The 56577-nt window shown below is 59.3% G+C and carries 55 protein-coding genes (1 of these 55 running past the window's edge); 19 read left to right on the top strand and 36 right to left on the bottom strand.

The genetic code is table 11. From position 1 onward, the window contains the following. The 4 genes in view from BS627_RS18220 to deoA are tightly spaced (at most 2 nt apart) and all read left to right on the top strand, a layout consistent with a single transcriptional unit that may run on beyond the window. A protein-coding gene (locus BS627_RS18220; RefSeq protein WP_077984570.1) for a cytidine deaminase crosses the window boundary here: on the top strand, nt 1-229 show its 3' portion. Its footprint begins 176 nt before the window's first position; 229 of the gene's 405 nt are visible here — the last part of the coding sequence; its start codon lies beyond the left edge, outside the window; the stop codon is at nt 227-229. After that, nucleotides 229-1029 (top strand): purine-nucleoside phosphorylase, encoded by an 801-nt coding sequence (locus tag BS627_RS18215; protein WP_077984569.1) that lies wholly within the window; start codon nt 229-231, stop codon nt 1027-1029. The genes BS627_RS18220 and BS627_RS18215 overlap by 1 nt, the downstream gene beginning before the upstream one ends. Before the next feature lie 2 nt (nt 1030-1031). Then, nucleotides 1032-1805, top strand: coding sequence for a deoxyribose-phosphate aldolase (gene deoC / locus BS627_RS18210; protein WP_077984568.1), 774 nt, complete (start codon nt 1032-1034; stop codon nt 1803-1805). Next, a complete protein-coding gene (deoA, locus tag BS627_RS18205) occupies nt 1802-3118 on the top strand; it encodes a thymidine phosphorylase (protein WP_077984567.1) in 1317 nt (438 codons plus the stop codon). Before deoC ends, deoA begins: the two co-directional genes overlap by 4 nt. Here the strand turns inward: deoA and BS627_RS18200 are convergent. The 9 genes from BS627_RS18200 to cyoA form a co-directional block, all read right to left on the bottom strand. Further along, nucleotides 3111-3632 (bottom strand): TIGR02281 family clan AA aspartic protease, encoded by a 522-nt coding sequence (locus BS627_RS18200; protein WP_162520587.1) that lies wholly within the window; start codon nt 3630-3632, stop codon nt 3111-3113. The two genes, deoA and BS627_RS18200, sit on opposite strands and share 8 nt — an antisense overlap. A 134-nt stretch (nt 3633-3766) precedes the next feature. Beyond that, complete coding sequence (gene upp, locus BS627_RS18195; RefSeq protein WP_077984565.1) at nt 3767-4396, bottom strand: uracil phosphoribosyltransferase; 630 nt, start codon at nt 4394-4396, stop codon at nt 3767-3769. Between the two features lie 93 nt (nt 4397-4489). Beyond that, on the bottom strand, nt 4490-5467 hold the full coding sequence (locus BS627_RS18190; RefSeq protein WP_077984564.1) for an adenosine deaminase: 978 nt from the start codon (nt 5465-5467) through the stop codon (nt 4490-4492). After that, entirely contained in the window at nt 5464-6684 is a 1221-nt protein-coding gene (locus tag BS627_RS18185; RefSeq protein ID WP_077984563.1) for a phosphopentomutase, read from the bottom strand. Before BS627_RS18185 ends, BS627_RS18190 begins: the two co-directional genes overlap by 4 nt. A gap of 112 nt (nt 6685-6796) precedes the next feature. After that, nucleotides 6797-7558 (bottom strand): SURF1 family protein, encoded by a 762-nt coding sequence (locus BS627_RS18180; protein WP_165691307.1) that lies wholly within the window; start codon nt 7556-7558, stop codon nt 6797-6799. A 162-nt stretch (nt 7559-7720) separates the two neighbouring features. Next, nucleotides 7721-8116: a cytochrome o ubiquinol oxidase subunit IV gene (cyoD, locus tag BS627_RS18175; protein WP_003514416.1), complete on the bottom strand. Its 396-nt coding sequence runs from the start codon at nt 8114-8116 to the stop codon at nt 7721-7723. Further along, nucleotides 8116-8742, bottom strand: a complete 627-nt coding sequence (gene cyoC / locus BS627_RS18170) for a cytochrome o ubiquinol oxidase subunit III (RefSeq protein ID WP_077984561.1) — start codon at nt 8740-8742, stop codon at nt 8116-8118. The genes cyoD and cyoC overlap by 1 nt, the downstream gene beginning before the upstream one ends. A 5-nt stretch (nt 8743-8747) precedes the next feature. Then, nucleotides 8748-10751, bottom strand: coding sequence for a cytochrome o ubiquinol oxidase subunit I (gene cyoB, locus BS627_RS18165; RefSeq protein WP_077984560.1), 2004 nt, complete (start codon nt 10749-10751; stop codon nt 8748-8750). A 76-nt stretch (nt 10752-10827) separates the two neighbouring features. Next, on the bottom strand, nt 10828-11958 hold the full coding sequence (cyoA, locus tag BS627_RS18160; protein ID WP_077984625.1) for a ubiquinol oxidase subunit II: 1131 nt from the start codon (nt 11956-11958) through the stop codon (nt 10828-10830). A gap of 248 nt (nt 11959-12206) precedes the next feature. On the opposite strand from cyoA, the gene BS627_RS18155 reads away from it, so the two are divergent. The 3 genes from BS627_RS18155 to BS627_RS18140 all read left to right on the top strand — a co-directional run bounded on the left by BS627_RS18155 (nt 12207) and on the right by BS627_RS18140 (nt 21208). Beyond that, nucleotides 12207-13535: an MFS transporter gene (locus BS627_RS18155; protein ID WP_077984559.1), complete on the top strand. Its 1329-nt coding sequence runs from the start codon at nt 12207-12209 to the stop codon at nt 13533-13535. 405 nt (nt 13536-13940) lie between these two features. Then, nucleotides 13941-19442, top strand: coding sequence for a glutamate synthase-related protein (locus BS627_RS18145; RefSeq protein ID WP_077984557.1), 5502 nt, complete (start codon nt 13941-13943; stop codon nt 19440-19442). Beyond that, entirely contained in the window at nt 19439-21208 is a 1770-nt protein-coding gene (locus tag BS627_RS18140; RefSeq protein WP_077984556.1) for a sulfite reductase subunit alpha, read from the top strand. Before BS627_RS18145 ends, BS627_RS18140 begins: the two co-directional genes overlap by 4 nt. A gap of 39 nt (nt 21209-21247) precedes the next feature. Here the strand turns inward: BS627_RS18140 and BS627_RS18135 are convergent, their stop codons facing one another. From BS627_RS18135 to fabA, 5 genes are all read right to left on the bottom strand, one after another. Further along, on the bottom strand, nt 21248-21841 hold the full coding sequence (locus BS627_RS18135; protein ID WP_089153267.1) for a TadE/TadG family type IV pilus assembly protein: 594 nt from the start codon (nt 21839-21841) through the stop codon (nt 21248-21250). Beyond that, complete coding sequence (locus BS627_RS18130; protein WP_077984555.1) at nt 21838-22431, bottom strand: TadE/TadG family type IV pilus assembly protein; 594 nt, start codon at nt 22429-22431, stop codon at nt 21838-21840. Before BS627_RS18130 ends, BS627_RS18135 begins: the two co-directional genes overlap by 4 nt. Nucleotides 22432-22613: 182 nt before the next feature. Next, on the bottom strand, nt 22614-23420 hold the full coding sequence (gene fabI / locus BS627_RS18125; RefSeq protein WP_077984554.1) for an enoyl-ACP reductase FabI: 807 nt from the start codon (nt 23418-23420) through the stop codon (nt 22614-22616). A 6-nt stretch (nt 23421-23426) separates the two neighbouring features. Next, complete coding sequence (gene fabB, locus BS627_RS18120; protein WP_077984553.1) at nt 23427-24650, bottom strand: beta-ketoacyl-ACP synthase I; 1224 nt, start codon at nt 24648-24650, stop codon at nt 23427-23429. 76 nt (nt 24651-24726) lie between these two features. Continuing rightward, nucleotides 24727-25242, bottom strand: a complete 516-nt coding sequence (gene fabA / locus BS627_RS18115) for a 3-hydroxyacyl-[acyl-carrier-protein] dehydratase FabA (protein ID WP_077984552.1) — start codon at nt 25240-25242, stop codon at nt 24727-24729. Between the two features lie 317 nt (nt 25243-25559). On the opposite strand from fabA, the gene irrA reads away from it, so the two are divergent. Beyond that, nucleotides 25560-25979, top strand: coding sequence for an iron response transcriptional regulator IrrA (irrA, locus tag BS627_RS18105; RefSeq protein WP_003507276.1), 420 nt, complete (start codon nt 25560-25562; stop codon nt 25977-25979). A 75-nt stretch (nt 25980-26054) separates the two neighbouring features. On the opposite strand, the gene BS627_RS18100 is transcribed toward irrA, so the two are convergent. Then, on the bottom strand, nt 26055-26693 hold the full coding sequence (locus BS627_RS18100) for a trimeric intracellular cation channel family protein (protein WP_077984550.1): 639 nt from the start codon (nt 26691-26693) through the stop codon (nt 26055-26057). A 77-nt stretch (nt 26694-26770) separates the two neighbouring features. Between BS627_RS18100 and BS627_RS18095 the strand changes: the two genes are divergently transcribed. Further along, complete coding sequence (locus tag BS627_RS18095) at nt 26771-27289, top strand: hypothetical protein (protein WP_077984549.1); 519 nt, start codon at nt 26771-26773, stop codon at nt 27287-27289. Nucleotides 27290-27301: 12 nt separating this feature from the next. On the opposite strand, the gene BS627_RS18090 is transcribed toward BS627_RS18095, so the two are convergent. Next, entirely contained in the window at nt 27302-28012 is a 711-nt protein-coding gene (locus BS627_RS18090) for a YoaK family protein (protein WP_077984548.1), read from the bottom strand. A 206-nt stretch (nt 28013-28218) separates the two neighbouring features. On the opposite strand from BS627_RS18090, the gene BS627_RS18085 reads away from it, so the two are divergent. From BS627_RS18085 to BS627_RS18050, 8 genes are all read left to right on the top strand, one after another. Continuing rightward, a complete protein-coding gene (locus tag BS627_RS18085; protein ID WP_162520586.1) occupies nt 28219-29160 on the top strand; it encodes an ABC transporter substrate-binding protein in 942 nt (313 codons plus the stop codon). A 138-nt stretch (nt 29161-29298) separates the two neighbouring features. After that, entirely contained in the window at nt 29299-30072 is a 774-nt protein-coding gene (locus BS627_RS18080; RefSeq protein ID WP_077984546.1) for an ABC transporter permease, read from the top strand. After that, the gene (locus BS627_RS18075; RefSeq protein WP_077984545.1) at nt 30072-30857 is read left to right on the top strand and encodes an ABC transporter ATP-binding protein; all 786 of its coding nucleotides are present in this window, start codon (nt 30072-30074) and stop codon (nt 30855-30857) included. The genes BS627_RS18080 and BS627_RS18075 overlap by 1 nt, the downstream gene beginning before the upstream one ends. A 27-nt stretch (nt 30858-30884) precedes the next feature. Then, nucleotides 30885-31622 carry a histidine utilization repressor gene (gene hutC / locus BS627_RS18070; RefSeq protein ID WP_077984544.1) on the top strand — a complete coding sequence of 246 codons (738 nt, stop codon included), beginning with the start codon at nt 30885-30887 and terminating at the stop codon, nt 31620-31622. A 192-nt stretch (nt 31623-31814) separates the two neighbouring features. Continuing rightward, entirely contained in the window at nt 31815-33011 is a 1197-nt protein-coding gene (gene exbB / locus BS627_RS18065) for a tonB-system energizer ExbB (protein WP_165691306.1), read from the top strand. A 6-nt stretch (nt 33012-33017) separates the two neighbouring features. Then, nucleotides 33018-33494: a TonB system transport protein ExbD gene (gene exbD, locus BS627_RS18060; RefSeq protein ID WP_077984543.1), complete on the top strand. Its 477-nt coding sequence runs from the start codon at nt 33018-33020 to the stop codon at nt 33492-33494. Continuing rightward, nucleotides 33491-34417: a TonB family protein gene (locus tag BS627_RS18055; protein WP_077984542.1), complete on the top strand. Its 927-nt coding sequence runs from the start codon at nt 33491-33493 to the stop codon at nt 34415-34417. The genes exbD and BS627_RS18055 overlap by 4 nt, the downstream gene beginning before the upstream one ends. A 123-nt stretch (nt 34418-34540) precedes the next feature. Then, nucleotides 34541-35530, top strand: a complete 990-nt coding sequence (locus tag BS627_RS18050) for an Ldh family oxidoreductase (protein ID WP_077984541.1) — start codon at nt 34541-34543, stop codon at nt 35528-35530. 218 nt (nt 35531-35748) lie between these two features. Here BS627_RS18050 and BS627_RS18045 read toward each other — a convergent pair whose 3' ends face one another. From BS627_RS18045 to phnG, 16 genes are all read right to left on the bottom strand, one after another. After that, nucleotides 35749-35994 (bottom strand): helix-turn-helix domain-containing protein, encoded by a 246-nt coding sequence (locus tag BS627_RS18045; RefSeq protein WP_077984540.1) that lies wholly within the window; start codon nt 35992-35994, stop codon nt 35749-35751. A gap of 464 nt (nt 35995-36458) precedes the next feature. Next, nucleotides 36459-37499: an AraC family transcriptional regulator gene (locus BS627_RS18040; RefSeq protein ID WP_077984539.1), complete on the bottom strand. Its 1041-nt coding sequence runs from the start codon at nt 37497-37499 to the stop codon at nt 36459-36461. Nucleotides 37500-37586: 87 nt separating this feature from the next. After that, entirely contained in the window at nt 37587-38186 is a 600-nt protein-coding gene (phnN, locus tag BS627_RS18035) for a phosphonate metabolism protein/1,5-bisphosphokinase (PRPP-forming) PhnN (RefSeq protein WP_165691305.1), read from the bottom strand. After that, complete coding sequence (locus tag BS627_RS18030) at nt 38183-39319, bottom strand: alpha-D-ribose 1-methylphosphonate 5-triphosphate diphosphatase (protein WP_077984538.1); 1137 nt, start codon at nt 39317-39319, stop codon at nt 38183-38185. The genes phnN and BS627_RS18030 overlap by 4 nt, the downstream gene beginning before the upstream one ends. Next, nucleotides 39316-40014 carry a DUF1045 domain-containing protein gene (locus BS627_RS18025; RefSeq protein WP_170985425.1) on the bottom strand — a complete coding sequence of 233 codons (699 nt, stop codon included), beginning with the start codon at nt 40012-40014 and terminating at the stop codon, nt 39316-39318. The genes BS627_RS18030 and BS627_RS18025 overlap by 4 nt, the downstream gene beginning before the upstream one ends. Nucleotides 40015-40278: 264 nt before the next feature. After that, complete coding sequence (gene phnE / locus BS627_RS18020) at nt 40279-41628, bottom strand: phosphonate ABC transporter, permease protein PhnE (protein WP_077984537.1); 1350 nt, start codon at nt 41626-41628, stop codon at nt 40279-40281. Next, on the bottom strand, nt 41628-42614 hold the full coding sequence (gene phnE, locus BS627_RS18015; RefSeq protein WP_077984536.1) for a phosphonate ABC transporter, permease protein PhnE: 987 nt from the start codon (nt 42612-42614) through the stop codon (nt 41628-41630). Before phnE (BS627_RS18015) ends, phnE (BS627_RS18020) begins: the two co-directional genes overlap by 1 nt. A gap of 70 nt (nt 42615-42684) precedes the next feature. After that, nucleotides 42685-43590: a phosphonate ABC transporter substrate-binding protein gene (phnD, locus tag BS627_RS18010; protein WP_077984620.1), complete on the bottom strand. Its 906-nt coding sequence runs from the start codon at nt 43588-43590 to the stop codon at nt 42685-42687. A gap of 85 nt (nt 43591-43675) precedes the next feature. Further along, nucleotides 43676-44536 carry a phosphonate ABC transporter ATP-binding protein gene (gene phnC, locus BS627_RS18005; RefSeq protein ID WP_077984535.1) on the bottom strand — a complete coding sequence of 287 codons (861 nt, stop codon included), beginning with the start codon at nt 44534-44536 and terminating at the stop codon, nt 43676-43678. Nucleotides 44537-44774: 238 nt separating this feature from the next. Next, nucleotides 44775-45392 (bottom strand): DapH/DapD/GlmU-related protein, encoded by a 618-nt coding sequence (locus BS627_RS18000; RefSeq protein ID WP_077984534.1) that lies wholly within the window; start codon nt 45390-45392, stop codon nt 44775-44777. Further along, nucleotides 45389-46096, bottom strand: coding sequence for a phosphonate C-P lyase system protein PhnL (gene phnL, locus BS627_RS17995; protein ID WP_077984533.1), 708 nt, complete (start codon nt 46094-46096; stop codon nt 45389-45391). The genes BS627_RS18000 and phnL overlap by 4 nt, the downstream gene beginning before the upstream one ends. A gap of 67 nt (nt 46097-46163) precedes the next feature. Beyond that, on the bottom strand, nt 46164-46940 hold the full coding sequence (gene phnK / locus BS627_RS17990; RefSeq protein WP_077984532.1) for a phosphonate C-P lyase system protein PhnK: 777 nt from the start codon (nt 46938-46940) through the stop codon (nt 46164-46166). Then, a complete protein-coding gene (locus tag BS627_RS17985; protein ID WP_077984531.1) occupies nt 46937-47839 on the bottom strand; it encodes an alpha-D-ribose 1-methylphosphonate 5-phosphate C-P-lyase PhnJ in 903 nt (300 codons plus the stop codon). The genes phnK and BS627_RS17985 overlap by 4 nt, the downstream gene beginning before the upstream one ends. A 133-nt stretch (nt 47840-47972) precedes the next feature. Next, a complete protein-coding gene (locus tag BS627_RS17980; RefSeq protein ID WP_077984530.1) occupies nt 47973-49082 on the bottom strand; it encodes a carbon-phosphorus lyase complex subunit in 1110 nt (369 codons plus the stop codon). A gap of 1 nt (nt 49083) precedes the next feature. Continuing rightward, entirely contained in the window at nt 49084-49692 is a 609-nt protein-coding gene (gene phnH, locus BS627_RS17975) for a phosphonate C-P lyase system protein PhnH (RefSeq protein WP_165691304.1), read from the bottom strand. Continuing rightward, nucleotides 49692-50153 (bottom strand): phosphonate C-P lyase system protein PhnG, encoded by a 462-nt coding sequence (gene phnG, locus BS627_RS17970; RefSeq protein ID WP_077984528.1) that lies wholly within the window; start codon nt 50151-50153, stop codon nt 49692-49694. Before phnG ends, phnH begins: the two co-directional genes overlap by 1 nt. An 82-nt stretch (nt 50154-50235) precedes the next feature. Between phnG and phnF the strand changes: the two genes are divergently transcribed. Then, complete coding sequence (gene phnF / locus BS627_RS17965) at nt 50236-50973, top strand: phosphonate metabolism transcriptional regulator PhnF (RefSeq protein ID WP_077984527.1); 738 nt, start codon at nt 50236-50238, stop codon at nt 50971-50973. Between the two features lie 9 nt (nt 50974-50982). On the opposite strand, the gene dapB is transcribed toward phnF, so the two are convergent. The 4 genes from dapB to mepA form a co-directional block, all read right to left on the bottom strand. After that, the gene (gene dapB / locus BS627_RS17960; RefSeq protein WP_077984526.1) at nt 50983-51810 is read right to left on the bottom strand and encodes a 4-hydroxy-tetrahydrodipicolinate reductase; all 828 of its coding nucleotides are present in this window, start codon (nt 51808-51810) and stop codon (nt 50983-50985) included. A gap of 134 nt (nt 51811-51944) precedes the next feature. After that, entirely contained in the window at nt 51945-52967 is a 1023-nt protein-coding gene (locus BS627_RS17955) for a glucokinase (RefSeq protein ID WP_077984619.1), read from the bottom strand. A 22-nt stretch (nt 52968-52989) separates the two neighbouring features. Next, complete coding sequence (locus tag BS627_RS17950) at nt 52990-53373, bottom strand: methylglyoxal synthase (protein WP_020812947.1); 384 nt, start codon at nt 53371-53373, stop codon at nt 52990-52992. Between the two features lie 100 nt (nt 53374-53473). Continuing rightward, nucleotides 53474-54523, bottom strand: a complete 1050-nt coding sequence (mepA, locus tag BS627_RS17945; RefSeq protein WP_077984525.1) for a penicillin-insensitive murein endopeptidase — start codon at nt 54521-54523, stop codon at nt 53474-53476. Nucleotides 54524-54728: 205 nt separating this feature from the next. Between mepA and BS627_RS17940 the strand changes: the two genes are divergently transcribed. Continuing rightward, nucleotides 54729-56573: an extracellular solute-binding protein gene (locus BS627_RS17940; RefSeq protein WP_077984524.1), complete on the top strand. Its 1845-nt coding sequence runs from the start codon at nt 54729-54731 to the stop codon at nt 56571-56573. The last annotated feature ends 4 nt before the right edge of the window (nt 56574-56577 follow it).

The following is a 56577-nucleotide window of genomic DNA, read 5'->3' as shown; positions in this document are numbered from 1 at the left end:
ACCTTCTGCGATCAGCGCCATGATCATGGGTGGTGCAAAGAAGATCAGCGAGATCGCTGTCATCGCGGAAAAGCTGGCTCTCTGCCCGCCTTGCGGGGGATGTCGGCAGAAGATCGCCGAATTTGCCACGCCGGAAACGCGAGTCTATCTGTGCGACGAAACCGGCGTCCAGAAGGTCATGACCATGGAAGAGCTTTTGCCCTTCAGCTTCAAGACTGAGTTGCCCTGATGCCGGATACGCTGATCGATATTCTGGTGGAGCGCCTGAACGGCCTAATGCCGCGCGTAGCCATCGTCCTCGGCTCGGGTTTAGGTTCTTTGGTGGAAGAGGTCAGCGATCCGATCCGCGTGCCCTATGCCGAGCTTCCCGATTTTCCCGCAAGCGGTGTTTCCGGCCATGCGGGTGAGCTGGTGGCCGGTTATCTCGGTGGTGAGCCGGTCATGATGCTCTCTGGTCGGGTGCACTTTTACGAAAAGGGCGATCCGTCCGCGATGCGGGTTGTCATCGAAGCGCTGGCTGGTCTCGGCGTGCAGTCGCTCATCCTCACCAATTCGGCAGGCTCGGTCAGGCAGGATATGCCGCCCGGTTCAGTCATGCAGATCACCGATCACATCAATTATTCCGGCATGAACCCGCTGATCGGTGAAGAAAGCGACCGTCGCTTCGTCGGCATGACCACTGCTTACGATCCTGATCTGATGCTTGCCATGCGCAACGCCGCCATCCGCGCGACGGTGCCATTGTTTGGCGGCGTCTATATGTGGTTTTCCGGCCCGAGCTTCGAAACGCCGGCGGAAATCCGCATGGCGCGGCTGCTGGGGGCTGATGCCGTCGGCATGTCCACCGTGCCGGAAGTCATCCTTGCCCGCTTTTTCGGGATGCGCGTTGCCGCCGCATCGGTTATTACCAATTACGGTGCCGGCATGACCGGTGCGGAACTGAGCCATGAAGAAACCAAGGATATGGCTCCCGTGGGTGGCAAGAGGCTTGCCGCCATCCTAAAGGAAATGATCGCAGGAGGAGCGTGACCATGGAACTCCAGCGTCCGCGCGAAGCGGCTGCCCTCACTTTGTCCTTGCTGGACCTGACCAATCTCAAGGAAGATTGCACGCCCGAGCAGATCGCCGCTCTATGCCAGCGGGCCCATACGGAATACGGCAATACGGCCGCAATCTGCATCTGGCCGCGCTTCGTGGCGCAGGCCCGCGCTGCTTTCGGAAAAGACCATGCTATCCGCATCGCCACGGTCGTCAATTTTCCTTCGGGCGATCTCGACATCGCGGCTGTGGTTGCGGAAACCGAGGCGGCGATCCGCGACGGCGCTGACGAAATCGATCTGGTCATTCCCTATCGAAAGTTCATAGCAGGCGATGAAACGGCGGTTTCGAACATGGTGGCTGCCGTTCGCAAGGCCTGCGCGGCACCTGTGTTGCTCAAGGTTATTCTTGAAACCGGCGAGTTGAAGGACAAGGCGCTGATCCGTCGCGCATCCGAACTCGCCATTGCCGAAGGGGCCGATTTCATCAAGACCTCGACTGGCAAGGTTGCCATCAATGCCACGCTGGAGGCCGCCGACATCATGTTGCAGGCGATCCGCGACAGCCGGCAGAAGGTGGGTTTCAAGCCCGCCGGCGGCATCGGCACGGTGGAGGACGCCACGCTTTACTTGAGGCTTGCGGAAACCATCATGGCGCCCAACTGGGCCATGCCGTCCACCTTCCGTTTCGGCGCGTCGGGTGTCCTCGATGATGTGCTGAACGTGCTGGCCGGCGGCGAGCCCGCCAGGGCCGCCAGCGGGTATTGAGCTTGATCCCGCAGGAAATCATCCGGCGCAAACGCGATGGCCTGTCACTTGAGCCTCGGGAGATTGCCGCTTTCATAGAGGCGCTTTCAAAAGGCGGCATCTCGGAAGGGCAGGCGGCTGCCTTTGCCATGGCGGTGTTCTTTCGCGGCATGAACCGGGATGAGATGGTGGCGCTGACACTGGCGATGCGCGACAGCGGTGAGGTCCTGTCCTGGAGCGATCTCGGCAGGCCGGTGGCGGACAAGCACTCCACCGGCGGCATCGGCGATAATGTCTCCCTGATGCTCGCGCCCATCGTTGCCGCCTGCGGTCTTGCCGTGCCGATGATTTCCGGCAGGGGCCTTGGCCATACCGGCGGCACGCTGGACAAGCTGGAAGCGATCCCCGGTTACAACGTCACGCCGGACGAGATGTTGTTTCGCCGGACGGTAAAGACGGTCGGCTGCGCCATCATCGGCCAGACGGGTGATCTCGCTCCCGCCGACAAACGTCTTTACGCCATTCGCGATGTGACCGCGACGGTGGATTCCATACCGCTGATCACGGCCTCCATCCTGTCGAAAAAGCTTGCGGCCGGGCTGCAGACGCTGGTTCTGGATGTGAAGGTGGGCAACGGCGCCTTCATGCAGAATGTGGAGGATGCCCGCAATCTGGCTCGCGCGTTGGTCGATGTGGCGAATGGCGCGGGCCTGCCGACGACGGCGCTGGTAACCGACATGAACCAGCCGCTTGGCGATGCAGCCGGTAATGCGGTCGAGATCGTTAATTGCCTGGATTTTCTGGCTGGTCGCAAAGCGGGAACCCGTCTCGAAAAGGTCGTGCTCGCCTTCGCTGCTGAAATGCTGGCGCAGGCCGGGAGCGCGACTACGCTTGATGAAGGCGAGGCGCTGGCGCTGGCCGCTCTTTCCTCCGGCCGGGCCATGGAGGTCTTTGCGCGGATGGTTTCAGCACTCGGCGGGCCTTCGGATTTCGTTGTACGCCCGTCCCATTACCTGCCGTCCGCGCCGGTCACTCTCCCGGTTTCGGCTCCGCGCAGCGGTTGGCTCTCATCCTGCGCGACCCGCGATCTCGGTATGGTGGTTGTGGAGCTTGGCGGCGGTAGAAGAAAGCCGTCGGATACCGTTGACGCTGCGGTCGGTATTTCTGACATCCTGCCGCTCGGCACAAAAGTGGAAAAGGGCGAGCCTGTCGCGATAGTCCATGCTGCCTCTAAAGAAGAAGCGGAACACGCCGCCGAAATGATTGCGGCTTGTTACGGGATTGATGACGCTGCGACAGAGATCGGCAACGTGGTTCTTGAGAGGATCACCTGACCAGCCGCATTTCGCCGCCCGATACCTTGAATGATGACAATTGCTTGAGGAAGCTCATGCCGATCAGCATGTTGCTAAGCGCATTGTCCTTCAGCACCATGGCGTCGACATTCTGAACCCGGATAGCGCCGATTTCCACCCGGTCGAGCTTCACATAGGCGGCCATGGTCTGGCCGTTGGCCGTTGAAATCGCATACTTAAAATCGAGGCTGTTGACCCCGTAACCGAGTCGGCGCGCAATCGTCTCGTTGATGGCGACCATGGAAGCGCCGGTATCGACAAGGCCGTCGAAGGATTTGCCGTTGATGCGGAAGGCGGCATTGAAGTGGCCGCGAGCATCGGCTTTCAGATTGACGCCGCCAAGGGAAACGGACTCCGGTTTGGCCGCCTCGGGTCTGGCTTCCGCTTTCTCGACGCCTGCTTCCGGGCGCGGCTGAAATTTTTCCACCAGCGCCGGAATTTGCGTTGCGCCGAGGGAAATGCCAACAAGCAGGAAAATCGCGCGCGCCAGCAAGTCGTTTCTCCTCAAAGGGCGGGGTTATCCTTGCCGAGAATAGACGCAAAACATGCTGAAATCTTAAAAGAAAAAGCCATCCGCCGCGTTGCGTGCGGCGAATGGCTCAAACGGTTAAGTAATGATGAACGGTGTTATTTGGTACCGTACATGCGGTCGCCAGCATCGCCGAGGCCGGGAACGATATAACCCTTCTCGTTCAGATGGCTGTCGATGGCGGCGGTATAGATATGCACATCGGGATGCGCTTCACGGAAGTTCTTGATGCCTTCGGGGGCCGCCAGCAGACACAGGAAACGGATGTTCTTCGCACCGCGCTCCTTCAGCTTTTCAACGGCGGCGATGGAGGAGTTTCCGGTTGCCAGCATTGGATCGACAACGATGATCAGGCGCGCATCGAGGCTTTCCGGAGCCTTGAAGTAATATTCGACAGCTTCCAGCGTGTCATGATCGCGATAAACGCCGATATGGGAAACACGCGCCGAAGGCACGAGCTCGAGCATGCCTTCCAGGAGGCCATTGCCAGCGCGCAGGATGGAAGCGAAAACCAGCTTCTTGCCTTCGAGCACCGGTGCCTGAATGGTTTCGAGCGGCGTATCGATGGTTTCCATCGTCATCTCAAGGTCGCGCGTCACTTCATAGCAGAGCAGCGTCGAAATTTCCCTCAGCAGACGGCGGAAGCCGGCCGTGGAAGTTTCCTTCTTGCGCATGATGGTAAGTTTGTGCCGCACCAGCGGATGTTCGATGACTGTGACGCCGTCCATGAAACTGGCCTTCCTTTTATCTTATGCCCTGTAATTCACCGAAAGCTCGTTTTTCGCAAGCCTTCTTCGCGGTTTTACCCTGTCAACAACAGCTCAGGACTGATCGATCCGTGCGAGCAGCCGTGCGCGGGTGGCTTCGTCCACAAAGGCGCATTCCAGCGCGGTGCGGGTCATGCGGTTGATCTCGGCATCGCTGAAACCGAAAATCTCCGCAGCGAGCGCATATTCCTGCGCAAGCGAGGTGAAGAAGAACGGCGGATCGTCGGAACTGATGCAGACGCGCACGCCGGCATCGCTCAGGGCTTTCAACGGGTGGCTGGCGAAATCGGGATAGACGCCGAGCGCGATATTCGAGCCGGGGCAGACTTCGAGAACCGTTCCCGTCTCGACCAGACGGGAGATGAGAGCGGCATCTTCAACGGCGCGCACGCCGTGGCCGATACGCGACGGTTTGACGAGATCGAGTGCGTCGGCAACGCTTTCCGGTCCGCAGACCTCGCCGGCATGAATGGTCAGCCCAAGTCCGGCATCGCGGGCGATATCGAAAGCGCGGGCATAGTCCGCAACCCGGCCCATACGCTCTTCGCCCGCCATGTTGAAGCCGGTTACCAGCGGATGCCGGGCGCGCGCCGCATATTCGGCTGCTGCGATCACCCGCTCCGGGCCGAAATGCCGCTCCCCGGTGACGATGATGCGGGTTTCGATGCCGGTCTTTTCCTTGGCGATGCGGATGCCCTCGGCAATGCCGGCAAGATAAGCGTCGGCGCCAAGACCGATGCGGTCGCCATGATCCGGCGAGATGATCAATTCGCTGTAGATCGTATTGGCTTGCGCAAGTTCGGTCAGATAGGTTTCAGTCAGGACGGCATAATCTTCATCCGTCTTGAACACCTGCGCCACCGCATCGTAACAACGGATGAATTCGGCGAAATCCGACCAGACATATTGGCCGTCCCGCAGAAAGCGGCTGGTGTCGATGCCGTATTTCTCCGCCTGTTTAGCGACAAGGGCGGGCGGTGCCGCACCTTCGATGTGGCAGTGAATTTCCGCTTTCAGCAAATGCGATGTCAAATGAAGCTCCTGCCGTGAGAACCGGCCTCGATGCCAAGATGGTGGGCGATGCTTTCGCCGATATCGGCGTAGCTTGAGCGAATACCGACATCGCGGGATCGGATGCCAGGTCCGAATGCCATGATCGGCACCCTTTCGCGTGTATGGTCCGTGCCCCGCCAGGTGGGATCGCAGCCATGGTCGGCAGTGAGAAGCGCTACATCGCCCGGTGCCATCTTGCGGTGGATTTCCGGAATACGCGCATCGAAGGCTTCAAGCGCCGCCGCATAACCGGCAACGTCGCGACGATGGCCGTAAAGCATGTCGAAATCGACGAAATTGGTGAAGACGAGATCGCCGTTTTCGGCCTCATCGATAGCCTGCAACGTCGCATCCATCAGGGCGCTGTTGCCATTTGCCTTGATGACGCGCGTCACACCCTGATGGGCGTAGATGTCGCCGATCTTGCCGATGGCGTGCACTTTTCGGCCGGCCTCCACAAGTCTGTCGAGCAGGGTCGGTTCAGGCGGCAGAACGGAGAAATCGCGGCGGTTGCCGGTGCGCTCGAAGGTCGCGACCGTTTCGCCGATGAAGGGGCGAGCGATGACGCGGCCGATATTCAGCGGATCGAGCAGCTTGCGCACCGTCTCGCAGAGCGAGATGAGCCGCTCCAGACCGAAATGCGTTTCGTGCGCGGCTATCTGGAAAACGGAATCGGAGGAGGTGTAGCAGATCGGTTTACCGGTCCCGATATGTTCTTCTCCGAGCGCAGCGATGATCTCGGTGCCGGAAGCATGGCAATTGCCGAGAATGCCCGGAATATCGGCTTGCCTGCAGATCGCTTCCACCAGTTCAGGCGAAAATGCATCGCCTTGCGTCGGGAAATATCCCCAGTCGAAGGCGACGGGGGTACCGGCGATCTCCCAGTGACCGGAAGGTGTGTCCTTGCCTTTGGAGATTTCGCTGGCGGAACCGTGCAGGCCGAAAATGCGCTCCGGCGGTTCCATGCCGGCGGGAATGTCACCGCTCGCCTGCCTCGCGATCTCCAGGAGACCGAGCGAACACATGTTCGGCAGCTTCAACGGACCGGCGCGAAGTCCCGCTTTATCGGCAGCGCCCGCTGCACAGAATTCCGCGATATGGCCGAGTGTGTTTGCGCCAAGATCGCCATAGCGCTCCGCGTCGGGTGCGCCGCCGACGCCAAAGGAATCCAGAACGAGAAGAAATGCTCTTGCCATAACTCACCGAAACAAAATGCGCCGACGGGCAATGTCAGGCCGAACTGTCGTTATAGATCAGCAAAACGTGAAGAAGGAAGTGCTTTTATGAACCATCCGGTAAAACAGCGGTTCAATCAGCATCCCCTTTCGATTTCGGTGCGTTGAGGTTGCGCATCACATACCAGCCCGCAGCAACCACCATCGCCGCCAGAATATACCATGTGATGGCGTAAGAGAGGTGGTTGTTGGGGAAAGTCAGCATGGTCTTGCCACCAACCGGCAGGCCACCCGGATTGGGTGTCGCATCCGCATCGACATAAAAGGGCGCAACGTCTGACAGCCCGGAAGCCTGTATGATCTCTGGAATATTGCGGGAATACCAGCGGCCATTTGCCGGGTCGTTGGTTCTCAGGAAAAGCCCGCCTGTTTCCGGCGCGCGCATCAGCCCGACGATCTCGACGTTTCCGGTGGGTTCGCCTTGCGTGCGTGAAGATGGATCGCGCCGGTCGGACGGCACGAAACCGCGATTGACGATGATGCTTGAACCATCGTCGCGCCGAAGCGGGGTCATCACCCAGTAACCGGGCCCGAGATCGGTGACCGTATAGACCTGAACCTCCCTGTCATTGAGGAAGGTGCCGGACAGTTTCACACGGCGATATTCGTATTCCGCCGGATCGCCGAGCGCCGGCCATTCTTTGGCGTCAGGGGCGTCGACGGGATCGGCATGGACGCGGGCTTCGACGCGCTCGATGAGATCGAGCTTCCAGGAAAGGCGTTTGACCTGCCATGTGCCAAGCGCCAGCAGCAGTCCCGTCAGGACAATGGTCAGGAGCAGGACGACGATCGCAGCAGGGCGGATTCGCCGGTTATTTGGTGTGGTTTCACTCATGTCACAGTCCTTGGGAAGCCGCGGCGAACGGCAAAGACCATCTGGCGTCCACCGGGGCATCCTACAGCAAATAACCCCATAAATCGCACCACGATTCATGGGGTTATGTGTTGGCGCGAAAGCGGCCCGCCGGAAACCCGGCAGGCCGTTGGTCTATGCTGCTCAGGGCAGGTTTTTCACATCCTCGATGTGCAGCGGCATCATGTTCTTGTTCATGTTGTACATGACCCAGAGCGAGCCGGAGAGCGTGATCAGGAGCACCACGACGGTGAAGATCAGCGCCATGAAGGTCCAGCCGCCTTCTGACTTGGTGTCCATGTGCAGGAAGTAGATCATGTGAACGAAGATCTGGATGACGCCGAGACCCATGATGGCGATGACCAGCAGGGTCTTGTTTTCAAGAACGTCGCCCATGACCAGCCAGAAGGGGATCGCCGTCAGGATGACCGACAAGACGAAGCCGATCATGTAGCTCTTGAAGGTGCCGTGGCTCGCACCATCATGGTGATGATGGTCGTCGCCATGCGCGTCGTGATGTGCGTGTGCTTCGGAACTCATCAAAGAACTCCCATGAGGTAAACGAAGGAGAAGACGCCGATCCATATGACGTCAAGGAAGTGCCAGAACATCGACAGGCACATCAGGCGGCGCTTGTTCGCCGCGATGAGGCCATGTTTGCCGACCTGGAACATCAGCGTGACGAGCCAGATGATGCCGAAGGTGACGTGCAGGCCGTGCGTGCCGACCAGCGCGAAGAAGGCCGACAGGAACGCCGAACGCTGCGGGCCCGCACCTTCCGCGATCAGGTGGTGGAACTCGTAGAGTTCGACGGCGAGGAAGGCGAGGCCGAAGAGGCCGGTCACACCCAGCCAGACCAGCGTGGCCTTTACCTTCTGCTTTTCCATTTCCAGCATGGCAAAGCCATAGGTGATGGAGGAGAAAAGCAGGAAGCCGGTATTGATGGCGACCAGCTTGAGATCAAACAGGTCCGCACCCGAAGGACCGGCCGCATAGCTGCGGCCGACAACGGCATAGGTGGCAAACAGCGTCGCGAAGATGAGGCAGTCGCTCATCAGGTAGAGCCAGAAGCCCAGCGAGGTGCCATTCTCCGGGTGATGGTCTTCTTTCAGGTAGAAGACCGGTGGTTCAGCGCCGCTGGCGCTTTGTGCAGGTGCATGAGCCATATTCGTTACGCCTGTTCTGCAAGCAGCTTTGTACGTTCAGCCTCGACAGTCGAAACGTCGGAAGCCGGAATGTAGTATTCGCGGTTGTAGTTGAAGGTGTGGGCAATCGAGACTGCAATGATGGCGAGCATCGAAAGGGCGGCAAGCCACCAGATATGCCACACCAGGGCGAAGCCGAGGACGACGCTGATGGCGCTGATGATGACGCCTGCGCCGGTGTTCTTCGGCATATGGATCGGAATGAAACCTTCCTTGGGACGGCTGTAACCGCGCTTCTTCATATCCGCCCAGGCATCCACGTCGTGAATGACCGGCGTGAAGGCGAAGTTGTAGGCGGGCGGCGGCGAAGACGTCGACCATTCCAGCGTACGGCCATTATAGGGGTCGCCGGTCACGTCACGCAGCTTTTCGCGATTGAGGAAGCTGACGATGAGCTGAATGACGAAGGAGGCGATGCCGAGCGCGATCAGGAAGGCGCCGAAGGCGGCGATGACGAACCAGATCTGTAGCGAATTGTCTTCAAACTGGCTGAGGCGGCGGGTGATGCCCATCAGGCCGAGAATATAGAGCGGCATGAAGGCGAAATAGAAGCCGATGAACCAGAACCAGAAGGACAGCTTGCCCCAGAACGGATCGAGCCGGTAACCGAAGGCTTTCGGGAACCAGTAAACGATGCCCGCAAGCACACCGAACACGACGCCACCGATGATGGTGTTGTGGAAGTGGGCGATGAGGAACAGCGAGTTGTGCAGCACGAAATCCGCCGGCGGAACGGCAAGAAGAACGCCGGTCATGCCGCCGATGACGAAGGTGATCATGAAGCCGATCGTCCAGAGCATCGGAACGTCGAAATTGATGCGGCCCTTATACATGGTGAAGAGCCAGTTGAAGATCTTCGCGCCGGTCGGGATCGAAATGATCATTGTGGTGATGCCGAAGAAAGCGTTGACGCTCGCGCCGGACCCCATGGTGAAGAAATGGTGCAGCCACACGATGTAGGCAAGGATGGTGATGACACCCGTCGCATAAACCATCGAGGCATAACCGAAGAGGCGCTTGCGGGAGAACGTGGAAACGATTTCCGAGAATACGCCGAATGCGGGCAGCACCAGGATGTAAACTTCGGGATGGCCCCAGATCCAGATGAGGTTGACATACATCATCGGATTGCCGCCGAGATCGTTGGTGAAGAAATTGGTGCCAACGTAACGGTCGAGGGTGAGAAGTGCCAGCGTGCCAGTCAGGATCGGGAAGGAGGCCACGATCAGGATGTTCGAACACAGCGATGTCCACACGAAGATCGGCAGGCGCATCATGGTCATGCCAGGCGCGCGCATCTTGATAATTGTCACGATCAGGTTGATGCCCGATAGCGTCGTTCCCACACCGGCGATCTGCAGACCCCAGATATAATAATCGACCCCGACCCCGGGGCTTCCATCAATGCCGGAGAGCGGCGGATAGGCCAGCCAGCCGGTCTGCGCATATTCACCGATGAACAGCGAGATCATGGTGATGACGGCGCCGGCCGTGGTCATCCAGAAGGAGAAGTTGTTGAGGAAGGGGAACGAAACGTCGCGGGCGCCGATCTGTAGCGGCACGACGAAGTTCATCAGACCCGTGATCATCGGCATGGCCATGAAGAAGATCATGATGACGCCGTGGGCCGTGAAGATCTGGTCGTAATGGTGCGGCGGAAGGTAACCCTCCGATCCGCCCGACGCGATCGCCTGCTGGACGCGCATCATGATCGCATCGGCGAAACCGCGCAGCAGCATGACCAGCGCCAGAATGATGTACATGATACCGATCTTCTTGTGATCGATGCTCGTGAACCATTCGTTCCAGAGATAGCCCCAGAGGCGGAAATAGGTGAGGGCGCCGACGACGGCGATACCGCCCAGAGCCACGGCCGCGAAGGTCGCGACAAGAATGGGCTCGTGAAGCGGGATGGACTCCCATGTCAGCTTCCCGAACAGGAACGACGTTTGATCGGAATTGACGATCATTTTTAGCCTCTTGCGATTCTAAGACATAAGATCGGCGCAGCCATTGGCCGCGCCGCATAATGCCGGGACGTATCCGTCAGCCAGCGACTTGTTTCGTTTCCGGCAGCGCCGCAGGTTCGAAAGTCTGGCCTTCGAGCGCAGCCGGAGTGGATTGGGGGCCGCTGGCGACGCCAAAGGGCGCAAGCGGCGTGCAGACGACGGAATTCAGCGCCTTGGCGATATCGATGCCTTCCTTGCCGCCGCCGCCATTGGCGTCGATATGCATCATGTCACGCATGCAGAGCTTGTTCGGCTCGACGCAGCGGTTGAGGATGGCGCTGTAGAGTTCGGGATCGACCGAAGCGAAATATTGTACCGGTTCGCGTTCGGAAGGCTTGGCGAATTCCAGATATTCCTGACGGCCGAAGCCCTTGCCGCTTTCTTTCGCCTTCGCCACCCACTGATCGAAGCCCTGCTGGCTCAGGCCATGGAACTTGAAGCGCATGTGCGAGAAACCGGGGCCGGAGAAATTGGCCGAGAAGCCGTCATAAACGCCTTCCTTGTTGATGACCGCGTGCAGCTTCGTCTGCATGCCGCCCATGGCGTAGATCTGGCCGGCGAGCGCGGGAACGAAGAAGGAGTTCATCGCCGTCGTGCCGGTGATCTTAAAATTGATGGGAACATCGACCGGAGCGGCGAATTCATTGACGCTGCCAATGCCGAGGTCGGGATAGAAGAACAGCCACTTCCAGTCCATGGCCACCACTTCTACCGTGATAGGCTTGGTGTCGGCGGTCACCTGGCGGTTCTCGTCGATACGCTCCAGCGGGCGATAGGGGTCGAGACGGTGCGTGGAAATCCAGGTCACGGTGCCGAGCATCAGGATGATGGCGACCGGAGCCGACCAGATCACCATTTCCAGGCGGGTGGAGTGGTGCCACTCGGGATCGTAATCCTCAGCCTTCCCTGATTCGCGATACTTCCATGCGAAGAACAGCGTCAGGGCAATGACCGGGACGATGATCAGCAGCATCAGAACCGTGGACGTGATGATAAGATCGCGCTGCTGGATCGCGATGTCGCCCGAAGGGTTCATGACGACGAGGTTGCAGCCGCTGAGCAGCAGCAGAGCCGGGATTGCCAGAAGGGCGGATAGGATTTTTTTGATCGTGCGCACGTTCTTTGAACTCGTACAGTTTGGATTATGCCGCGAATAATTGCCGAACATCATTTTTAGAATGAGGTATATTGTCGCGGTGCAGCGAAACCTTCGCGATGCACCATGTCTCGGGCAGTGCTGCGTTTAGGACGGAGCCCGTGCATTATCGCATGGTCGGCTGACTGGGCAACCCTTTATTGCCAAACTTCAATTGACGTTACGTAGGGTGCGTGTGACAATCCGTCGCATCGTAACGCAACGGATGAGGAGCCGGCGCGTTACAGGAAATGGTTCGTCCATGACGCAGGAGGGATATTATGAGTTATACGAATGCTGCTCCATCCTTTGGGCAGGCGCCGGAAGCGAACGGACATGGGGCCGGTCCCGTCAAGGTCGATCCGGATCGCATCACGATTGCAGTCATTCTCGCGAGAATGACGGAGTTTTTTGACTTTTTCATCTACGCCATCGCCTCCGCGCTCGTTTTCCCCCACGTCTTCTTTTCCTTCGTCGATCCGCTAACGGCCACGCTCTATTCCTTCGCGGTTTTCTCATTGGCCTTTATCGCAAGGCCGATCGGTTCGCTGATCTTCCTCCAGATAGACCGAAAGTTCGGGCGCGCCGTTAAGTTGATGGCTGCCCTCTTCACGCTCTGTGGTTCCACGATGGCGATCAGCTTCCTTCCGTCCTATGCGGAAGCGGGCATGCTCGCGCCGGTCATGCTGGCTGTATTCCGTATCGGTCAGGGTCTTGGTCTGGGCGGCGCATGGGACGGTCTCGTCTCGCTGCTCGCCATGAATGCACCGCAGAAGCAGCGCGGATGGTACGCCATGATGCCGCAGATCGGTGCGGCCATGGGGTTCGGTCTCGCCAGCGCCTTCTTCATCGTCTTCGTGACGCAGCTTTCCAACGCGGAATTCCTCGCCTGGGGCTGGCGTTTCCCGTTCTTCGTGGCGCTAGCGCTGAATGTTCTCGCGCTCTTTGCCCGCCTTCGCATGATCGTGACGCCGGAATTCCAGGCCATGCTGGAGCAGCACGAACTGGAACCGCGCCCCATGTTCAAGATGCTACGTTCACAGTTTCCGGTGGTGGTCACGGGTGCCTTCGTGCCGCTGGCGAGCTTTGCGCTCTTTCATCTCGTCACGGTCTTTCCGCTGAGTTGGGTTTCGCTCAACACCAGCCAGCGTGTGTCGGACTTCCTGTTCGTGCAATTCGTCAGCGCCATCATCGCCGGCGGCATGATCGTGGTTTCGGGCATTCTGGCCGACCGGATCGGCCGGCGGAAGCTTCTGGCTGTTGCGGCCGTGCTGATCGGGCTCTTCAGCCTCGTGGCACCCGTTCTCCTGAGTTCGGGCGATATTGGCCGCTATCTCTTCGTCCTAATCGGCTTTTCTCTGCTTGGCCTGTCCTTCGGTCAGGCGGGCGGCGCGCTTGCTTCCCGCTTCAGCCGTGAGTACCGCTATACCGGCGCATCGCTCACCTCGGATATTTCCTGGCTGATCGGCGCCGGTTTCGCACCGCTCGTCGCGCTCGGATTTTCGTCCAAATTCGGTCTTTTCGCCGTCGGCATTTACCTGATGTCGGGTGCGCTCTGCACGCTGATCGCCCTCTGGTTCAGCCGCACGCTGGACATGCCATCGGAGTGATCTGGGCAATTTAAAAATCCCTGCACCCATCGCGCCGCGGAATCCTGTCGGATTTCGCGGCGTTTTTGTTTTTTTATTGCGCCAGGTCGATTTTAATCTTGACTCAGTCGATCATGAAATATTATGTAAGCAATACTGACGTAATTCAGTGTGCCTCACCGCCGGAAAGCCGGCCATCAGGGAACGCGATGCGAACGACGACGATCATTATTTGCGAGAAAGCGGCCAACGCCGCCACGCCGTTTGTCGGCCGCAAAACGACCGTTCGCGCCATTAAACGCCGATAAGCAGAAGAAGAGGAGCAGCCAGGTCGCCTGCGGCTCCGCCCGCAGAGTGCCGGCTGACGCGCCGGGTTTCGGGAAAGACGGCGATGCCGCGCGAAACGCGCAACGAGAGGAGAGTGCCTTGAGCGTGACGGAGCAAAAATTCGGCCTTTACGATGCGGCTTTTGAAAAAAGCAGCTGTGGCGTCGGTTTCATCACCCGCAAGGACGGCGTGCAGACACATGAGGTGCTGAAGCGCGGCCACGAGGCTCTCTGTGCCGTGCCGCATCGCGGCGGCATGTCGGCGGAAGGAGTCGGTGACGGTGCGGGCGTGTCGATGGATCTGTCGCTCTCCTTTTTCCAGAAGCTGACGGGCAACGATACCTTGCAGGCCGGCCGGTTTGGCGTCGGCAATTTTTTCCTGCCGCAGAACCCGTCTTTCCATGAACAGGCGGTTGGCATTATCGGCAGCGCGCTGCAGCAGCAGGGGTTTTCGACTCTCATCGTCCGCGACGTGCCGGTGAATGACGCGGCCATCCGCCCTGCCGCCATCCGTTACCAGTTGCCGATCCGGCAATGGGTCTTTTCGGCTCCGGCCGAATGCGGCACCCCTGCCGAATTCGACTGGCGTATCCACAAGGCGCTGCTCGCCATCGAAGCGCTGGCCTATACCGTGCCTGATCTCGCCGGTTTTTACCCACTGTCGCTCAGCGCGCGCACGCAGGTGCTCAAAGGGCGTCTGAACTCGCACGAGGTCATGCCTTATTTCTGCGACCTCACCGATCCGCGCCATGAAGTGCATACGATGTATTTCCACACGCGGTTTTCCACCAATACCGATCCGCATCCCTCCATGGCGCAGCCCTTTCGCCTGATGGCGCATAATGGTGAGCTCAACACCGACAAGAAGAACCGGCTGTCTGAAGCGGCCGTGGCGCTGGCGAAGAATGCCAGCATCGTCAGGCCGAAGGGCCAGTCGGACAGCTGCCGTCTGGACCAGACATTGCAGGCGCGGGTGATGGAGGATGGTCTCGACCTCGTCACCGCCGTGGTCTCGATGATGCCGCCTGCCTGGGAAAACGACGACACCCTGTCGCCGGGAGTCAAGGCGATGCTGGAATATTTCTCGCTCTATGAGGAGAAGAATGACGGTCCGGCCGCGCTGATCTTCGGCGACGGCAACATCATCGGCGCCCGTCTCGATCGCCTCGGCCTGCGCCCTTTACGCACCGTCGAGACTAAAGATTATCTCTGCGTCATGTCGGAGGCGGGGCAGATCGCCTTTCCGGCGGAAAGCGTCATCCGCCGCGGTCGTATCGAGGCGGGCGGCATGCTTTATTACGACCACGCCGAGCGGCGTGCCTTTTCCACCGTCGAGGCGTTGGAGCTTCTCGCCTCACGCCGCGATTATTCATCTCTGCTGCGCGAAGCCCGTGTCTTGCTGGACGATTTGCCGGAAGTGCCCGCCGAAAAGCAGGGCTCGCCACTACGTTACAATGGCGATCTGGAACGGCACCAGCGTTATGTCGCCTATTCGCATAATCAGGAAAGCTTCAAGTTCCTGATGGACCCGATGCTGGCCTCCGGCGCGGAAAAAATTTCGGCGATGGGATATGGCAATGCCATCAACGCGCTGTCCGATCAGGAAGGCGGCGTCGCGAAGTATTTTTCACAGCGTTTCGCGCAGGTCACCAATCCGCCGCTCGACAGTATTCGTGAGGCCGATGGCATGACGTTGCGTGTCGCCCTCGGTGCGAAGCCGAACAGCGGTGCGAAGAAGGCCCGCCAGATCGTCGTGCACTCCCCGATCCTGACCCATCTCGATATGTTGCGCATCCGCGAGCAGTCGGAGACCCCTCTTCGCCGTTTCGAAATGCTCTATTCGCCGGTCTTGGATGTTGCGGAGGCCAACGAAGCCGCGCTACGGCAGGCAATCGACGGGCTCTGCGATGAAGTTGTGGCTTTCGCGGCGGAGGAAGGCGGCATTGCCGTCGTCACCGACCGGCATGTTTCGGCAGCCCGTGCGGCTTTGCCGATGATCATGGTCGTCTCCGCCATCAACCAGCGGCTGATTGAGGAAGGCCTGCGGCTGCGCGTTTCCCTGATCGTCGAAAGCGGGCAGTTTTCGTCCTCCCATCAAATCGCAGCCGGCCTCGGTTTCGGTGCTTCGGCGGTCTATCCGCTCGGCGTGCAGTTCCGTGCGGAAGAAAAATTCGGCGCCGAGGCTGACAAGGCGTTCAAGCGCTTCGCCAAGGCGGCTGAAAAGTCGCTGATGAAGACCATGGGCAAAGTCGGCCTGTGCACGGCGGAAAGCTACATCGGCGGTGAGTTCTTCGAGCCGAATTTCCTCGATACCAACGATCCCGTCCTGAAGCGTTATTTCCCCAATGTGAAGACCCCGGTCGGCGGCGTCACCTTCGCCGTTATCGCGCAGGCGGTGGTCGACTGGCATCGAAAAGCATTGTCGGTGAAGGGTGAAAACGACATTCCGCTGCTCGGTCTCTTCAAGGAGCGTGCGGAAGGTGCTGGCCATTCTTATGGCACGACGGCGGTACGCGGTTTCGTGGATATGACCGAGGAAAAGATCGGTTTCGACAAGGGAACCGAAAATGAGGACGCCTTGCGTCTGCTGCCGCTTAACCGGCTGGAAGATGCCTTCGGTCTCAACGATGCGGCCTATTATCACAACAGCTTTGACCGGCTGACCCCGGAGGCGATCGATGCATTCGAGGTAACGCCCGGTTACCGCGCGTTTGCCCGCATGATGGCGGAAGAAAGGGCCCGCCGTCCGGCAGCCCTTCGTGATGTTCTTGAATTGCCGGCCGATGTGACCTTTGCCGGTTCGGCCGAGGACTTCCGCCGCGAAATGGGGCGCTTTTCCAGACGTGGCAACAACAGCTTCATGGTGCGCGGATTGCTCTGCGAAAATGCAGGCGAAGGTGCGTTCCGGCTGCAATTGACCGGACCGCACGGTCACGACCTTGCCCGGCTTGCCGCACTCGGTCAGTCGCTGCTCGACCGTTTCGGTGAGGATATTGCCGGCCATTGGCTGGAGGGCGGCGCGCTTCTGGTTCAGGCGAAGGGCGAAGCTTTCACCTATCTGTCGCTGATCCGCACCGCACCTGACAGCATTGCTCTCGAGACAGTGCAAAAGGCGAGCGAGATCACCAGGACGCTGGCATCGGGCGCCATGAGTCACGGCGCGCTGGTCGCAGCCGCCCATGAGGCGGTTGCCCATGGCACCAACATGGTCGGCGGTATGTCGAATTCGGGCGAGGGCGGCGAACATATATCCCGCTACGGCACTATCCGTGCCTCGCGCATCAAGCAGTTCGCCTCCGGCCGCTTCGGCGTCTGGGCCGGTTATCTTGCCGATCCGATGCTGGAAGAGATCGAGATCAAGATCGGTCAGGGCGCAAAGCCAGGCGAGGGCGGGCAGTTGCCGTCTCCCAAGGTAACGGTGGAAATCGCCGCCGCACGCGGTGGCACGCCGGGTGTCGAGCTTGTCTCGCCGCCGCCGCATCACGATACCTATTCCATCGAGGATCTGGCTCAGCTCATCCATGACGCCAAGGCGGCGCGCGTGCGCGTCATCGTCAAGCTCGTCTCGTCGGAAGGGATAGGCACGATCGCGGTCGGCGTCGCCAAGGCGGGGGCCGATGTCATCAATGTCGCCGGCAATACCGGCGGCACGGGGGCGGCGGCCGTCACCAGCCTCAAATATACCGGCCGCGCGGCGGAAATCGGTATCGCGGAAGTGCATCAGGCGCTTTGCGCCACGGGTCTTCGCGCCAAGGTGCTGCTGCGCTGCTCCGGCGCGCACCAGACGGCGAGCGACGTGGTAAAATCGGCGTTGCTCGGCGGCGACAGTTTCGAGTTCGGCACGACGGCGCTGATGATGCTGAAATGCGTCATGGCGAAGAACTGCAACATCAAGTGCCCGGCCGGTCTCACCACCAATCAGGAGGCTTTCAACGGCGATCCGCGCGCGCTGGCGCAATATCTCATGAATATCGCCCATGAAACGCGTGAGATTCTGGCCGCACTCGGGCTGCGCTCGCTGCGGGAAGCACGCGGACGTTCCGATCTTCTTCACCTCCTCGATCACCCGGCAAGCGTCGGCCAGCTTGACCTGCGGGCAATGCTTGCCGTGGTCGAAGAGGTGAAGATCGACAGCCCTGTCTATATGGAAAAGGATTTTGGGCTGGACGATGCCTTCATCGAACTCGTGCGCTCGGCTCTGATGGACAGCAAGCGGGAAAAAATCGAGCTGGGCGGCAATCGCTTCCTGAATAATTGCAACAAGAGCGTCGGCGGCCAGCTCGCCGTCGATATTGAACGCATGCTGAACCACGAGCTTTCCGACGAAGAGGCGGATGCGCTTCCGGCCGTGAAGCGGGACAGCCGTGGCCGCCGGTTCCTGGAGGCGGGTTCGGTGCGTATCGAGACGTCGGGTTCGGCCGGTCAGTCCTTCGGCGCCTTCTGCAATGACGGCATGGTCATGGTTCATACCGGCACCTGCAATGACGGTGTCGGCAAAAGCGCCTGCGGCGGAACCATCGTCGTGCGTTCGCCGGGTGGCGGTTCGCAGGAGGCGGGTGGCAATGTGCTGGTCGGCAATTTTGCACTGTTCGGCGCCACCGGCGGCCGCACCTTCGTGGAAGGGCAGGCCGGCGACCGGTTCGCCGTGCGTAACTCCGGCGCCACCGCTGTCGTCGAAGGCGTGGGTGATTTCGCCTGCGAATACATGACCAACGGCGCGGTGCTGAACCTTGGCAGCTTCGGCAAGGGTTTCGGCAACGGCATGAGCGGCGGTTTCGTTTATCAATATGATCCCTATGGCGATCTGCCGAAGAAGATCAGCCATGATTCCATCCTGCTCGGCTCGATCACCGGTGAGGATGAGCAGGCCGCGATCCATCATCAGGCTGTGCACCAGCTTCTGGCCTGGCATGTCGCGGAGACCGGCTCGGCCAAGGCGGTATGGCTTCTGGAAAACTGGGAAAGCGAACAGCATAATTTCGTCTATGGCATGCCACGCGCCCTGCTGCTTTATCAGGATAGCGACGAGATTCTGAAGGCGAAGCCCCGCAAGGAACTGCTGGAGGAATTGGCATCCGCGCTTACCGCCCATCAACTGCGCAAGTTCAAGCTCGCCTATCGCGACCGCAAGGCCGTCCTGAACGGAAGGGTGCCGGGTCATAGTGAGACGGATACTGAGGAGATGTATGCGCTTCTCAATAACTACACGGTGTTGAGCATGGCGCAGGCCATCGCCCTCCAGCGGGTGCCGACGGCGCCGGGTCCTTCCGACCCGGCTATTGAAAAAGCCGTGCGCAATCTCATTCTTACGGAAGACTATGCGCTGATGCAGCGGCTGCTGAAATATGCCCGCGAGGCGCTTTCAGACCATAACGATGAACAGCTCGCGGTGATGATCGCCGCCAAACGTCTCGACGATTACAAGCAGGCGCTGGCGCGCAGGAACACCTTGTCGGTGGACAGCCCCGGCACCTATGGCTGGATCATTCAGCAGAACCGGAAAAACATCGAGAAGATCGGCCGTCTGCCGGGCTTCGAGGAGCTTTTCGCAGCCCGCGCCATTCCAGACCTCGCCACCGCATCCAGCCATAGGGCAGCATGATGAAGATACCTTATATTCCCGAGGACGCGCCCTTCAACGGTGATCAGCGCGCATGGCTTTCCGGTTTTCTGGCGGGGCTCCATTCCCGTGCAGCCATCGGCACGGAGACATCTGTTGCTGCGGCCGCTCCGAATGCCGAGGCCAGTATGCTGAATATTCTTTTCGGCACCCAGACCGGCAATGCTGAGGCGCTGGCGATGGATATCGCCGCCGCCGCCCGCGCGCAGGGCATGCAGCCGGTGGTGACGGCGTTGGACGATGTCTCGATGGACGGTCTCGGCGTCATGAAGCGTGTCATTGTCGTCACCTCGACATATGGCGAAGGTGAAATGCCTGACAATGCTCAGCTTTTCTGGGAAGCGCTCACCGCTGACAGCGCGCCGCGTCTGGACGGGATGAATTTTGCCGTCCTCGCGCTCGGCGATACCGGCTATGACGGCTTCTGCCAGGCGGGCAAGCTGATCGATACGCGGTTCGAACAACTCGGTGGCAAGCGTATGAAGACGCGTATCGACTGCGATATCGACTTCGAGGACGCCGCCGCCGCATGGATCGGCGAGACGCTGCCGCTCGCGGTTGCTGTCGATGGCGGCAATGCGGCATCTGTCACCATGCCCCATGTCGCCGAGCCGCCCGTGCGGGCAAAACAGGGCTGGAGCCGCAAAAATCCCTATTCGGCTGAAGTAAGCGTCAATCGTCGCCTGTCCGGTACCGGCTCGTCCAAGGAAATTCGCCACTACGAATTCGACCTCGGCGAAAGCGGTCTGGACTATGAGGCGGGTGACGCTCTTGGCGTCGTGCCCCTGAACGATCCGAAACTGGTCGGCGCGCTGCTGCAACACTTCGAAGCGGCTGCGGACCGCCAAATCGCCGGGCTGGACGGTCCGGTCGGCGATGCGCTTCTCAACAGGTTCGAGATATCGACGCCTTCGCGCGAACTCGTCGCCGAAATCGGCAAGCGGGCGGGGCATGACGAACTCAGCCACATTCTCGCAAACGGAGACAGGGAGCAGCTCGCCGCCTTTCTCTGGAGCAAGGATATTCTCGACCTCATCAATCTCGGCGAAAAGCCGCTATTTGATGTTGCTGAATTCGTGACATTCCTGAAGCCGCTGCAACATCGCGCCTATTCCATCTCCTCCAGCCCGCTGGTTGCAAAAAACAGCGTGCATCTGACCATCGCCAGCGTGCGTTATCGCGCCGAAGGCCGTGAGCGTGGGGGCGTGTGCTCCACCTATCTCGCCGACCGCGTGGAGGCCGGGCAGAGTGCCGGGATTTTCGTCTCGCCGAACAAGGCGTTTCGTGTGCCGCAGGACAATGATGCGCCTGTTATCATGGTAGGGCCAGGCACGGGCATCGCGCCATTCCGGGCATTTTTGCAGGAACGGCAAGCCAGAGGCGCAAAGGGCAAAAACTGGCTGTTTTTCGGTGATCAGCACCGGCAGTCGGATTTCGTCTATGAGAACGAGCTTGGCGACATGAGTCGCGATGGCGTTCTGACCCGTCTCGACCTCGCCTTTTCACGAGATCAGGCGGAAAAGATCTATGTCCAGACCCGCATGCGGCAGAACGGTAAGGCGCTCTATCAATGGCTTGAAGAGGGTGCTTTTTTCTATGTCTGTGGCGACGCGACCCGTATGGCGAAGGATGTCGACGATGCCTTGCGTGGCATCGTCAGCGAAGAGGCCGGCATCTCCGCCGAGGCGGCAAGCGAGTATGTGAACCGGCTGAAGCGCGAAAAACGTTATCTGCGCGACGTCTACTGACTACTGCCATGACGGGACCGCCTTGACGCACCGATTGGTTCAGCAATTGGTGCAGACGGTCTCGGCGTCGCGCTGCTTGAAGAAATACTCCCGCCCGATCGTGATCGACTTTACTCCGGACGAGGCAATGTCGGGCATGAACATCAACAATTCATGCGGGATGGAAAGTTCGACGTGGATGAGAAAGCTGTTTTCCACCAGCAGGCGCGTCGGAACGGTGACCGGTGAACCCACCGCATAGGGTCTCTGATTTTTCTCATCCCAGGACCAGGTGATTTTCGCCTGTTTTTGCGCGTCGATCTTGATGCCGCTGATCTTCAGCTGCAGACCCTTGGTGCTGTAGGGCGCAAACACGGCGGCTGCGACGTCCTGCATTCCCGTGAGATAGGTCTTATCGACGGAACCTGTTTTCGATATCAGATCATTGATGGAGGCTGCGGCGGTGCTTGCCCGCTTGTAGGTATTGTATCCGATCGTTAATTCGAAAGAGGTTAGATAAAGCGCAAGCAATATCGGAAAGAGGATCGCGAACTCCACCGCGCCCACGCCACGGCGATCTTTGGCAAAGCGTGAAACGAGCGCCACCAGGCGTCGTTTGCCGTTTGCCGCAACGGACACCAGCCCTGCCATCATGAGCCCCCGCCTGTGATGTATTTCTCATTCATGAACGCATTTGTCGCGACGATGAGGAAATGTGAGGGCATTGATCCATCGGCCGGACGTATTTTTGTGAGATATGGCCGGATGATATCGGCAACGACACGCCAGCGATAATAGACACGCAACATGTTGATGGTTTCCGGCCCGCCCGGCGTGAAGCCGAATTGAGCGGTATCGAGATCGTAATATTCGCCATAGGCCTTCAGCGGTATCGTGGTCGGAATATCCTTGAAGGCGGCAAAGGAGCGAAGGTCGATATAGAGCTTCTGTTCTTTATCGATCTCATCCGAGCAGGTAATCATCACTGAAACTTCGTCGCAGAAACTCTTGCGGAAATCCTCTTTCGAAATCGAGCTGCTGATTTGCCCTGTGCGCAAACGCCGCGCCATGGTCTCGGTGGCGTTGGCGACGACCTGTTCCGCCATCAAGGCGACGAAGGTCTCGATGATCGCAAAGACGACGAGGAAATAGGGTATTGCGAGTATCGCGAATTCGATAGCCGCTGTCCCGTCGCGCGAGACTCCCAATTTTTCCAGCAATGGCTTCAGTCTGGCCAGTCGCATGAGGCGATATCGATCTCTAAGAATATGCGGCGAGCGCAACCGTTGAATTTGTTGCGGACCATAACCACCCGATGTTTAAAATCAGTTACTTCGATAAACTATACTTTAGTGATTTCCAAAATCGATACGACGCATAAAAAGCCCGGCACAGGGCCGGGCTTTGTTGATTGCGAAAGGTAGGCTTATTCCGCGTCTGCCTTGGAGAGAACCTCAAGCGTGGGTGTCGAGGTGATATTGTAACCGCAATCCACGTAATGACATTCGCCGGTCACGCCGCGCGACAGGCTGGACAGCAGATAAAGTGCGGATCCGCCGATATCGTCGATGTCAGCCGTCCGCCGCAGCGGTGCATTTTTCTGGTTCCACGCGTAGATAGCGCGTGCATCCGAGATGCCGGCACCTGCCAGCGTGCGGACCGGGCCGGCCGAAATGGCGTTGACGCGGATATCGCGCGGGCCGTAATCGGCGGCGAGATAACGCACGGACGCCTCGAGAGCCGCCTTGGCGACGCCCATGACATTGTAGTTCGGAATGACGCGCTGCGAACCATTATAGGTCAGCGTCAGCATGGAGCCACCATTGGTCATCAACTCAGCAGCGCGCTTGGCGATTTCCGTGAAAGAGAAGCAGGAGATGACCATGGTGCGGCTGAAATTCTCGCGCGTCGTATCCGCGTAGAGGCCTTTCAGCTCGTTCTTGTCGGAAAAGCCGATGGCATGGACGATGAAATCCAGCGAGCCCCATTTTTCGCGGATGGTCGCGAACAAGGCGTCGACCGAGGCGATATCCTCGACATCGCATGGCACGATGAAATCGGAACCGAGTTCGGCGGCGAGCGGTTTCACACGCTTGCCGAGCGCTTCCCCCTGATAGGTGAAAGCCAGCTCCGCGCCCTGTGCTGCAAGCGCCTTGGAGATACCCCAGGCGATCGAATGATTGTTTGCGACGCCCATGATGAGGCCGCGTTTACCCTGCATGATGCCGTTCATGGGCAATTATCCGTTATGACGCTGGAAGACGAGCGTGGCGTTGGTGCCGCCGAAGCCGAAGGAATTGGAAAGGATGGTGTCGATCTTGGCGTTGTCGATGCGGTTGCGAACGATCGGAACGCCCGCAAATTCCGGATCGAGCTCGGAAATATGCGCGCTCTCGCCGATGAAGCGTTCCTGCATCATCAAGAGGCCGTAGATCGATTCCTGCACGCCGGCCGCACCAAGCGAATGGCCGGTGAGAGACTTGGTCGACTGGATGTGGGGGATCTTGTCGCCGAAAACTTCGCGGATCGCGCCGATTTCCTTGCTGTCGCCGACCGGCGTCGAGGTGCCGTGGGTGTTGATGTAGTCAATGTCGCCCTTCACGGTGGCAAGCGCCTGCCGCATGCAGCGGATCGCACCTTCGCCTGACGGGGCAACCATGTCGTAACCGTCCGAGGTCGCGCCATAACCGACAATTTCGGCATAGATTTTTGCACCGCGTGCCTTCGCATGCTCCAGCTCTTCCAGAACCAGAACGCCCGCACCGCCGGCGATGACGAAGCCGTCGCGGTTGACGTCATAGGCGCGCGAGGCGACGTCGGGTGTTTCGTTGTATTTGGACGACATCGCGCCCATGGCGTCGAAAAGGTTCGACATCGACCAGTCGAGATCCTCGTGGCCGCCGGCGAACATCACGTCCTGCTTGCCCCACTGGATCATTTCGGCGGCGTTGCCGATGCAGTGCGCCGAGGTGGAGCAGGCCGAAGAGATGGAGTAGTTGACACCGTGGATCTTGAACCAGGTCGCGAGCGTGGCCGAAGCGGTGGAGGACATGGCCTTCGGCACGGCAAAGGGACCGATGCGCTTCGGGCTGTTGTTCTTCAGCGTGATATCGGCGGCCTCAACGATGGTGCGGGTGGAAGGACCGCCCGAACCCATGATGATGCCGGTGCGCTCATTGCCGCTGATGTCGCTCTCCTCGAGACCGGAATCGGCGATTGCCTGCTTCATGGCGACGTGGTTCCAAGCGCCGCCTTGCGACAGGAAGCGCATGGCGCGACGATCGACCAGATCGGTGGGGTCCAGAGACGGCTTGCCCCAGACCTGGCACTTGAAACCGTGTTCGGCAAAATCCGGCGAAAAAGAAATGCCGGATTTGGCATTGCGCAGCGACGCGGTGACCTCAGCGGCATCACCGCCGATGGAGGAAACAATACCGAGGCCGGTGACAACAACTCGTCTCATCAAAGGGACCTTTTCTTTAGATTTCGGCTGGGCGACTTAAGGCCGTCCGGCGTTTGTCTCGATTATTTCGTCTGCCTCAGGCAGACTTTTCCTTGGACAGGCCGACCCGCAGATCCGATGCCTGATAAATGGTTTCACCATCCGCCTTCAGCCAGCCATCGGCGGTGCCAAGCACCAGACGGCCGCGCATCACGCGCTTGAAATCAATACCATATTGCAGGAGCTTGGTGTGAGGGCGAACCATGCCCTTAAATTTCACTTCGCCGGTGGAAAGCGCCATGCCGCGGCCTTCTTCGCCAAGCCAGCCGAGGAAGAAGCCGGTCAGCTGCCACATGCCGTCAAGGCCGAGGCAGCCCGGCATGATCGGGTTGCCCTGGAAATGGCAGGGGAAATACCAGTCGTCGGGGCTGACATCGTATTCGGCGCGGATAAAACCTTTATCGAACGCGCCACCGGTTTCGGAAATTTCGGTGATGCGATGGACCATGAGCATGGGGGGCAATGGGAGCTGTGCATTTCCCGGGCCGAACAATTCGCCGCGACCGCAGGACAGGATCTCCTCGTAATTGTAACTTGATTGCCTCGTTGCCATACCGCTTTCACTTCCCCAATCACTGGTGTTGAACGACTTCACTAGAGCAAGTTAGGTTCAAAATGAAGCGCTGCAAGGGCAGAGGCGGTTTCGCCCCCATTCTTTGTCTTCAGAACCTTCTTTGCCGAAGTCATTACCTCAATATGCCGTCCGCATACAGGAACCATCCGGCTGGAACCAGAGGAAATTTGCAGGAATGGCCGGTTTGCAGCCATTTGCGACACGCAGCGGCGCTGAAACTATTGAAAGCAATCCCTGCAAAAGATATATGCTATTGCAATTGACGGGTTTCATACCCCTGTTTGGAATGGGATGGCATGGCATTTGACGCCACATTGGATATCGGAACGAGGCTGCGGCGCTCGGGGCTGCGGCCCACGCGCCAGCGCGTTGCTTTGGGCGATCTTCTCTTCGCAAAGGGTGATCGCCACCTGACGGTCGAGGAGCTGCATGACGAGGCGGTCACCGCTGGCGTGCCCGTTTCTCTCGCCACGGTCTACAACACGCTGCACCAGTTTACCGAAGCCGGCCTTATCCGAGTTCTGGCCGTCGAAGGTGCGCGCACCTACTTCGACACTAACGTCTCGGACCACCATCACTTCTTCGTGGAAGGTGAGAACGAGGTTCTCGATATTCCCGTCAACAATCTTCAGATCGACAATCTGCCGGAAGCGCCCGAGGGCATGGAAATCGCCCATGTGGACGTGGTGATCCGCCTTCGCCGCAAGCGCGGCTGACGCTTCTATCTGATGACGGATATGAAAATGGCGCCGAAGGGCGCCATTTCTGTTTTCAGCGTCTCTTTCGACAGGTCACTTCATCACGTCTTCCGGCCGTCTGCCGGGCTTGGCCTTATAGGGTGGGAAAGTCCAGCCGAACAGCAACGCACCGGAGCGCACGGATAAGGCTGTCAGGAAACCCGCGGCGGATGCGGCATAAAGCGGTGCGCCGAAGAAATAGACGATAATGAAGGTGGAGGAACCCAGAAGCGCGCAGGTGATATAGATTTCCGGGCGCAACAGAACGGAAGGCTCCCCGGCCATAATATCGCGCAGCACCCCTCCGAATGTCGCCGTCAGAACGCCTGTGACGATGGCGACGGTTGCCGAGCCGCTCGCGGCAAGGCCCTTGGCTGCTCCCATGACGCAATAGGCGGACAGGCCGAGGGCATCGAGCCAGATCAGTACGCGATAACGGGATTCGAAAAGATGCGCGGTGAAGAACAGCAGAACCGCGACCGAGACGCAGACGAGAATATAGGTGGGGTTTATCACCCAGAATACTGGCGTTCTGCCCAGTACCAGATCGCGCACCGTACCGCCGCCGATGCCGGTTGCTGCTGCGAAAAACAGGAAGCCGATCAGATCCAGCTGTTTGCGCGAGGCGGCGAGTGCGCCGGTTGCGGCAAACACGGCGACGCCGGCATAATCGAGAAAACCGAGAAGTGTCATGAAAAGGTTCCTCCCGGAACACGGGCAGCGAACACGTCAGTGTCGCGCAAGCACTAAACTCTAGGCTGGCCGCCCGGATGATCGCAACATCCATAACTCAAACGGATGCAAAGGAAAATGCCGTGCGAATCGCTCTCGTTGCCGCTCTTCAGGCGCTGGTTCTCTTGATGTTCCCGGTGGCGCTCGCGGCGCAGCAGCAGCTGGTGAACGATCCGGAGATTTACGAGAAGGATCATTTCCGCAACGAATGCAGGGCGGCGGCCTTCGGCGACGATTTCGTTACACGGCTGGATATCAACAATGACGGGCTGATGGATGCCGTTGTCAATCATGGCGTTCTGGATTGCGACGGCGAAAAAGGCCGCGCCTGCGACGACGAGGGATGCCCCTATAATTTCTATGTCCAGGTGAAAGAGGGCGGCTATCTGATGATCGCGACGGCCCGGATTTACGGTTATGATTTCATCAAGCGGTTCGGCAACATGGTTTTCGTGCTGAAGATGCATCCGCGTTATTGCGAGCGTACCGACAAGGAACCCTGCCTGATGACGGTGCGGGTCCGCGGCACGAAATTCGTCACCATCTCGCGAAAGTGACGACGACGATTTTCAGGGCGAAATTCGCCGGATTTTGACCCTTTGATTGTAGCGCTGGCGAAGCGAGCGCGGAATGATGAAGGTGGCGATGGCGACGGTGAAAACCGTGGCCGCAACCACCCAAAGGGCATTCGATTGCAGCGTGGCGGCGAGAACGGCGCCGCAGATCGCGCCGCATATCATGCCAAGCCATGGCACGATCTGAATGCCCCAGTCGAGGCTCCGCTCGCCGAGAAGAAAACGGCCGATGCCGCGGCCGAAGCGGGAAAGCGCGCCGGTCACATAGGTAAGCCCGATCGGCAGTCCCTCAATGTGCTCAACGGCGGCGTTGACCATGCCCATGGCGAAAACGACGAGGTAAAACTGCGCAAGAGCGGACGTCTCGCCGCCGAGCAGCGCGGCAATTGTTACCAGCAGTCCCACCGCCATCAGAACGGCGAAGATGCGCCGGTCGAACTTATGCGCCACCACGATGCCGCCGGCATTGCCCGCCACGAAGGCAACGATTGCGAAAAGCAGCTTCGCGGCATGGGAATAGAGGCCAGCCTCCATCGAGACTGCGGCGCGCGTGGTGTTACCGGTCATGAACGACACGAAGTCACCTGAAATATGCAGGCCCACCGCATCCGTCATGCCCGCGATGAAGGAAATGGCGGCAACCAGCGCAATTCCGGTTCCGGTTCGCCTTGCCCTGATGATACTGCGGCGTCTTTGTCTGGTCATGGAGAGCTCGATATGGAAAAACGGCGGGCCTGTGGGTGGGGCCGTGTTATCCTATGTCTAAAATGCCGGACGGTACATTTGCAATCGTTCTGGAGGCGCTCTGGAACCTCTATTTTGTCTAGACAAATACAAAATCCCTGCCTACCATGCCTCAAATAAAGCGAAAAACAACATCGCACAAAAATAAATCAAAAGGGGTTCAGATCATGAAGAAAACATGGGTTCTCGCCACAGTCGCCGCGCTCTTTTCATCCGCTTCCGCCTATGCCGAGACGTCGGTAACGATCGGGATGTCCGGCTGGACCGGTTTTGCGCCGCTGACGCTCGCTAAACAGGCCGGCATTTTCGAAAAGAATGGCCTCAAGGTCGATATCAAGAAAATACCGCAGGCGAGCCGCCATCTGGCTCTTGCTTCCGGTGACATCCAGTGCGCAGCCACCACAGTGGAAACATGGATTGCCTGGAACGCCAATGGCGTGAAATCTACCCAGATTTTCCAGATGGATAAATCGCATGGCGCCGATGGCATCGCCGTGCGCAGTGATGTGGCAAAGGTCGAAGACCTGAAAGGCAAGACGGTTGCCGCTTCCGCGCCGGGCACTTCGCCTTATTTCTTCCTTGCCTGGATCCTCAAGGAAAACGGGCTCACCCTGAAGGACGTCAAGGTCGTCAACCTCGAACCGGGGCCGGCCGCGCAGGCGTTCGTTGCCGGTCAAAATGACGCGGCCATGACCTACGAGCCCTATCTGTCCACTGTCCGCGCCGCCCCTGACAAGGGTAAAATCCTTGCCACGACGCTGGATTATCCCGCCGTCATGGATACGTTCGGTTGCACCCCGGATTTCCTGAAGGCCAATCCGCAGGCGGCGAAAGCCCTGGCGGACAGCTATTTCCAGGCCCTCGAACTCATCAAGGCCGATCCCGAAAAGTCCTATGCGACGATGGGCGCGGATGTGAAGCAGACCGGCGAGGCCTTTGCCGCTTCGGCAAAGTTCCTCGAATGGCAGGACAAGGCCGCCAACCAGAAGTTTTTCGAGGGTGAATTCAAGACATTCTCGGAAAAATCGGCGGATCTGCTGCTGGAAATCGGCGTGATAAAGTCGAAACCCGATCTTTCGACACTCGCGGATACGTCCTTCATCAAGTAACAGAAAAGGCGGCCGCATTCCCTGCAGGGAATCTAGCAGCCAAAGACAGGTGAGTGCGTCGATTGTGCGTCACGAAACGCGCATGGCGTTCTAATGGCGCGGCAAAGGTGCCGCGCCGGTTTTCCGGACAGGCGACAGATGCAACCTCTTCAACCCATCAGGAACAGCACGAGAATTGCTCTCGGCATCCTGTTCTTCGTGCTGTTTTTTTTCGCCTGGGGCTTTGCCACGCTGGGCGGTTTCGTATCGGCGACCTTTCTGGCTGACCCCATCACCATGCTGAAGGACGGCATCTACCTCCTCACCGATCAGGGGTTTGCCAGTGATATAGGCATGACGATCTGGCGCGTGGTGGGCGGTTTTGTGCTGGCCTCGGTCGTCGCGGTGCCGGTCGGCATCGCCATGGGGGCCTATAAGCCCATTGAGGCGCTACTGGAACCTTTCGTCTCCTTCGCGCGCTATCTGCCTGCTTCCGCTTTCGTGCCGCTCCTCATTCTCTGGGCCGGCATCGGCGAGATGCAGAAGCTGCTGGTGATCTTCATTGGCGCGGTTTTCCAGATCATCCTGATGGTGGCCGTGGCTGTCGCCGGCACGCGGCGTGATCTGGTGGAGGCCGCCTATACGCTGGGTGCGAAGGATCGGGGTGTTGTTCGCCGTGTTCTCATTCCTGCCAACGCGCCCGATATCGCGGAAATCCTCCGTCTCGTTCTCGGCTGGGCCTGGACCTATGTCATTGTCGCGGAACTGATCGGCGCCTCCTCGGGCATCGGTTATATGATCATCAACAGCCAGGCGCTGATGGCGACCGGGCAGATCATCTTCGGCATCATCGTCATCGGCATTATCGGTCTTATTTCGGATTTCGCGTTCAAATCGTTGAACCGGAAGCTTTTCGCCTGGAGGCTTGCCTGATGAACGAGCTCGTTATCAAGGGCGTCAGCCGCACCTTTCCGGGCGTGCAGGGCGGGCAGCCGACACTGGCCTTGCAGCCCACCGATCTGGAAATCCCCCGCAATGATTTCGTCACCATCCTCGGCCCGTCGGGATGCGGAAAATCCACCTTGCTGCGCATCATCGCCGGTCTCGACCGTCCGACAACCGGCGAAGTCCTGCTGTCCGGCAAGGCGGTGACGGGCCCGGGGGCGGATCGCGGCATGGTGTTCCAGTCCTACACCCTGTTTCCCTGGCTGACGATCCGCGAAAACGTCGCCTTCGGCCTGCGCGAACGCGGCGTGGCCGAGACGGAAAAATGGGAGATCGTCGATAGCTATATCGACAAGGTCGGCCTGCGCGGTTTCGAAAATCATTGGCCGAAACAATTGTCTGGCGGCATGCAGCAAAGAACGGCCATTGCCCGTGCGCTCGCGAACGGCCCGAAAATTCTGCTGCTCGATGAGCCTTTCGGCGCTCTCGACAACCAGACACGCGGTCTGATGCAGGAGTTGCTGCTCGGCATATGGGAGCGTGAGCAGAAGACAGTCATTTTCGTCACCCATGATATCGAAGAGGCGGTCTTCATGGCGTCGCGTGTGGTGACCATGTCCGCAAGGCCGGGTCGCATCAAGTCGATCATGCCGGTCGACCTGCCGCATCCGCGTCACTACACGATCAAGGCCAGTCCGGAATTTTCGCAGCTGCGCGCGAAGCTTACGGAGGAAATCCGCAGTGAGGCGATTGCCGCTGCGGCCCATGGATAGGCGAAAGGGGAGGATAAAGGCATCGGGATGAGAAGTGCTGGCGCCGATCTTCAAGAAAAATCGTTGCATGAGCGCATCCGCAATGATGTCGAGCGCCACATCATGTCGGGCGAATGGCCGCCGGGTTATCGCATTCCCTTCGAACATGAGATGACCAGGCAATATGCCTGTTCACGCATGACGGTGAACAAGGCTCTCGGTGAATTGGTGCAGCGCGGACTCATCGAAAGACGCCGCCGGCTTGGCACTTTCGTTCGCCAACCCCATGCGCAATCCGCCGTTCTGGAAATCCACGATATTGAACGGGAGGTGCAGGCGCTGGGTCTCGTCTACAGTTACCATCTCGACAAACGCCGGCTGCGTCCTGCGGGGGAAAAAGACGGTGCGGCCATGGCGCTTGCTGCCGACGCCCAGATCCTGGAACTTACCTGCACGCATTTCGCTGGCGGCGTTCCCTTTTGCCTTGAGGAACGCATCATCAATGTTACCGCCGTTCCGGATGCGGAAGCTGCGGATTTTTCACAGATCGGGCCGGGGACGTGGCTGCTGAAAATGGTGCCCTGGAGCGCTGCCGAACACCGCATCAGCGCTGTTTCGGCCGACCGTAAAAATGCGGCGGCGCTTGGTATTGCCTCCGGTGCTGCCTGTCTGGTCATCGATCGACGGACGTGGCATGGGGCGGATTATGTCACCCGCGTCCGTGTCACCTATCCTGGTGACCGCCATGCGCTCGTCGCACAGTTTTCGCCCTCGCAGAACAGCTGAAAGTCGTCGATCGGTCAATTTTTTGTAAAGAAGAGTTTACGAGTCGTCTTTTGACAATATAATAGTTGTCAAAGGAACTCAGGTTTATTATCGGAACGTCAAGCTTTCACGACGGCATCCGTTCAAGGCCCCGGTTTTCAACAACCGGTCAATCTGCGGATGAGTTCATCGACGGAAATCCGGGATAAAATTATGTCAGCTGAGACCTCAACTTCTTCCGCATCCTTCAACAAGGCAAACACAACAAGGCATATCTCCCTTGCCATGGCTGTCACCTTGCTGGCCGGCTTGAATGCCGGCGCGGTTTTCGCTCAGACGGCGCCGGAAACCCAGGCACAGCCCGCACCGCAATCAGAAGCGGTTCAGCCGACAACTCCTGTAACGCCGAGCGCTCCGGCCGCCGCGCCAGTCCAGCCTTCCGCGACGGCGCCGGGACAGCCGGCTGCCACCGCGCCCTCGCAGCCTCAGTCAACTCAGCCCGCAGCAGTTCAGTCTGCACCCGCTCAGCCTGCGACGAATACCGCACCGGGAGCCGAAGGCCTGGCGCCGCAGCCGGCGCAAACCGAGCAACCCGCACAGACGGGCCAGACGACCGCGCCGAATGAAGCCGCGACCCCGATAGAGCCTCTCGGCACCGAACCCGCGAGCGCTGAACATCGAGCGGATATCCCGCACAACCTTTCTCCCTGGGGCATGTTTATGGCGGCCGACTGGGTCGTGAAGGGTGTCATGATCGGTCTTGCCTTCGCATCGCTGGTCACCTGGACGGTCTGGGTCGCGAAGTCTATCGAGCTTGCGGGTGCTCGGGTGCGCGCCGGCTCGACGCTCAAGGTCATTCGCAAGGCAAAAACTCTGACTGAGGCCACCGAAGCGGTTGAAAAGAAGGGCGGTCCGGCAGCCTTGATGCTGCGCATGGCAACCCATGAAATGCAGCTTTCCGATGCGGTGGTCGACCATACTGATGGCGGCGGTATCAAGGAACGTGTCTCTTCGGCGCTCTCGCGTATCGAAACCCATGCGGGCCGCCGCATGTCGCGCGGGACGGGTGTTCTGGCGACCATCGGTTCCACTGCTCCCTTCGTCGGTCTGTTCGGCACCGTCTGGGGCATCATGAACTCCTTCATCAGCATTTCGGAATCGCAGACGACCAATCTTGCCGTCGTCGCGCCGGGCATTGCCGAAGCGCTGCTCGCCACCGCCATCGGCCTTGTCGCCGCTATTCCGGCTGTCGTCATCTACAATGTCTTCGCCCGCTCGATCACCGGTTACCGCCATCTGCTGGCGGATGCCGCAGCCGGCGTGGAGCGCCTTGTCAGCCGCGACCTCGATTTCCGCCGCATTCCGCCGGGCAGCGCCAGCAAGCCCGCAGTATCGCTGGTTGGACGGTGATCGGCCATGGCTGGCGGTATTCGCGAAAATAACGGAGACGATCTCTCCGAAAACCACGAGATCAATGTCACGCCCTTTATTGACGTGATGCTGGTTCTGCTCATCATCTTCATGGTGGCGGCGCCGCTCGCCACCGTCGATGTGAATGTCGATCTGCCGGCATCCACTGCCAAACCGGCGGAGCGCCCGGAAGAGCCGCTTTATCTGACCGTCAAGGACGATCTGTCGCTCAATCTGGGAAATGATGCGGTTGCCCGCGAAGAATTGGCCGCCGCCATCGACCGGCAGACGGGCGGCAAGAAGGATACGCGCATCTTCCTGCGGGCCGACAAGGCCGTCGACTACGGCCACTTCATGGAAATCATGAACCTGCTGAGAGATGCCGGCTATCTGAAGATCGCCCTTGTAGGGCTGGAAAACGCGGCTGCCGCATCGCAGCCCGCTACCGTTGGCCAACCCGCAGCGCCGGGAACCGCGCCATGAGTGAAAACGGCTACCCGCAGGCCCGCCATTCCCGTCTCGGGGAAGTGACGCTGTGGTCCGCCGCGGCGCTGCTCATGCTGGGCGTTCACGCCGGTTTTGCCTATTATCTGATGCAGGAGCCCGAGGAGGTGGATGCCGGTGGGCCACCACCTGCAGCAATCATGATCGAAATGGCGGCGATACCGGAAGCCGTCCACACCGAAGAAACGACGCAGGCGCAGGATGTCGAAGACGCCGAAGAGGTAAAGAGCGACAGCATCGAACCGGTGGAGGAAGCCGCTCCGGAAGAGCCGCCGCCACCGGAGCCGGTTGCGGAAACGCCGCCGCCAGAGCCGGTGCAGTTGCCCGAACCGCCCGTCGAGGAGATCGTCGAACCGCAGGAAATTCCCGAACCCGTCGAGCCGGTCGATCCCGTTCAGGAGCAGATGATGGCGGAACTCGACAATATCGAGGTTCCTCTGCCCGTCATGCGCCCTCCGCCGTCACCTGTTGAAAAGAAGGTGGAAAAGAAAGAGCCGGAAGAGAAAAAGAAGGTCGAGCGCCAGCGTCCCAAACGGCAGCAGGCCTCGGACTTTCGCGAAACGGCAAAAGCTGAAGCGCAGCAGTCCGACCGGACGGCGGCATCGCGCAGCAACGCCGGCTTCTTCTCGTCATCGTCCGCCTCACCGGCGAAATGGGGGGCGAAGGTCCGCTCGCATATTCAACGGCGCAAGCCCCGGTCTCTGCGTAGTGATGCTATGACCGCGACGGTTCGCTTCCGGGTCAACGATGCTGGCGCCATCAGCGGTGTCAGCGTTGTGCAGTCTACGGGAGATTCCTCTATCGACCAGCAGATTGCGGCATGGATTCAGAGCGCATCACCTGTGCCTGCTCCACCTCCGGACGCAAACAAAACGATCACACTGCCGATCAGCATCCGCTAGGCCGTCCCGCTTGGGGCGCACCCGCTATTCCGCGCGTACGGCGCGGTTTGCGCGCGAATAACATTTCGCGAATGTTTTCGATGGTGTAGGTCTTGGAGACTTTACGAGCAGAGGCATTCCGGAATGAAATTCTCAATCGCAGAGGCGGAGGATCTCGTATCCTCTATCTTTGAGCGCAACGGCGTTCTGCCGCAAAACGCCCGTTCGGTGGCAAAGGCACTCGTCGCCTCCGAGGCGGCCGGTCAAGGTGGTCACGGTTTTCGCCGTATCCCCGTTTATGTCCGGCAGGCGCGGGTTGGAAAGGTCGATGGCGAGGCGCGTCCGGCAGCGACCCGCGTGAAGCCGGGCGTACTCTCGGTTGACGCCAACCACGGTTATGCCTATCCGGCGATCGATTGCGCTCTCGAGGAATTGCCTGAAATGGCCCGGCAGCAGGGCATTGCGCTTGCCGCAATCCACCGCTCCCATCATGCAGGCGTTATGGCGCTGACCGTCGAGCGGATCGCCGAAATGGGCCTTGTTGCACTCATGTTCGCCAACGCGCCGGCATCCATGGCGCCCTGGGGCGGCAACAAACCGCTTTATGGAACCAACCCAATCGCCTTCGCCACGCCCGTCAGCGGCGCCGATCCGCTGGTCATCGATCTCGCGCTCTCCAAGGTCGCTCGCGGGAAGATCATGGCCGCCCGCCAGAAGGGTGAAACGATACCCGGCGACTGGGCGCTCGACCGAAACGGCCGGCCGACGACCGATCCCGAAGAGGCAATAGAGGGAACCATGGTGCCCGCGGGCGAGGCCAAGGGCGCTGCGCTGGCATTGATGGTGGAGATCATGGCCGCCGCGATTACCGGCGGGAACTTCGCATTCCAGGCTTCTTCGCTTCTGGACGACAAGGGAGCGCCACCCTCTCTTGGCCACACGATCATCGCCATAGACCCGGTATCGTCAGGCGGCGCGACCTTTACCGAGCGGTTGGCGCTTATCGCCGGCGAGATAGAAAAGCAGGAAAATGTGCGTCTGCCCGGCCGCCGCAGTCAGGGGATTCGCAAACAGGCACTGGAAAGCGGCATCGTGATCGAAAGCGATATTCTGGCCGAAATTCAATCGCTCTGATGTGATGATAAAAACCCGGCGGGTCGAATATGACCCGCCGGGCAAACCGTACATGGCTGCTTTACATTCGCGTCGATAGGGCCGGGCATCATGTCCGGTCCGCTTTGGTCCGCCATCCCGCCACTGATATGGAAGGATTTTGACGCAGAAAGCCGCTCATTCGGTTTTCAGCTTACGGGAGGAGACGTTTCGCGTAAGCTTGAATATAAGGGCGGCGACTATGCCTCTTGCTCGATCAGGCCGCGCAGCAATGCGATGCTGACGGCGTTCAGCAGATTGGCCGCACCCAGCCTGTGTCGCACGCGCTCAAGAGTATCCTTTACGTCCGCCTCGTCAGCACCCGTCATCAAGGCGACATGGGAGGGATGCTTGCCCCTCGCGACCAGACCCAGATAATGCCGCTCACGCTCCGAAAGGATAATTTCACGCGTTTGGCGATGTTCATGCGGTGTATTTGAAGACATTTTCTTTCAGCCTTAAAATAGATTGGCCTTTCCGGCGCACGATCAGGCAATGATTCATTCCCCGAAACCAGCTCGTTTACCGCTCTGTCTACACGCGAACAGAAACGCTAAATTCGCCAATAGGTTTCATTCGGCATTGGGAATTACGCAATAAAAGCTGGCTTCCCAGCCAGTCGATCCCGGCGCGGACGCTCTATTCTTGAGCATTGAGAGGAACTGCGACACCGATATCGCCAGAGACAAAATCGATCTTGCGGAAAATGCAGCTTCAAGGCCCTGGAATGTTTTCGTCACGCCTTGGGGATATGCGGCGCTCTAATAGGTGATATGCCTCACCGATAGAATAACATCGCGCGCCAAGTTTTCCGTTTTACTGTTATGTTTCGGCACATATTGCGATGGTCTCCGACATATTTCTTAAATTTGATGCGTCATTGCGAAATATTGATGCCGTCAAACATGTATTATCCGGCGGAATGATGCGCGTGTTTCTTGCGAATATCCGTCGGTGTCGCCCCGAACCAGCGGGAGACGGAACGCGAAAACGCACCGGGCGTCGAATAACCGAGCCTGTAACTAATGTCGGAGACAGGAAGATCGCTTTCCACGAGAAGCTTGAAACCGGCATTTTTGCGAATGGCGTCCTTTATCTCGTTGAGATTGGTGCCGAGCTCTGCGAGCCGCCGTTGAAAACTGCGTTCCGACAGGTTGAAATAAGGAGCGATCTCACCGAGTGAAAGCTCGGTATCCGATAGGCGCATCTGCATGTACCGCTTTACCTGATCAATGAAATGGGTCGCATCCGCCGATGTTTCCGGTCGCAACATGCGGCATTGCAGGTTCATCAACTCGAACAGCCGCTCATCCGCAGCCGGATTGACCACATCGAGAAGCGATATCGGAAGACGCATGGTATGGATCGGTTGGGAAAAACTGACGCGCCTGGTCATTCTTTCTTTAAATAGCTGAATATTATCCGGTTTCGGCCGCTCCAGACCGATCTCTATCTGGTTGATACGGTCTCCGAGAATATCACGCAGACGCTGCACCAGGATGGCAAGGGACAAATCCACATATTGATCGCGTTTGGCGATAACCGGCGCGAAAGACCATGACAGGGTTACCTGCGTGGCATCCGTTACCATGGTGAAATTGCTGTTGTTGGTGGCGTAATAGACATGGTCCTGAAGAAAACGAAGGAACGCCCGTACCGTCGGTGCGCTGATCAGCCCATATCCGAACGCGCCGGATGCACCCGCCGGAAAGGTGGAGGCGCATTGCAGACCGAAGGCGTCGTCGCCGGAAATCAGTGCGCAGGTTTCGAGCAGGCGGGAAAATCTATCGAGGCTGATGCGTTCCGTCAGGCTGCTGAATGTGGCTGGATCAATGTCCAAAGCCGCGCATATCGGCACGATATCGATGCCCCGGGACCGGGCATAATTGCTGACGCCGGCAGCCAGACCGGCCACCACAGTTATCTCGTCACTGACCCTCTTTTCGGGCATCCCTCGCCTTGGCGTACCATGTTTGGAAATTGTCGCCTGATGGTAAGCTTTGAGAGAGCGTTTGTCGAGCAGCCCGGCTTCGGGATTTTAAGTGCGATTGGTGTCTGCGCTTTGCTCCAGCACCTGCATGATGGCTTGGCCGGCATCTTCGATAGCGCCGCTATTATCGACGGTCGTAACGTCGAAATCTCCATTGACGTTCAGCGAGCTGCGTTCCAGCCGCCGGAGAATATCGTCCCGGCTTTCCCGCCCGCGCTGCTCCAGCCGCCTTGCCAGCACATCCGGCCGGGCAACGATATTCACGACCTTAAGACGGGAAAAGGCGGTTCCGAATTGCGGCAGGGCGGAACGTGAACCGTTGGCGATGACCACGTCTCCCACATTGAGATGATGGTAGACAGCGGCCGGGATGCCATATTTCAGCCCATGCGCCTGCCAGGATACCGCGAAGGCGCCCGCATCTTCCAACCGGTTGAACTCGTGCATCGAAACGGCATCGTGGTTTTCACCTCCGGCATCGCCGCTGCGGGTAATGACGCGGCGGGTGAAATGAAAGCCCGGCCGTCCACACAATCGCGCTGCCGCGTACTCCATCAGCGTATCCTTGCCGGCCCCACTGGGGCCGACAACCACGATCATCGTACCCGGCGATTGCTCGCGCCGATTATCCTGCCCATCATCGTTCATGCCACGCGCTTGCCCTGACGCCAGACGGAACGGGCGACCGGCACACCGTCCTCGCGGTGAACCCGGACCAGATCGGCCCGCAATCCCGTCGCGATACGACCGCGATCAAGAAGGCCGACGGTGCGCGCCGGCGTGGCGGTGACCATGCGCAGCGCTTCCGGCAGGCTGATGGCTTCCACCTGATCGGCGAGCAGGAATGGCGCAAAGAGTAGGCTGAAGGGCACGTAGTCGGAAGAAAGAACATCCAGAACGCCGATCTCGGCAAGATCGCGGGCGGCTATGTTGCCGGAGTGGGACTTGCCGCGAACGATGTTCGGGGCACCCATCAGCACGCTCATGCCGGCGCTGTGCGAGGCTTTTGCGGCTTCGACGCTGGTTGGGAATTCCGCCAGTTTCACGCCGTGGCCGATAGCCTCGCCGACATGCGCTTCGGTGGCGTCGTCATGGCTTGCTACGGTAATGCCGCGCTCGGCGCAGCGGGCGGCCAGATAATCGCGGTGCTTGGCGGAATATTCGGCCGACGCCGCCTGCCGACGCCGCACGAACTCTGCGAAAGCCTCGTCGCTCAGCCCGCGCTTCTTCTGGTAATAGAATATATATTGATCCATCGACTGGAACTGGCGCTGCCCTGGGGAATGGTCCATCAGGGAAATCAGCCGCACGCGCGGATCGGTTTCGAAGTCTTCGAAATGTTCTAGCACATCCGAGGAGGCGACCTCACAGCGCAGATGCAGCAGATGATCCGAACGAAGGCGATTCTGATCGGCCGCGGCCTCGATGGCGTCAGCCATTTCGCGCATTTCACCCTTCTTGAAGCCGCCGTCTTCATCTGAACCGAGCCGCAGGCAGTCGAATACGGTGGTGATGCCGGAAGCTGCCACCTGTGCATCATGGGCCTGAATGGCGGCGATTTTGTCCCAGATTACCCCGGGGCGCGGCGAATAATGTTGCTCGAGATGGTCGGTATGCAGTTCCACCAGACCCGGGATCAAATAATCACCTTCCAGGTCTTCGCCGGTTTTGGAGGCGCCTGCGCTGATATCGGCGATCTTGCCGTCACGGATCAGGACGGAGCCCAGAATAATATCGTCTTCCAGAACGATACGGGCATTGGAAAGGGCGTGCTCGGTCATGGGGTCGCATCTTTCTTTGGAGGCTGGCCAAGGGGGCGCCAGCTATGAACGGTAAATGGCGCGCCGCGCGTTTCTTCAATGAACAAGGCGAGGCCGGAAATGCTGAGGGGTCGATCGGTGAATTCGGAAAACCGCGCCGAAAGCACCTTGTGCATGGCGGGCTGCTCGCTCTCGTCGATGCGGCCGGTCAGCGTCATATGAAAACGGAAATCATCCATGACATGCGGATAACCCCAGAGAGATAGATTCTGCCGCTGGCTCTCCGTTAGCATCTGTGGCCGCCGACGGGCAATATCTGTCTCGGACAGGGGCGCGCGAAACCGGTCGAAATGATCGACGATCTCGGCGGCAAAATCCTGCAGCGGCTGATAGGTGCGGTCCGGGACCAGTGCAAAAAAGGGCCCGAGTGCACCGACGACGACGCGCGGAATTTCGAAGGTGGACTGGCTGGCCGCGAAATCTTCGAAGGCCGTTAGCAGTTCCGCTTCGCTGTATTTTTCGGCAAGCTCGAAAGGAGCCTTCAGGGTCGCGTGGAAACCGTAACGGCGTGGCTCCTCCGTGATCTCGGCATAGTCGTCGTGGTCGTCATGCAGCGTGCCGGAAAATGCGTTGCGGCCCAGCCAGCGTGACGCGGCCTCCGTCAGCGGGTGATCTTTAGCCGGAGAAAAATAGATGGCATAGCGCACGGCAAGCACTCTTCAGTGTCATGGGAGACCAGGGATGAGAAGCTATTTGGCGTGACTCGCCGGCTTCCCGCAAGGTCAGGAGTGCGAGGTAATTGGTTTCCGTGACAGAATGATGATGCCGAGGGAAAAAAGCGCATTGGAAATGCGGCAGGCTTCCTAATGTGCTGAAGACACAGGCGGAGATGATGACGACCGGCATAAATCGGGACTGCGCGGGTGTCTGGCGGAGATGACGACCATCGTTACGAGGTTCGTCATTCCATCCCTTCAGACCTAGTGTTGTGTTTTGCCGATCAGGCGTGAACGCAGCGAATTGGAGATGTGGTCGAACAGGAAAACGACGAAGAGAATAAGCAGGACCATATAGGCGACCTTGTCCCAGTCGGCATTGGTGCCCATCGCTTCCAGCAGTTTCAGACCGATGCCGCCGGCGCCCACCGCGCCGATGATGGTGGCGGAGCGGGTGTTGCTTTCCCAGAAATAGAGTGACTGCGAAATGAAGACCGGTAACACCTGCGGCAGCACACCGAAGCGGTTGACCGCAATCGGGGAAGCGCCGACCGATTTGACACCCTCGCGCTGCTTGTCGTCGACATTTTCCAGAGCCTCGGCATAGACCTTGCCGAGCGCTCCGGTATCGGTGAAGAAGATCGCGGCAATGCCGGGGATCGGTCCGGGACCGAAGCTGCGGGTGAAGAACAGCGCCCAGATCAGCATGTCGATGGAACGCAGGAAGTCGAACAGACGCTTCATGCCCCAGTTTGCTGCCCTGTTGGCGGTGATGTTGCGGGCGGCGATGAAGGCGAGCGGCAGGGCGACGAGCGTGCCGAACAGCGTGCCCACAAAGGCCATGACCAGCGTCTGCATCAGCTTGGACAGAATATCGGCATGCTGCCAGACGCTGTTGTCGAGGAAATCATCGACCATATGTCCGATATTGGAGCGTGCGGGATCGAGCCGCTCTCCCCAGAGCGCAAGGGCGGCAAGCTCGCCATAACTCTTGCCCCAGAATTCCGATTTGGTGTCGAACAGGAAATTCGCCCATCCGAGGAACCGGCGCTGGACATAGACCTGACTGGTACGGATTTCTGCCTGACCGGCAAAGCCATAATGGACGAGGACCTTCTTGCCGTCCTGCTGGATTTCGTCGGGTATCCCCTGTGGTGCGACAGCCCCGTCGTCGTTGATGATAATTGGATAGTTCCTGCCGTCGATATAGACATCCACTTGAGTCGGGGTCACGTCGAGGCGGTTTTCCATACCCCTATAAACGACGCTGTAACCGCCACCCGGCAGGGGCTGCAGCCAGTCGATCTTTGCATCAACCGGATATTGTCCGCGGCTCGACCATTGCGGTTCAACCTTGCCGTCTTCGAAACGCAGGCGCGGCTGGGCGCGCCAGGAGTACCAGTCCTGAATATAGCTCGAAGCGCGATCCCACCGCCCCTGCATGAAGGCCGGTCCGACATTGAAGAAGAAAAAGCAGCCAATGAGATAGGCGGTGACGGCAAGAAGGCCGACGAGCAGGCCATACCGTTGCATGAAACTGCGGTTGAATACGCCGGGATATGCAGCCGTCAGCCTTTCGCGGTCGGCGGTGTTGAGAATGAAGCTGGACGACATCAGGCCGCTCTCCGTCCGAATTCGAAGGATTGTTGGCCGATCAGCCTGCGGCGCAGCCAGCTGGAAAACTGGTCGACGGCAATGATGGTGATCAGCAGAAGGATGATGATGGCATAGGTCTTTGACGCGTGATCGTTACCGATCGACAGGCGGAAGACTTCGCCGATGCCACCGCCGCCGACAGCGCCGATGATGGTGGAAGCGCGCACGTTGATTTCGGCGCGCAGCAGCGCATAGGAGACGAAATTGGGCAGAACCTGCGGCACGATGGCGAAACGCACCCGTTCCAGCCAGTTGGCACCGGCGGCACGCAAGCCTTCATCCGGCTTCATATCGGCATTTTCCACCACTTCGAAGAAGAGCTTACCCAGCGCACCGATCGTATGGACCGAAATCGCAATGATGGCGGCGATCGGTCCGATCGAGAGGATGGCGGTCAGCAGCCCGGCGACGACGATTTCCGGAAAGGCGCGCAGCACTTCCATAATCCGGCGAACCACCCAGCGCACGAGCCCGGCGCCGACGAGATTGGTGGAGGCGAAGAAGCAGAGCACGAAGGCGAAACTCGTGCCGATGATTGTCGAGACCAGCGCAATATTGAGCGTGATGATCAGCTGGTAGATGAAGTGCGGGATGTAGAAACCGTCGGTGATGTAAACGCGATCCGCGACGTAGTTATATTTCAGCGAACCATCCGCATAGGGCGACGGCAGGTCGAACATCGCCCGGAAGATTTCCAGCGGACTATCGGGCACGAAGGTCTTCATGAAATCGAAGAAATAGGGCAGGCGCTCGAAGAACTTTCCCGAATTGGCTTCATTGGCGAAATTCAGGGAGGCGGCGAGGATGACGAGAAAGATCACGAGCGAAATGACGGTATAGATTCGTCGTGTCGCAAGCTGCTGTTGATAATGGCGCATGACCGTCCGGGACGATGCGCTCAACCCCTCGGGCGAGAGGGTACCATTGTGCAGTGTGGTCGCCATGCCGCTTTTCCTTTATTGGCAAAAGCGGCGGCGCCGTGGGGCACCGCCGCTTCCGGATATGATCGCAGGATCAGCCGCCGATAACGGACTTACGGGCGTCGATGATCGTCTGGTAGAAGGACGGATCGACCTTGATGTAGGCGGTGTTCTTGCCCTGGGTGAAGCCCTGGAAGCATGCGAGATCCTTCTTCGGCAGTTCCATGAAGAAGTCTTCGACCTTCTGCTTCATCGCGTCGCCGAGCTTGTTCGTAACCATCAGCGGACCGTTCGGGATCAGCGGCGACTTCCAGACTTCGACGATATCGTCCATGTCGAGGTTGCCCTTCTTGACCATCTGGTGAAGGTTGCCACCGGAGTAACCTTCTTCCCACTTGCCAACACCCGAACCGAAGGTGGTGCCGACATCGAACTTCTTGTCGAGAACGGCGAGAACGAGGTTCTCATGGCCGCCGCCAAAGCCGGTCTCGGAGAAGTATTCCTTGATCGGCGTGCCGGTTTCCTTCGGGATGGCGACGTTCGGGACCAGGAAGCCGGAGGTGGAGTCCGGGTCGGCAAAGCCGATCTTCTTGCCCTTGGCATCAGCCAGCGTCTTGATGCCGCTGTCCTTGCGAGCAACCATGATGGTGTAGTAGCCGCTGGAACCATCGGAGCCCGTATAGGTCAGGATCGGATCGACAGCCTTGGGGTCTGCGATGGCGATCTTGGCGTAGGAGGATGCGCCCATGGAAGCGATGTCGATGGTGCCGCCGAGCAGGCCCTGGATAACGCCGTTATAATCCGGAGACGGGAAAACCTGAACTTCGGAAACGCCGGTTGCAGCCTTGAGGCCATCGGCAACGCACTTGGTGTTGCGGATTTGGTCGGCTTCGTTTTCGGAGCCGTCGAGACCGATGCGCAGAACCTTGACGTCCTGAGCCATGGCGGAACCGGCCAGAACGCCAAGGGCGACTGCCGAAAGAAGGACTTTCTTCAACATGGACTTTCTCCTGTTTCCCGGCGAGCCGGAGTTTGTTGTGAAATATTGGCCCTTGACGCGGGCGCAAACGATGCTGAGCGGTTCCTCAGAGCCCGGCGAGAGCGAGCGGTTCGGGACCGGCAGATTGCTGCACCGGACGCGCGGCAAGCTGCGCGCCGGGAATATTGATGCTGGTCGAGGTCATGGTCTCGTCGATGCCGGAGCCTTGCGAATCGGTTCCGTAGATTTCGGTGACGGCGGCAGCAGTGAGCTCGGCGGGCGTTCCATCGAAGACGACGCGGCCCTGCGACATGCCGATGATGCGTTCGCAATAATTGCGCGCCGTATCCAGTGTGTGAAGGTTGGTGATGACGGTGATGCCTTCGCGCTCGTTGATGTCGCGCAGCGCGTCCATCACGATCTTGGCATTGAGGGGGTCGAGGGAGGCGATCGGTTCATCGGCCAGGACCATCTTTGGAGACTGCATCAACGCACGCGCAATGGCGACGCGCTGCTGCTGGCCGCCGGAAAGCGTGCCTGCCGCCTGCATGGCCACATGTTCGATGCCGAGCCGCTCGAGCGCGGCGATAGCCATCAGCCGCTCCTCATGGGTGAAGATGTTGAAAAGGCTGAGCGCCGTTGAACGGTGGTTGAGGCGGCCGAGCATGACGTTGGTGAGCACATCGAGGCGGGGCACCAGATTGAACTGCTGGAAGATCATGGCGCAGTCGCGCTGCCAGTTGCGGAGCGCAGCACCCTTCAGTGCAGACACTTCGGTATCGTTGAAATGAATGGAGCCCGAAGACGGATCGACGAGGCGATTGATCATGCGCAGCAGCGTCGATTTTCCCGCACCTGAGCGCCCGATCACGCCGACCATCTGACCCTGCGGTATCTCGACATTTACGGAATCGACCGCAGTGTGGTTGCCGAAACGGCGCGTGACTTGCTTCAGGTGAAAGCTCATTTCCCCGTCCAATCTTCTTTTGACGGGGTTCGACGTAACAGCGGTGCGTGAAGCGTGAGTGTCAGTTTGATGAAGAAAATATTACATAATTCGCAGATACGACACCCGTGGGTTCGCCGACAAACCTTTCTTCTGGCTTGTCATGCGGTGGAAATCCTGCGTGGCATATCGGGAGCCGACAAACAGAAATCCCAGGACATGACCCCGGGACTGCAATTGCTTCGGTATAGGCGGGAGTTTACCCGCCATATTTCGCCACGAAATCCTCGGCGGCGAGTGTGCGGAAATCATCCAGCGCGCTGCGCAGCCTCGCATGGTCCCAATCCCACCAATTCAGTTCATCCATGCGCTTGCCAAGCTCCGCGGTAAAACGCTCGCGGATCAGCCGGGCGGGCACGCCGCCGACGATGGTGTAGGGCGCAACATCTTTGGAAACGACCGCCCCGGCCCCGACGACTGCACCGTTCCCCACCGTGACGCCGGGCAGGATGGTCGCACCGTGGCCGATCCAGACATCGTGGCCGATCACCACCCGTTTGGCACGCCGGGCGGCGAAGAAATCCGTTTCATCTTCGGCGTCGTCCCAGTAGCTGCGGGCGCGATAGGTGAAATGGTGCAATGTCGCCCGCTGCATCGGATGATTGGTGGCGTTGATGCGGACGGAAGCGGCGATGTTGACGAATTTGCCGATGGTGGCGCACCAGATCGCGCCATCCTGCATGACATAGGAGTAATCGCCCATCTCGACCTCCTCAAGGCGGCAGCGCTCCGAAATTTCGGTATAGCGGCCGATCGAGGAATTGGTGACGCGGGCACTTTCGTGGATGACGGGTTCGAGACCGACCTTGACGCTCATGCCGCTGCCTTCCGGGGCGAGAATCGCGAAACGTCGAGAATGCGGTCAGCCACGGCTTCGCGCACTTCTTCGTCATGGAAAATGCCAAGCAAGGCGGTCCCCTTGCGCTTCTTTTCGGCGATCATCTCAACGACGACCCGCCGATTGGCGGCATCCAGTGAGGCGGTGGGTTCGTCGAGAAGCAGGATGGCGTGATCGGTGATGAAACCGCGTGCGATATTCACACGCTGCTGCTCACCGCCGGAAAAGGTTGCCGGCGGCAGCGACCATAATTCCTTCGGCAGGTTGAGCTTCGAAAGCAGCGCCGCTGCCTGCTCGCGCGCCTCCTCGACCGCAACCTTGCGGGCAAAAAGCGGCTCGGCGACGACGTCTATTGCTGGAACGCGTGGCACGGTGCGCAGGAACTGGCTGACATAACCAATCGTGCGGTGGCGTATTTCGAGGATCGTGCGCGGCGAGGCATTGCCGATATCGACGACCTGGCCCTCATGACGAACGAGAATCTGTCCGCTGTCGATGGCGTAGTTGCCATAGAGCATTTTCAGGATCGAGCTTTTGCCGATGCCCGAAGGGCCGCCGAGCACGACGCATTCGCCGCTAGAGACGGAGAAATTGACATCGCGAACGACTGGCAGCTCGATACCGTCGCGAAGATGCATGGTGAAGCTTTTGAAGACTTCCGAAACGATGAGAGGCGTCGTCATGGTGGGTTCTTTCTTTCTGCGCGTGATTTTGTCCGAAAACCGGGGACCATTTTTCGGAATCGCGCGGCTAGACCTGCAAGATGGAGGAAACGAGCAATTGCGTGTAGGGCTCGCGCGGGTCGTCCAGCACGCGGTCGGTGAGGCCATGTTCGATGACGTCACCGCCCTTCATCACCATCATGCGGTGAGAGAGAAGTCGCGCCACCGCGAGATCATGGGTGACCACGACGACCGCAAGACCGAGATCGTTGACGAGGCCGCGAACCAGATCGAGCAGGCGTGCCTGTACCGAGACATCGAGGCCGCCGGTCGGTTCGTCCATGAAGACGAGGCGCGGCGAGGTGACGAGGTTGCGGGCGATCTGCAGGCGCTGGCGCATGCCGCCGGAAAAGGCGCGCGGCTGGTCGTCGATACGGTCGGTGCCGATTTCCACCCGCTCCAGCCATTCGCTGGCCGATTGCCTTATATTGCCATAATGCCTGTTGCCGACGGCCATCAGCCGCTCGCCGACATTGGCGCCGGCGGAAACCGCCATGCGCAGCCCATCTGCCGGGTTCTGGTGCACGAAACCCCAGTCCGTCCGCATCAGGCAACGCCGTTCGGCCTCACCCATATGATAGAGGTCACGGACCGTGCCGTCGCGCATGCGATATTCCACGCTGCCCGCCGTCGGCATCAGCCGGGTGGAAATGCAGTTGAGGAGGGTGGTCTTGCCGGAACCGGACTCACCGACGATTGCCAGAACCTCGCCCGGATAGAGGTCGAAGGACACGTTGCGGCAGCCGGCGCGGTCGCCATAATATTTGGAAACGTCCCGGACTTTCAGAAGCGATGCGTCGCTCATTCTGCGGCCTCCTTCACATCCGCCAGCAGATGGCCTTTGTGGCCATGGGCGCGGCGGTCTTCGCAATGGTCGGTATCGGAGCAGACGAACATACGCCCGCCCTTGTCATCCAGCACCACCTCGTCGAGATAGACATTCTCTGCGCCGCACAGCGCGCAGGGCTTGTCGAAACGCTGGATTTCGAAGGGGTGATCTTCGAAGTCGAGGCTAACGACATCGGTATAGGGCGGCACGGCATAGATGCGCTTTTCACGCCCGGCGCCAAACAGCTGCAATGCATCCGACATGTTCATTTTCGGATTGTCGAATTTTGGCGTGGGCGAGGGGTCCATCACGTAGCGCCCGGCCACCTTCACCGGATAGGCATAGGTGGTGGAGATGCGGCCGTTACGGGCGATGTCCTCATAAAGCTTGACGTGCATCAGGCCGTATTCTTCAAGCGCATGCATGACGCGGGTCTCGGTCTCGCGCGGCTCGAGGAAGCGCAGGGGTTCGGGGATCGGAACCTGATAAACGAGCACCTGGCCCGAATGCAGCTCCTCTTCCGGAATGCGGTGCCGCGTCTGGATGATCGTTGCATCCTTCGTGCGGGTGGTGACCGCCACATTCGCGACCTTCTGGAAGAAGGCACGGATGGAAACGGCGTTGGTCGTGTCGTCCGCGCCCTGGTCGATCACCTTCAGCACATCATCAGGACCGAGGATGGAGGCGGTCACCTGCACACCGCCGGTGCCCCAGCCATAGGGCATGGGCATTTCGCGGGAAGCGAAGGGAACCTGATAACCGGGAATGGCGATGGCCTTCAGGATCGCCCGGCGGATCATTCGCTTGGTCTGTTCGTCCAGATAGGCGAAGTTGTAGGCAGCCAGCCCGTCGTCAAATGAAACTTCTTCAAGCATTGCGCGTTAGCCTTGTGAAAAAAGGAGTACAAGCTCATGGAGATTGGAATTCTTGCAGCCGTGTTCTTTGCTGTCTTTGCAGCATCGACCGTCTTTTGCGCCTACTGGTTTGGCGAGCAGCACAGCCGCTGAGCTATTCGGCCGCATCGCTCATCCATTCCGCGCCATTGGCGTTGATCGCCTCGAAATCGGCGCGCATCTTTCGCACCAGACCGAGTTCGGCCTGAAAATCCACGTAGTGCGGCAATTTCAGATGCTCGACGAAACCCGTCGCCTGCACATTGTCGGCGTGTGAAATGACGAACTCCTCGTCCTGTGCCGGCGCGACGACATCTTCGCCGAATTCGCCGGCGCGCAGCGCGCGATCAACCAGCGACATTGCCATCGCCTTTCGTTCGCTCTGGCCAAAGACCAGACCGTAGCCGCGGGTGAATTGCGGCGGTGCCTTCGCCGATCCCTTGAACTGATTGACCATCTGGCATTCGGTGACCTGGATATCGCCAAGCGAGACGGAGAAGCCGAGTTCCGGCACATCAAGCTCGACCTCTACTTCGCCAATACGGATTTCGCCGACGAAGGGGTGTGTGCGGCCGTAACCGCGCTGGGTCGAATAGGCGAGGGCCAGAAGGAAACCCTCATCGCCACGCGCCAGCGATTGCAGGCGCAGGTCACGCGGCATGGGAAACTCCATCGGTTCCCGTGTCAGGTCGCCGGCAATATGATCGTCCGGCATGTCGCCGTCGCTTTCGATCAGCCCCTCCTGAGCGAGGATATCGGAAACGCGCATGACATATTCCGGCTCGCCTTCACGCTGGGTAGCGGTTTCGACGGCCCCGTCTTCGAGGAGGGAGGGATCAAGCAGCCGGTGGGTGTAATCGAAGGTCGGACCCAGCAATTGTCCGCCGGGCAAATCCTTATAGGTCGCGGAAACGCGTCGCTGCACCGCCATGTCAGCGGTATCCACCGGCACCGAATAGCCGAAGCGCGGCAGCGTGGTGCGATAGGCGCGCAGCAGGAAGATGGCTTCGATCATGTCACCGCGCGCCTGCTTGACGGCAAGGGCCGCAAGCGACTGGTCGTAGAGCGAGGCTTCCGCCATCACCCGATCTACGGCGAGAGACAGCTGCGAAACGATCTGCCCCACGCTCATGGCGGGCAGGTCGCGGTCTCCGCGCCGCTGGTCGGCCAGCAGCCGGTGCGCGTTGGCGATGGCGGTCTCCCCGCCTTTGACAGCAACATACATCTTATGCCTCCACGGGTTTGATGCGCGTCGTACGCGGCAGGCAGACGAATTTATCGCCAGCCGTCAGGATGACATCGACGCCGCGCGGGAAGATGGCGTTGTTCTCCGCCCAAAGCATTGGGAAAATATCCGGCAGGCCGGAAGGGCTGATGATGTTGACGTGGCGGATGCCAGGCCCGGAAAGCAGCAATTCCCGCCCACCGTCCAGATCGGACAATTCGATGATGAGCGTCGTGGAGCGGTCGGGATATTCCTGACTGCCCTGGGCGAAAAGGCCGAAGGACGCGATGGCGCTGCCCGCTTCGATGACGGCGAAATGCGCAGCCGCTTTTTCTTCCGTCGCAGGCGCGCCGGTGTGAAATCCGATCCAGCCCGGCACCGCAGTCTTGCGCAAGGCGCCACTCAGCCAGACCGGCGTATCGTGGTCGCAAAGCGCCAGCAGAACCGCACCGGTGGCAGCGGCAAGCGGCAGCGGCGGGGCGACAGCCGTTTCGATTGTCTGCGGCGTGCCGGGACGGGCCATGCCGTCCATCAGCTTCTTGAAAATACGCTGGGAATCGAAGACGGCGCTGGAAAAGCCGCCCGTCAATGCTTCGGCTTTCACACCCATCAATCCTCTCCTCTAACCATGGTGAAGAAATCGACCCGCGTGGCGGCGGTTTCCCTTGTTTTCCGTTCCTTTTCCTCGCTCAGTCTTTTTTCGACCGGCGAAAGAAGCTCGGTCTCGATGAAGTCCCGGGTTGGGCTTTCCTGCCAGAGCGCGTCGAAAACGGCCGCATACCAGGCCTTCTTGCGGCCGGTGCCGAGAACATGCGCATGACCGACGGTTCCCGAGGCAAGCTTGACGGTTGCGCGGGTGACGGTGGTTTCGCCGAGATTAAAAGGCGCACCGCCGCCGCCGATGCGGCCCTTGACCATGACGAGGCCGGTTTCCGGCCCCCGCACGTTTTCCGTCTGCGGGCTGGCATTCTGCCGGCTCCAGACCGTCTCAAGTTCCTGAACGGTGGCGCGGGCAAGAAGCGCAGCCACCCGTTTCCTTTCACTATCTATATTCGCAGCTTCGTTATTCATCGCTTGACCTCTAATGTCTATTGATATAGACAACTATACAATATAAGTTACAATTAACGTCGATGAATGACAAGCGTGTGACATGAGCCCTGCGGCAGCGATGAAAAGAAAGAACGGCGTAGCGCTCTGGCGGCAGATCGCCGACCGGATCAGGGGCGAGATTGCGGCCGGCGATCACGACGAAACCGGCATGTTGCCGCCCGAGATGACGCTGGCCGAAAAATTCGGCGTCAACCGTCATACTGTCCGAAGCGCCATTGCCGCACTGGCCAGCGAAGGCATTCTCGAGCCGATGCAGGGGCGCGGTACGATGATCGCCCGCAAGGAGCGCCTGAGTTTTCCGATTTCGCTGCGCACGCGCTTCACGGCAGGCATCGGCGATCAGGTGAAGGAAATGGAGGCGCTACTTCTTTCCCACACGACCGAACCGGCCAGTGCCGATCTGGCAGCGCGGCTGCAACTGACTGCCGGTACGCCGCTCATACGTCTGGAAACCCTGCGCAAGGCGGACACCCGCCCTGTATCCCGTTCGACCACATGGTTCCCGGCTGATCGTTTTGCCGGAATAGGCGAAGCATACCAGCAAAGCGGATCGATCACCGCCGCTTTCAAGATACTTGGCGTGGCGGACTATGTGCGCATCTCCACCGTCATTTCTGCTATCCACGCGGATACGCAGGATCTGGTCGATCTCGAACTGTCGCCCGGGGCCATCCTGCTTGTTACTCAGGCATTGAATGCCGATATGGATGGCGTACCTGTGCAATATGCCGTCAGCCGATTTTCTGCCGATACGGTCGAATTCACGGTGGAAAATTAGAATACGGGCTTATTCCGCCTGCGAAAGGCCTAGCACATCCAGCATGGAATAGAAACCGGGCTTCTTGTCGAAGGCCCAGACCGCTGCCGTGATCGCGCCGCGTGCGAAGATGGAGCGGTCGCCGGCATAATGGGAAAGCTCGACGCGCTCGCCTTCGCCAGCAAAAATCACCGAATGTTCACCGATCACCGAGCCGCCACGCAACGTGGCAAAACCGATGGTGCCGGTCTCACGCGCGCCCGTGTGTCCGTCGCGCACGCGCACGGAAGAGGCGGTAAGATCGACCTTGCGGCCGGCCGCCGCCGCTTCGCCAAGCAGAAGTGCGGTGCCCGAAGGCGCATCCACCTTGTGCTTGTGGTGCATTTCCAGAATCTCGATATCCCAGTTCTGCGCATCCAGCGCCTGCGCCGCCTGCTGGGTGAGAACGCTGAGCAGGTTGACGCCGAGGCTCATATTGCCTGACTTGACGATGCGGGCATGGCGCGACGCTGCTTTGAACTTTTCCTCGTCTTGCGGCGAGCAGCCGGTCGTGCCGATGACGTGCACGATGCGGGCCTGCGCGGCAAGGCCGGCAAAGGTGACGCTGGTTGCCGGTGAGGTGAAATCGATCACCCCTTCGGCATGCAGAAATGCCTGTAAGGGATCGCTGGTGATTTCGACGCCGATGGGGCCGAGACCGGCAATTTCACCGGCATCGCGGCCAACAAAAGTCGAACCTTCACGCGCGACAGCGGCATGCAGCTGAACGCCGGGTGTCTGGTGAATGAGGCGGATCAGTGCCTGTCCCATGCGGCCTGCCGCGCCGACCACCACCAGTTTCATGCCGCTGCTGCCCATGTTTTCACTCACTTTTCATGTCGGGCGGATTGGAACCCGCCGGTATCGGACGATCGATGTTTGCAACGGCGACGTTAAAGACCGCTCGTCCGCTTCGCAAGCATCACATATGAAACGGGGTCCTTCAAAACCCGTCAGGCTCTCCAGCGCCGCCCGTCCAGCGCCAGACCGAAATCCGCAGGTGTTCTGGCATAGGTGGCAAGCCCGGAAAGCGCCGCCTGCGGATGGGTGACGACGAATGTCGAAATGGTCCGCATCAGCGCGCTGTGCGGCGCCTTGTCCTCGAACGCCGCCCGGAATTCCGGGCTCTTCAGTGCCGGAATGATCTTCTGCGAAATGCCGCCGGCCAGATAAACACCGCCCTTTGCCATGAAGATAAGCGCAAGGTCGCCCGCCACGCGGCCGAGATAGGTGCTGAACAGCGACAGCGTTTCTTTTGCCTGCGCGTTCTGGCCCGAAAGCCCCTGCGAGGTGATGTCGGCCGGATCGGCAAAGACAGGCTCGATGCCATCGGCTTTGCAGATGGCCCGATAAAGATTGACCAACCCGCGTCCGCACAGGATCTGTTCGCCGGCGACGCGGCCCTCGATGGTTTCGATATGGGGGAAAACCGCATAGTCGCGCGCGCTTCTCGGGCCGATATCGATATGCCCGCCTTCGCCAGGCACCGGGAACCACATGTGGCGGGCATAGACCAGCCCGGCAACGCCGAGCCCCGTTCCCGGTCCAAGAACGACCCTCGACGCCAAAACGTCTTTCTTGCCGGAGCCGATGGCGTCGCGGTTATCGTCGTCAAGGGCCGCGATCGCCAGAGCCTGCGCCTCGAAATCATTGATGACGATGACATCCTTCAGGCCGAGATTGGCGAGCATGTCCTTCGGCTTGACGACCCAATGGCAGTTGGTGAGGGGAATCTCGTCACCTTCGATGGGGCCGGCAATCGCGAGAATCGTCGAGACCGGCTGAAGCGAGGTCTTGTCCAGAACCGCCTGCTGGATGGCGTCGTCGATAGCAGGATATTCCGCCGTCTTTACCGTGGTGAGGTGCACCGGTTCGGCAAAGGAATCGATCAGGATGGAAAAGCGGGCATTGGTGCCGCCGATGTCGCCAAGAAGGATTGGAAAGGACAGATATTCGGTATCGGACGTCTTCGGCATTGCCTGTTCCATGTTGGGAGGTTCAGTTGGCGACGTGGAAGTCGATGAGATTTTCTGCGGTAGCGCGGTTGAGCGCCATGGGAATATCGTAAACCGTAGCAAGCCGCGTCAGCGCCTTCACGTCAACATCATGCGGCATGGCCGTCAGCGGGTCGGTGAAGAAGATCAGCATATCCACCTCGCCTGTGGCGATCATCGCGCCGATCTGCTGGTCGCCGCCAAGCGGACCGCTCTTGAGGCGGATGACTTCAAGACCCGGACACGCTTCCTGTACCCTTCCGCCGGTGGTGCCGGTGGCGACGATCCTGAAACCGGCAAGCGCTTTCTGGTGATGACGGGCGAAATCCGCCATATCGTCTTTTTTCTCGTCGTGAGCGATGAGCGCGATACAGCGTTGTTCTTCCATGGTCCCAGCCCGTTCAATCAAGAATTAAATCGATTTGAAGCCTTCTATAACAGCTTGCCGCCATTTGAAAAGGGAAGCTGTTGAATGCCTCATTTCTGTTTCAGTTCAATGTCGGGCGCTGGGTAGGAAGCGGAATATCCGAAGGCGGCTGTAGGGCGGGGGCTGCCTGAATGACCTGTTCCACGCTTTGCTGGCGCGTTGCTGGAGCAGGCGAATAGGCCTGAGCCGCAATGCCTTCGGGGTTGGCGGAAGGAGCGGCAGCCACGGCGGCGCAGGCCGAGGGCAGATCGGAAACCATGACCGGGCGCGGTTTCACCGGCTTGGCGTTGGGGTCCTTTTTCGGCGGCGCCCATGGTTCCTTGCTGAACCACCAGGCAAGCGACTTGTCGCAGCCGTCGCCTTTGCCCACGGCCGCCTGCGGCTTGCAGTTTGGCGCGCCGGGCGGGCATTCGAGACGGATATGGAAATGCTCGTCATGGCCGTAGATCGGCCTGATCTTGCCCATGAAGGTGCGGTCGCCGGTCCATGTCTGGCAGAGTTTCTGCTTGATGGCCGGGTTGACGAAGACACGCTCCACCTGCGGATAGCTTGCCGCCATCATCACCAGCCGGGCATTGAGGGGTGACCACTTGCGGTCATCGACCGTCAGGAACTTGCTCTTGTCCAGCATGGAGATGAAAGGCACCGTTTCGCGCTGCTCCACGCTCAGCCGCGGGGTCGGCATCGGCCGCCACCAGATGTCGACATCGAGGCCGATCTGGTGCGACGCATGGCCGGTCAGCATCGGCCCGCCGCGCGGCTGGGAAATATCGCCCAGCAGCAGGCCCGGCCAGCCGATCTTCTGGGCGTCCTGCGAAAATTGCTCGAGGAACGAAATCATCTGCGGCTGGCCCCAGCGCCGGTTGCGGGAAAGGCGCATGGCCTGCCAGCCGGGACCATCCGTCGGCATGGCGATGGCGCCGGACTGGCAGCCCTTGGCATAGGAGCCGATCGGCTGCGAGCCCGTGGCGGAAGGCAGAGCCATATGCCCGAACACCTCTTTCGCCGGCCTGTCCTCGGCCGCTGCAGTTTCCATCTGCAACTGCAACGCGGAGACGACCGAAATCGCCAGCAAGGCCGCCTTGAAAACTCTCGATGATCCCGCCGTCATAAAGTCTTGCCCGTCCGATCAGATGATTCTCTTCCCCTCAAGATAAACTGGAATGGGATTTTGTTGAAACCATGTTTCGCCCTGCATCTTGCAAAGCGGAAGGATAAAGGCGCCGATAAAGAGCTTGTGAGCCAGTACATCTGTTTTTTGCCAATCTTTGTTTTATGCTCTCTTCAACAAACGCGAAAACAGGGACATTCCCCCAATGATATTGGCACCACTGAAATCCCGTCTCCTCATTGCTCTTGCGGCATCCGCCCTGCTGATACCGGCGGCGGCCTCCGCACAATCGACCGATGTATGGCGGAAGGGGATTTCGACGGTCGGGGAACTGAAACATCCCGATGGCTTCGATCATTTCGACTATGTGAATACCAAGGCGCCGAAAGGCGGCACCCTTCGCCTGTCGACGGCGGGCACCTTCGATACCCTCAATCCGCTGCTCGCCAAGGGCGAGGCGGCGACCGGCCTTTCGCTGGTTTTCGATACATTGATGAAGTCGACCGAAGAGGAGCTGTCGGCCTCCTACGGGCTTCTGGCCGAGGGAGTAAGCTATCCAGACGATATTTCGAAAGCCACCTTCCGGCTGCGTGCAGAGGCCAAATGGGCCGATGGCAAGCCGGTGACGCCGGCGGATGTCGTCTTCAGCTTCGAAAAAGCCAAGGATTTGAGCCCACAGCTAGCGACCTATTACACCCATGTCACCAAGGCGGAGGTGAGCGGCGAAAGGGACATTACCTTCACTTTCGACGAGAAGAACAATCGCGAATTGCCGCAGATCGTCGGGCAATTGCTGATCGTTCCCAAGCACTGGTGGGAAGCCGTCGGCGCGGATGGCAAGCCGCGCGACATATCGCGCGGCACGCTGGAACCGGTGATGGGTTCCGGCCCCTACAAGATTGCCTCAGTCTCTCCCGGTTCGACAATCGCTTATGAACGCCGCGACGACTACTGGGGCAAGGACGTCAATGTGAATGTGGGGATGAACAATTTCAAAACCATCGCCTACACCTTCTTTGCCGATCAGGATGTGGAATTCCAGGCCTTCAAGTCCGGCACCGTCGATTTCCGTCAGGAAGCCTCCTCCAGCCGATGGGTTACGGGTTATGATTTTCCGGCCGTCAACGAAGGCCGCGTCAAGAAGGAAGAGCTGCCGAACATCTATCGCTCCGTCGGTATCATGCAGGCCTTCGTGCCGAACATGCGCAGGGAGAAGTTCCAGAACCCGAAACTGCGCAAGGCGCTCAATTATGCTTTCGATTTCGAGGAGTTGAACCGGACGCTGGCTTACGGCCAGTTCCAGCGCATCAACAGCTTCTTCATGGGCAGTGAACTGGCCTCTTCCGGCCTGCCGACCGGTCGCGAGCTGGAAATTCTTCAGGAACTGAAGGATCAGGTTCCGCCGGAGGTTTTCACAACCGAATATCGCAATCCGGTCGCGGGTGATCCGGCCAAGCAGCGCGACAATCTGCGCGAGGCGGTCAAGCTGATGAAGGAAGCCGGCTACGAGCTGCGCGGCAACCGCATGGTCAATGCGAAAACCGGACAGCCGCTCGATATGGAGTTTCTGATCGATTCCTCCGGCATGGAAAGAACCATTCTTCCCTATGTCCAGAATCTGAAGAAAATCGGTATCAATGCGACGATCCGCACGGTCGACGCCTCGCAATATACCAACCGTACCCGCAGCTTCGATTTCGACGTAACTGTCAAGCTCTGGGCGACATCCGCCAATCCCGGAAACGAGCAGGCGGATTTCTGGGGTTCGGCGGCAGCCGACCGGCAGGGTTCGAACAACCTCGCCGGCATCAAGAACCCGGCAGTCGATGCGTTGGTCAGGAAGGTCATATTTGCGCCCAACCGGGATGAACAGGTGGCCGCCGCACGCGCGCTCGACCGGGTGCTTCTGGCAAACAGTTACGTCATCCCGCAATTTTACCGCGGCGAGATGTTCATCGCTTATTGGAACACGCTCGTCCGTCCGGAAAACCTACCCCAATATGGCGTCGGTTTTCCCGAGGCATGGTGGTCCAGCCAGGCCGGAAACTGACGCC

This window comes from Agrobacterium salinitolerans, from assembly GCF_002008225.1.
GTDB classification, from domain to species: Bacteria; Pseudomonadota; Alphaproteobacteria; order Rhizobiales; family Rhizobiaceae; genus Agrobacterium; species Agrobacterium salinitolerans.
The sequence above is the reverse complement of the archived record's forward strand: the minus strand, read 5'-3'. Positions and strand labels throughout refer to the sequence as shown.

What these genes read in the sequence shown, in the direction of transcription:
- cyoA (WP_077984625.1), bottom strand. Translation starts at nt 11,958, where the DNA reads ATGTTCGGCAATTATTCGCGGCATAATCCAAACTGTACGAGTTCAAAG.
- BS627_RS18135 (WP_089153267.1), bottom strand. Translation starts at nt 21,841, where the DNA reads ATGATGGCAGGGCTGGTGTCCGTTGCGGCAAACGGCAAACGACGCCTG.
- deoC (WP_077984568.1), top strand. Translation starts at nt 1,032, where the DNA reads ATGGAACTCCAGCGTCCGCGCGAAGCGGCTGCCCTCACTTTGTCCTTG.
- phnC (WP_077984535.1), bottom strand. Translation starts at nt 44,536, where the DNA reads ATGAGCTTTCACCTGAAGCAAGTCACGCGCCGTTTCGGCAACCACACT.
- BS627_RS17955 (WP_077984619.1), bottom strand. Translation starts at nt 52,967, where the DNA reads ATGCCGAAGACGTCCGATACCGAATATCTGTCCTTTCCAATCCTTCTT.
- exbD (WP_077984543.1), top strand. Translation starts at nt 33,018, where the DNA reads ATGGCTGGCGGTATTCGCGAAAATAACGGAGACGATCTCTCCGAAAAC.
- phnD (WP_077984620.1), bottom strand. Translation starts at nt 43,590, where the DNA reads ATGTTGAAGAAAGTCCTTCTTTCGGCAGTCGCCCTTGGCGTTCTGGCC.
- cyoB (WP_077984560.1), bottom strand. Translation starts at nt 10,751, where the DNA reads ATGATCGTCAATTCCGATCAAACGTCGTTCCTGTTCGGGAAGCTGACA.
- BS627_RS17985 (WP_077984531.1), bottom strand. Translation starts at nt 47,839, where the DNA reads ATGCTTGAAGAAGTTTCATTTGACGACGGGCTGGCTGCCTACAACTTC.
- BS627_RS18075 (WP_077984545.1), top strand. Translation starts at nt 30,072, where the DNA reads ATGAACGAGCTCGTTATCAAGGGCGTCAGCCGCACCTTTCCGGGCGTG.
- phnH (WP_165691304.1), bottom strand. Translation starts at nt 49,692, where the DNA reads ATGGGTGTGAAAGCCGAAGCATTGACGGGCGGCTTTTCCAGCGCCGTC.
- mepA (WP_077984525.1), bottom strand. Translation starts at nt 54,523, where the DNA reads ATGACGGCGGGATCATCGAGAGTTTTCAAGGCGGCCTTGCTGGCGATT.
- BS627_RS18050 (WP_077984541.1), top strand. Translation starts at nt 34,541, where the DNA reads ATGAAATTCTCAATCGCAGAGGCGGAGGATCTCGTATCCTCTATCTTT.
- BS627_RS18140 (WP_077984556.1), top strand. Translation starts at nt 19,439, where the DNA reads ATGATGAAGATACCTTATATTCCCGAGGACGCGCCCTTCAACGGTGAT.
- BS627_RS18185 (WP_077984563.1), bottom strand. Translation starts at nt 6,684, where the DNA reads ATGGCAAGAGCATTTCTTCTCGTTCTGGATTCCTTTGGCGTCGGCGGC.
- phnF (WP_077984527.1), top strand. Translation starts at nt 50,236, where the DNA reads ATGAGCCCTGCGGCAGCGATGAAAAGAAAGAACGGCGTAGCGCTCTGG.
- phnN (WP_165691305.1), bottom strand. Translation starts at nt 38,186, where the DNA reads ATGAACGATGATGGGCAGGATAATCGGCGCGAGCAATCGCCGGGTACG.
- hutC (WP_077984544.1), top strand. Translation starts at nt 30,885, where the DNA reads ATGAGAAGTGCTGGCGCCGATCTTCAAGAAAAATCGTTGCATGAGCGC.
- cyoD (WP_003514416.1), bottom strand. Translation starts at nt 8,116, where the DNA reads ATGAGTTCCGAAGCACACGCACATCACGACGCGCATGGCGACGACCAT.
- irrA (WP_003507276.1), top strand. Translation starts at nt 25,560, where the DNA reads ATGGCATTTGACGCCACATTGGATATCGGAACGAGGCTGCGGCGCTCG.
- upp (WP_077984565.1), bottom strand. Translation starts at nt 4,396, where the DNA reads ATGGACGGCGTCACAGTCATCGAACATCCGCTGGTGCGGCACAAACTT.
- dapB (WP_077984526.1), bottom strand. Translation starts at nt 51,810, where the DNA reads ATGGGCAGCAGCGGCATGAAACTGGTGGTGGTCGGCGCGGCAGGCCGC.
- BS627_RS18100 (WP_077984550.1), bottom strand. Translation starts at nt 26,693, where the DNA reads ATGACACTTCTCGGTTTTCTCGATTATGCCGGCGTCGCCGTGTTTGCC.
- exbB (WP_165691306.1), top strand. Translation starts at nt 31,815, where the DNA reads ATGTCAGCTGAGACCTCAACTTCTTCCGCATCCTTCAACAAGGCAAAC.
- BS627_RS17940 (WP_077984524.1), top strand. Translation starts at nt 54,729, where the DNA reads ATGATATTGGCACCACTGAAATCCCGTCTCCTCATTGCTCTTGCGGCA.
- BS627_RS18085 (WP_162520586.1), top strand. Translation starts at nt 28,219, where the DNA reads ATGAAGAAAACATGGGTTCTCGCCACAGTCGCCGCGCTCTTTTCATCC.
- BS627_RS18080 (WP_077984546.1), top strand. Translation starts at nt 29,299, where the DNA reads ATGCAACCTCTTCAACCCATCAGGAACAGCACGAGAATTGCTCTCGGC.
- BS627_RS18215 (WP_077984569.1), top strand. Translation starts at nt 229, where the DNA reads ATGCCGGATACGCTGATCGATATTCTGGTGGAGCGCCTGAACGGCCTA.
- phnG (WP_077984528.1), bottom strand. Translation starts at nt 50,153, where the DNA reads ATGAATAACGAAGCTGCGAATATAGATAGTGAAAGGAAACGGGTGGCT.
- BS627_RS18040 (WP_077984539.1), bottom strand. Translation starts at nt 37,499, where the DNA reads ATGCCCGAAAAGAGGGTCAGTGACGAGATAACTGTGGTGGCCGGTCTG.
- fabA (WP_077984552.1), bottom strand. Translation starts at nt 25,242, where the DNA reads ATGGCAACGAGGCAATCAAGTTACAATTACGAGGAGATCCTGTCCTGC.
- cyoC (WP_077984561.1), bottom strand. Translation starts at nt 8,742, where the DNA reads ATGGCTCATGCACCTGCACAAAGCGCCAGCGGCGCTGAACCACCGGTC.
- phnL (WP_077984533.1), bottom strand. Translation starts at nt 46,096, where the DNA reads ATGACGACGCCTCTCATCGTTTCGGAAGTCTTCAAAAGCTTCACCATG.
- BS627_RS18000 (WP_077984534.1), bottom strand. Translation starts at nt 45,392, where the DNA reads ATGAGCGTCAAGGTCGGTCTCGAACCCGTCATCCACGAAAGTGCCCGC.
- phnE (WP_077984537.1), bottom strand. Translation starts at nt 41,628, where the DNA reads ATGTCGTCCAGCTTCATTCTCAACACCGCCGACCGCGAAAGGCTGACG.
- BS627_RS17950 (WP_020812947.1), bottom strand. Translation starts at nt 53,373, where the DNA reads ATGGAAGAACAACGCTGTATCGCGCTCATCGCTCACGACGAGAAAAAA.
- BS627_RS18030 (WP_077984538.1), bottom strand. Translation starts at nt 39,319, where the DNA reads ATGACCGAGCACGCCCTTTCCAATGCCCGTATCGTTCTGGAAGACGAT.
- BS627_RS18130 (WP_077984555.1), bottom strand. Translation starts at nt 22,431, where the DNA reads ATGCGACTGGCCAGACTGAAGCCATTGCTGGAAAAATTGGGAGTCTCG.
- BS627_RS18180 (WP_165691307.1), bottom strand. Translation starts at nt 7,558, where the DNA reads ATGAGTGAAACCACACCAAATAACCGGCGAATCCGCCCTGCTGCGATC.
- BS627_RS18090 (WP_077984548.1), bottom strand. Translation starts at nt 28,012, where the DNA reads ATGACCAGACAAAGACGCCGCAGTATCATCAGGGCAAGGCGAACCGGA.
- BS627_RS17980 (WP_077984530.1), bottom strand. Translation starts at nt 49,082, where the DNA reads ATGTATGTTGCTGTCAAAGGCGGGGAGACCGCCATCGCCAACGCGCAC.
- fabI (WP_077984554.1), bottom strand. Translation starts at nt 23,420, where the DNA reads ATGAACGGCATCATGCAGGGTAAACGCGGCCTCATCATGGGCGTCGCA.
- BS627_RS18095 (WP_077984549.1), top strand. Translation starts at nt 26,771, where the DNA reads ATGATCGCAACATCCATAACTCAAACGGATGCAAAGGAAAATGCCGTG.
- BS627_RS18155 (WP_077984559.1), top strand. Translation starts at nt 12,207, where the DNA reads ATGAGTTATACGAATGCTGCTCCATCCTTTGGGCAGGCGCCGGAAGCG.
- BS627_RS18045 (WP_077984540.1), bottom strand. Translation starts at nt 35,994, where the DNA reads ATGTCTTCAAATACACCGCATGAACATCGCCAAACGCGTGAAATTATC.
- phnE (WP_077984536.1), bottom strand. Translation starts at nt 42,614, where the DNA reads ATGGCGACCACACTGCACAATGGTACCCTCTCGCCCGAGGGGTTGAGC.
- fabB (WP_077984553.1), bottom strand. Translation starts at nt 24,650, where the DNA reads ATGAGACGAGTTGTTGTCACCGGCCTCGGTATTGTTTCCTCCATCGGC.
- phnK (WP_077984532.1), bottom strand. Translation starts at nt 46,940, where the DNA reads ATGAGCGACGCATCGCTTCTGAAAGTCCGGGACGTTTCCAAATATTAT.
- BS627_RS18055 (WP_077984542.1), top strand. Translation starts at nt 33,491, where the DNA reads ATGAGTGAAAACGGCTACCCGCAGGCCCGCCATTCCCGTCTCGGGGAA.